Genomic DNA, 56,507 nt, shown 5'->3' with positions numbered 1-56,507 from the left:
TGCCGCGAGGCCTTCGCCGCGGACCCCGAGCTGGGCATCGTCAGCTTCCGCATCGCCGACCCCGACACCGGCGAGACCCAGCGTCGGCACGTACCCCGGCTGCGCGCCTCCGACCCGATGCGCTCCTCACGGGTCACCACCTTCCTCGGTGGCGCCAACGCCGTACGCACCCGGGTCTTCGCCGAGGTCGGCGGCCTGCCGGACGAGTTCTTCTACGCCCATGAGGAGACCGACCTGGCCTGGCGGGCCCTCGACGCCGGCTGGATGATCGACTACCGGTCCGACATGGTGCTGCACCACCCGACCACCGCGCCCTCGCGGCACGCGGTCTACCACCGCATGGTCGCCCGCAACCGGGTCTGGCTGGCCCGCCGCAACCTCCCCGCCCCCCTGGTCCCGGTGTATCTCGGGGTCTGGATGCTGCTCACGCTGCTGCGCCGCCCGTCCCGGCCGGCCCTGAGGGCGTGGTTCGGCGGATTCCGCGAGGGCTGGACCACGGCGTGCGGCCCGCGACGTCCCATGCGCTGGCGCACGGTGTGGCGGCTGACCCGGCTGGGCCGGCCTCCGGTGATCTGAGAAGCTTCTCTTACCTGAAGAGAGCAAGCTTCTTACCAAGAGAGTCCGGATTTCCACTCGTGAGTCACACAACCCATGACGGCGGTGTCGCGAAGAGCGCGATACCGCCGCCCGACGAGGGACTGACGGCCGCGCAGCTCGCCGCCAAGTACGGGCTCGCCGTCAGCGGCGCCCGTCCCTCACTCGCCGAGTACGTCCGCCGGCTGTGGGGGCGACGCCACTTCATCCTCGCCTTCTCCCAGGCGAAGCTCACCGCGCAGTACAGCCAGGCCAAGCTCGGCCAGCTGTGGCAGGTGGCGACCCCGCTGCTCAACGCGGCCGTGTACTACTTCATCTTCGGCGTGATCCTGCATGCGAGCCGCGGCCTGTCTCAGGACGTGTACATCCCGTTCCTGGTCACGGGGGTGTTCGTCTTCACGTTCACGCAGAGCTCCGTCATGTCGGGCGTCCGCGCGATCTCCGGCAACCTGGGCCTGGTGCGCGCCCTGCACTTCCCGCGCGCCTCGCTGCCCATCTCCTTCTCGCTGCAGCAGCTCCAGCAGCTGCTCTTCTCGATGATCGTGATGTTCGTCGTGGCGATCGGCTTCGGCAGCTATCCGAGCCCGGCCTGGCTGCTGATCGTGCCCGTCCTGCTGCTGCAGTTCCTGTTCAACACCGGGCTCGCGCTGATCGTGGCCCGCATGGGCGCCAAGACCCCGGACCTCGCCCAGCTGATGCCGTTCATCCTGCGCACCTGGATGTACACCTCCGGCGTCATGTTCTCCATCAGCAAGATGATGGAGGGCCGCTCCGAGATCGCCGTCCGGCTGCTCCAGGTCAACCCGGCCGCGGTCTACATGGACCTGATGCGCTACGCGCTGATCGACGGCTACGGCGCCGCGAACCTGCCGCCGCATGTGTGGGCCATCGCACTGTTCTGGGCCGTGCTCGTCTTCGCCGGCGGTTTCGTGTACTTCTGGCAGGCGGAGGAGAGGTACGGCCGTGGCTGAGCGGAACGCCGGGCAGGCCACCGAAGCTCCGGAGGAACGCCGCCCGACGGTCATCGCGGACGAGCTGCACATCGTCTACCGCGTCAACGGCGCCAAGACCGGCAAGGGCAGCGCGACCGCCGCCCTCAGCCGGATCATGAAGCGCGGCGGGGAGCGCGGGGTGCGCAGGGTGCACGCCGTGCGCGGGGTGTCCTTCGTCGCCTACCGCGGCGAGGCCATCGGCCTGATCGGCTCCAACGGATCCGGCAAGTCCACGCTGCTGCGCGCCATCGCCGGTCTGCTGCCCGCGGAGAAGGGCGAGGTCTACACCGACGGCCAGCCCTCGCTGCTCGGCGTGAACGCGGCCCTGATGAACGACCTGACCGGCGAGCGGAACGTGATCCTCGGCGGTCTCGCCATGGGTATGTCCCGGGAGCAGATCAAGGAGCGCTACCAGGACATCGTCGACTTCTCGGGCATCAACGAGAAGGGCGACTTCATCACCCTGCCGATGCGGACGTATTCCTCCGGCATGGCGGCCCGGCTGCGGTTCTCCATCGCCGCAGCCAAGGACCACGACGTCCTCATGATCGACGAGGCGCTCGCCACCGGTGACCGCAAGTTCCAGAAGCGCTCCGAGGAACGCATCCGGGAACTGCGCAAGGAGGCCGGCACGGTGTTTCTGGTCAGCCACAACAACAAGTCCATCCGTGACACCTGTGACCGTGTCCTGTGGCTGGAACGCGGCGAGCTGCGCATGGACGGACCGACCGAAGAGGTTTTGAAGGAGTACGAGAAGTTCACGGGCAAGTAGCCCGTTTCGGCCAAGGCTCTACCGGAAGTCGTCCGGCGGGTCCCCGCGTCTGTAACGGAACCGTCAACTCCGGCCTGTGTCAGGAATCTTGGAACCAATCGGTGTGTTGTTGTGATGCGCAGGACACCCCGACGGACCATGCCGGGTTGTACAACGTAAGCTGTACCGGTGCCGGAAAGCGGCAAGTGGGGCGATAATGCGCGACACCCTGCGCCAGGGCGACCCCGCGCATTACCGGGCGGCGTGTCCGAAATAGTGTGTATTGGGTCGGCAGTGTAGAACGGGAGATGTGACGGCAATGGCTACGGAAACTCCCCAGCTCAACGCAGCATGTGCCGTCCCCGCCCCGGGCAGCGCCCGATGACGGCCACCGAGACGGCGCCTCACCTGGAACGCGCCACCCTGGACAAAGCCACTAGCGAGAACTTTCCTGTGGCCCCTTTCTTCCTGCCCCGGGCGTGGCGCGACGACCTCATGGCCGTCTACGGCTTCGCCCGTCTGGTCGACGACATCGGTGACGGCGACCTCGCCCCCGGCGGCGCCGACGCCCGGGCGCTCGGCGTGTCTCCCGCCGAGGCCGAGGACCGTCTGCTCCTCCTCGACGCCTTCGAGGCCGACCTGCGCCATGTCTTCGACGGCACCCCCAGCCATCCGCTGCTGCGCCGGCTGCAGCCCACCGTCCGCCGCCGCTCCCTCACCCCCGAACCCTTCCTCGGCCTGATCGCCGCCAACCGCCAGGACCAGCTCGTCACCCGGTACGAGACCTACGACGACCTCCTCGCCTACTGCGAACTCTCCGCCAACCCCGTCGGCCGCCTCGTCCTCGATGTCAGCGGCACCTCGACCCCCGAGCGGATCCGCCTCTCCGACGCGATCTGCACCGCCCTGCAGATCGTGGAACACCTCCAGGACGTCGCCGAGGATCTCGGCCGGGACCGGATCTACCTCCCGGCCGAGGATATGAAGCGCTTTCACGTCCAGGAAACGGATCTTGGCGCAAAAACCGCAGGCGCATCGGTGCGCGCCCTGGTTGCATACGAAGCACAACGCGCCCGCGATCTGCTGAATGAAGGCGCCCCCCTGGTGGGTAGCGTCCACGGCAGATTGAAGCTGCTGCTCGCGGGGTTCGTGGCGGGGGGAAGGGCGGCGATCCGGGCGATCGCCGCCGCCGAATACGACGTACTTCCCGGCCCGCCCCGACCCGGCAAGGTCCAGTTGCTGCGTGAGGCGGGCGTGATCCTGCGAGGAGAGGGGTGATCCGGACCGTGGATTCTCCGTCACACGTGTCCGCACCGGTACTCGCCGCCTACAGCTACTGCGAGACCGTCACCGGGCAGCAGGCCCGCAACTTCGCCTACGGCATCCGGCTGCTGCCCACGCCCAAGCGCCGCGCCATGTCGGCGCTGTACGCCTTTTCCCGGCGCGTGGACGACATCGGCGACGGCGACCTGGCCGGCGGGGTGAAGCTGAAGCGGCTCGAGGACACCAGGGCGCTGCTCGCGCGGGTCCGGGACGGCGAGGTCGAGGAGGACGACACCGATCCGGTCGCGGTCGCCCTCGCCCATGCCGCACATGCTTTCCCGATCCCGCTCGGCGGCCTCGACGAGCTGATCGACGGCGTTCAGATGGACGTGCGCGGCGAGACCTACGAGACCTGGGACGACCTGAAGGTCTACTGCCGGTGTGTCGCCGGTGCCATCGGCCGGATCTCGCTCGGCGTGTTCGGCACCGAACCGGGAGCGCGCGGCGCCGAGCGCGCCTCCGAGTACGCCGACACCCTTGGGCTCGCGCTGCAGCTGACCAACATCCTCAGAGACGTCCGCGAGGACGCCGAGGGCGGCCGTACCTATCTGCCCGCCGACGACCTGGCCAAGTTCGGCTGCTCGGCCGGGTTCGACGGGCCGACTCCACCCGAGGGCTCCGACTTCGCGGGCCTCGTGCACTTCGAAGTGCGGCGCGCCCGCGCCCTTTTCGCCGAGGGCTACCGGCTGCTGCCCATGCTCGACCGGCGCAGCGGCGCGTGCGTCGCCGCCATGGCCGGTATCTACCGCCGGCTGCTGGACCGAATCGAGCGCGACCCTGAGGCCGTGCTGCGCGGCCGGGTCTCGCTGCCCGGAAGGGAGAAGGCCTACGTCGCCGTACGCGGCCTGTCCGGGCTGGACACCCGGCATGTGACCCGCCATGTCTCACCCCGGTCCGTCAGGAGGCGCGCCTGATGGACCTTCCCGAACCGAGAGACAAGCGGCAGGCAACCCTGCGCTGCGGCGTGGCGTCCCTGACTGCGACGGCCGACCGTGCACCGTTCAACCTGCACGCTCGGCACCCACGGGAGGACGCACGATGAGCGACGGCTCGCGCCCCGCACCGGCGCACGGCACCGCGCGAGACGAGGGCGCGGCAGGCCGCGGCGCCGTCGTGGTCGGCGGCGGGCTCGCCGGGATCACCGCGGCGCTCGCGCTCGCCGACGCAGGCGTGCGTGTCACCCTGCTCGAAGGCAGGCCCAGGCTGGGCGGCCTCGCCTTCTCCTTTCAGCGCGGCGAGCTGACCGTCGACAACGGCCAGCATGTGTACCTGCGCTGCTGCACCGCCTACCGCTGGTTCCTCGACCGGATCGAGGGCGCGGCGCTGGCACCGCTGCAGGACCGCCTGGACGTGCCCGTCGTCGACGTCGCCAAGCCCGAGGGCAGACGGCTCGGCCGGCTGCGGCGCGACCCGCTGCCCGTCCCGCTCCACCTGGGGCGCAGCCTGGCCGCCTATCCGCACCTCTCGCTCGCCGAGCGCGCCGCGGTCGGGCGGGCCGCGCTCGCGCTGAAGGGGCTCGACCTCGCCGATCCGGCCCTGGACACCCAGGACTTCGGCAGCTGGCTGGCAGCGCACGGCCAGTCGGCGCGCGCCGTCGAGGCCCTGTGGGACCTGGTCGGGGTCGCCACCCTCAACGCGGTCGCGGGCGACGCCTCGCTGGGGCTCGCCGCGATGGTGTTCAAGACCGGTCTGCTGTCCGACCCGGGCGCGGCCGACATCGGCTGGGCCCGCGTCCCGCTGGGCGAACTGCATGACCGGCTGGCCCGCAAGGCGCTCGACTCCGCGGGCGTCCGTACCGAGGTCCGTACACGCGTCACCTCCGTCTCTACCAACGAAAACGGCACCTGGAGCGTTCAGGTTCCCGGCGAGCGCCTCGAAACCGACGCCGTCGTCCTCGCCGTACCCCAGCGCGAGGCCCACGGCCTGCTGCCGTCCGGCGCCCTCGACGCCCCTGAGCGACTGCTGGGGATCGGCACCGCCCCGATCCTCAACGTCCATGTCGTCTACGACCGCAAGGTGCTCGCACGCCCCTTCTTCGCGGCCCTCGGCACCCCGGTGCAGTGGGTCTTCGACCGCACCGACGCCTCCGGTCTCGGCGCAGGCCAGTACCTCGCGCTGTCCCAGTCGGCCGCACAGGACGAGATCGACCTGCCGGTCGCCGACCTGCGCGAGCGCTATCTGCCCGAGCTGGAGCGGCTGATCCCGGGCACCCGGGGCGCCGAGGTGCGGGACTTCTTCGTGACCCGGGAGCGCACGGCCACGTTCGCCCCCGTCCCCGGCGTCGGGCGGCTGCGGCCCGGCGCCCGCACCAATGCCCCCGGCCTGTACCTGGCCGGAGCGTGGACCGCCACCGGGTGGCCCGCGACCATGGAGAGTGCGGTCCGCAGTGGAGTGAGTGCGGCCGACGCCGCCCTCAGCACCCTGGGCCGGCCCCGCCCCCGCCATCTCTTCGAGTTCGAGGAGGCGGCCTGATGCCCCTTGAGGCTGCGGCAGGCCCCCGCACCCCCGGTACCGCAACAAGAGGAGAGACTGTGCCCACTGTGCCCCCGGCCTCGACGCCCGTCCCACGGGCCGCGGTGGACGTGACCGCGCTGCTGGAGCGTGGCCGGACCCTGGCCACTCCGGTCCTGCGTGCGGCCGTAGACCGGCTGGCGTCTCCCATGGACACCGTCGCCGCCTACCACTTCGGCTGGATCGACGCCGCCGGCAACCCGGCCGACGGCGACGGCGGCAAGGCGGTGCGCCCCGCGCTCGCCGTGCTCTCCGCCCAGGTCACCGGTGCCGCGCCCGAGGTGGGCATCCCCGGCGCCGTCGCCGTCGAACTCGTCCACAACTTCTCGCTGCTGCACGACGACCTGATGGACGGCGACGAGCAGCGCCGGCACCGCGACACGGTCTGGAAGGTGCACGGCCCCGCCCAGGCGATCCTGGTCGGCGACGCCCTGTTCGCCCTCGCCAACGAGGTGCTGCTGGAGCTCGGCACGGTCGAGGCCGGCCGCGCCACCCGCCGCCTGACGACCGCCACCCGGGCCCTGATCGACGGTCAGGCACAGGACATCTCCTACGAGCACCGCGACCGCGTCAGCGTCGAGGAGTGCCTGGAGATGGAGGGCAACAAGACCGGCGCGCTGCTCGCGGCCTCCAGCTCCATCGGCGCGGTTCTCGGCGGCGCGGACGACGCCACCGCCGACGCGCTGGAGAAGTACGGCTACCACCTCGGCCTCGCCTTCCAGGCCGTCGACGACCTGCTCGGCATCTGGGGCGACCCGGAGGCCACCGGCAAGCAGACCTGGAGCGACCTGCGCCAGCGCAAGAAGTCCCTGCCGGTCGTCGCCGCACTCGCGGCCGGCGGCCCCGCGTCCGAGCAGCTCGGCGAGATCCTCGCCGCGGACGCCAAGAGCAGCGACTTCGAGAACTTCTCCGAGGAGGAGTTCGCGGCCCGCGCGGCCCTCATCGAGCAGGCCGGCGGCCGCGACTGGACGGCCGGAGAAGCACGCCGTCAGCACATCATCGCCATCGAAGCCCTGGACGCCATCGACATGCCCGACCGCGTACGGGACTCCTTCACGGCGCTCGCCGACTTCGTCGTCGTACGAAAGAGATGATCACTATCGGTCGAACACTCGCGTAGTCGCCGGCCGGTGCCGCAGCACCCGCGGACACCGGCCGACGGCGGACCCACAGCAGCACGACTCGCACGACTGCACGAAGGGGAAGCCATGACAGCGACGACCGACGGAAGCACCGGGGCGACTGTGCCGACCCGCGCTGCCGCGGCCAGCGACACCACCGACACCGCCCCCGAGACGGCCGGGGTACCAGAAGCCGCCGCTCGCGCCGCGCGGCGCGCCACCGACTTCCTGCTCGCGCGGCAGGACGCCCAGGGCTGGTGGAAGGGCGACCTGGAGACCAACGTCACGATGGACGCCGAGGACCTGCTGCTCCGTCAGTTCCTGGGAATCCGCGACGAGAAGACCACGCGGGCCGCCGCGATGTTCATCCGCGGCGAGCAGCGCGAGGACGGCACCTGGGCGACCTTCTACGGCGGGCCCGGCGAACTGTCCGCCACCATCGAGGCCTACGTCGCCCTGCGCCTGGCCGGCGACACGCCCGGCGCCCCGCACATGGCGAAAGCTTCCGCCTGGATCCGCGAGCGCGGCGGTATCGCCGCCTCCCGGGTGTTCACCCGGATCTGGCTCGCCCTGTTCGGCTGGTGGAAATGGGAGGACCTGCCCGAACTCCCGCCGGAGCTCATCTACTTCCCGGCCTGGATGCCGCTCAACATCTACGACTTCGGCTGCTGGGCCCGGCAGACCATCGTGCCGCTGACCATCGTCTCGGCCAAGCGCCCGGTGCGCCCCGCGCCCTTCCCGCTGGACGAGCTGCACAGCGACCCGGCCGACCCCAACCCGGCCAAGCCGCTTGCTCCGGTGGCCAGTTGGGACGGTGCCTTCCAGCGTCTGGACAAGGCGCTGCACCAGTTCCGCAAGGTCGTCCCACGCCGGCTCCGCAGGGCGGCGATGAACTCCGCCGCCCGCTGGATCATCGAGCGGCAGGAGAACGACGGCTGCTGGGGCGGCATCCAGCCCCCGGCCGTGTACTCGGTCATCGCCCTGCACCTGCTCGGCTACGACCTCGAACATCCCGTGATGCGCGAGGGCCTCGCCTCGCTGGACCGTTTCGCCGTCTGGCGCAAGGACGGTGCCCGGATGATCGAGGCCTGCCAGTCCCCGGTGTGGGACACCTGTCTCGCCACCATCGCGCTCATCGACGCCGGGCTGCCCGCCGACCATCCGCAACTGGTCAGGGCGGCCGACTGGATGCTGGGCGAGGAGATCGTGCGGCCCGGCGACTGGGCCGTCAAGCGTCCCGGGTTGCCGCCGGGCGGCTGGGCGTTCGAGTTCCACAACGACAACTACCCCGACATCGACGACACCGCCGAGGTCGCCCTCGCACTGCGCCGGGTCCGGCACCACGACCCCGAGCGCGTGGACCGGGCCATCGGGCGCGCCGTGCGCTGGAACCTGGGGATGCAGTCGAAGAACGGCGCGTGGGGCGCCTTCGACGTCGACAACACCAGCCCGTTCCCGAACCGGCTGCCGTTCTGCGACTTCGGTGAGGTCATCGACCCGCCGTCGGCGGACGTCACCGCGCACGTCGTGGAGATGCTCGCCGCCGAGGGACTCGCACACGACCCGCGCACCCGGCGCGGCATCGAGTGGCTGCTCGCCGAACAGGAGCCGAACGGCTCGTGGTTCGGCCGCTGGGGCGTCAACTACGTCTACGGCACCGGGTCGGTCGTCCCCGCACTGACCGCCGCCGGTCTGCCCGGCTCGCACCCGGCGATCCGGCGGGCCGTGGCCTGGCTGGAGAGCGTGCAGAACGACGACGGCGGCTGGGGCGAGGACCTGCGCTCCTACAGGTACGTCAAGGAGTGGAGCGGCCGGGGCACCTCGACCGCCTCGCAGACCGCGTGGGCGCTGATGGCGCTGCTCGCGGCCGGGGAGCAGGACTCCAAGGCCGTCGAGCGCGGCATCCGCTGGCTGGCCGACACCCAGCGGGAGGACGGCACCTGGGACGAGCCGTACTTCACCGGAACCGGCTTCCCCTGGGACTTCTCCATCAACTACCACCTGTACCGGCAGGTCTTCCCGCTCACCGCGCTCGGCCGGTATCTGCACGGCGACCCCTTCGAGCGCGATCTGCTCGCGAGGAAACCGCAGGCCGAGGCCAAGGTGAGCTGAATTGACCAACCAGCCCGCAGCTGCCCCGCTGCTGATCGCCTGCGCGCTCGGCATCGAGCATCTGGCCCTGCGCACGGGGGACAGGGGCGGGGCGGACGGGCCGGTTTCCTTCCTCCGTACGGGCATGGGGCCCCGTGCGGCGGAACGGTCCGTCACCCGGCAGCTCTCCGGCCCGGCGCTGGCCGACGCGGCCGTACTGGCCACCGGCTTCTGTGCCGGGCTCGCGCCCGGCATGCATCCCGGCGACCTGGTGGTCGCCGAGGAGACCCGGGACCCGCGCGGCACCGTCGCCTGCGTGGGCACCGAGCTGCTGGTCAAGGAACTCGTGCGCCTGCTGCCCGGACGCACGGTCCACACCGGGCCGCTCACCGGATCCGACCACGTGGTGCGCGGCCCCGAGCGGTCCCAGCTGCTCGCGACCGGCGCGCTCGCGGTCGACATGGAGTCGGCGGCCACGCTCCTCGCCGCCGTCCGCGGCGGCGAGCGCCCGGTTGCGGCCGTACGGGTGGTGGTGGACGCCCCAGAACACGAACTCGTCCGGATCGGCACGGTGCGCGGTGGAATATCTGCTTTCCGCGTTCTTCGTTCCGTTCTTCCCGCATTTTATGAATGGCACCGTTCTTTGTTGCTCCCCCGGAGGTGAGCCAGATGGCCATGCCGTTGCGTCAGACCATCAAGGTCGCTACGTATCTGTTTGAACAGAAGCTCAGGAAGCGCGACAAGTTCGCTCTGCTGGTCGAGCTGGAGCCGCTGTTCGCGTGCAACCTCAAGTGCGAGGGCTGCGGCAAGATCCAGCACCCGGCGGGCGTGCTCAAGCAGCGCATGCCCGTGGCGCAGGCCGTGGGCGCGGTCCTGGAGTCGGGTGCGCCGATGGTCTCGATCGCCGGCGGCGAACCTCTGATGCATCCGCAGATCGACGAGATCGTGCGGCAGCTGGTGGCGAAGAAGAAGTTCGTCTTCCTGTGCACCAACGCGCTGCTGATGCGCAAGAAGATGGACAAGTTCAAGCCCTCGCCCTACTTCGCCTGGGCCGTGCACATCGACGGGCTGCGGGAGCGGCACGACGCCTCGGTGGCGAAGGAGGGGACCTTCGACGAGGCGGTGGAGGCGATCAAGGAGGCCAAGCGGCGCGGCTTCCGGGTGACCACCAACTCCACCTTCTTCAACACGGACACCCCGCAGACCGTCGTCGAGGTGCTCAATTTCCTCAACGACGACCTGCAGGTCGACGAGATGATGCTCTCGCCCGCCTACGCCTACGAGAAGGCCCCCGACCAGGACCACTTCCTCGGCGTCCAGCAGACCCGGGAACTGTTCAAGAAGGCATTCTCGGGCGGCAACCGCGCGAAGTGGCGGCTCAACCAGAGCCCGCTCTTCCTGGACTTCCTGGAGGGCAAGGTCGACTTCCCGTGCACCGCGTGGGCGATCCCGAGCTACTCGCTGTTCGGCTGGCAGAAACCCTGCTACCTGATGAGCGACGGCTACGTGCCCACGTACCGGCAGCTGCTGGAGGAGACCGACTGGGACAAGTACGGCCGCGGCAAGGACCCGCGCTGCGACAACTGCATGGCGCACTGCGGCTACGAACCCACCGCCGTCCTCGCCACCATGGGCTCCCTGAAGGAGTCGCTGCGGGCCATGCGCGAGACCGTCTCCGGAAACCGGGAGTGACACGATGACCGCCGTTCCCTTGGGCGTTCCCGAGGTACCGGCCCGCCCGGTCGCACCGCGGCGGCTGTCGCGGCAGATCCAGGTCGGGCCGGTGGCGGTCGGGGGCGGAGCCCCGGTGTCGGTGCAGTCGATGACGACGACCCGTACGTCCGACATCGGCGCCACCCTGCAGCAGATCGCGGAACTCACCGCGTCCGGCTGCCAGATCGTCCGCGTCGCCTGCCCCACGCAGGAGGACGCGGACGCCCTCGCCACCATCGCCCGAAAGTCGCAGATCCCGGTGATCGCGGACATCCACTTCCAGCCCAAGTACGTCTTCGCCGCCATCGAGGCCGGGTGCGCCGCCGTCCGGGTCAATCCGGGCAACATCAAGCAGTTCGACGACCAGGTGAAGGAGATCGCGCGCGCCGCAAAGGACCACGGCACACCGATCCGGATCGGCGTCAACGCCGGTTCCCTCGACCGGCGACTGCTGCAGAAGTACGGCAGGGCCACCCCGGAGGCGCTGGTCGAGAGCGCGCTGTGGGAGGCCTCGCTCTTCGAGGAGCACGACTTCACGGACATCAAGATCTCCGTCAAGCACAACGACCCGGTCGTGATGATCGAGGCGTACCGGCAGCTCGCCGAGAGCTGTGACCACCCGCTGCACCTGGGGGTCACCGAGGCGGGCCCCGCGTTCCAGGGCACGATCAAGTCGGCCGTGGCCTTCGGGGCGTTGCTGTCCCGGGGCATCGGCGACACGATCCGCGTCTCGCTGAGCGCGCCGCCGGCCGAGGAGGTCAAGGTCGGCATCCAGATCCTGGAGTCCCTCGGCCTCAGGCAGCGGCGGCTGGAGATCGTCTCCTGCCCCTCCTGCGGCCGGGCCCAGGTCGACGTCTACAAACTCGCCGAGGAGGTCACGGCGGGCCTGGACGGCATGGAAGTGCCGCTCAGGGTCGCGGTGATGGGGTGTGTGGTGAACGGTCCGGGCGAGGCCCGCGAGGCCGACCTGGGAGTTGCCTCGGGCAACGGAAAGGGGCAGATTTTCGTCAAGGGCGAGGTCATCAAGACCGTACCCGAGTCGAAGATCGTGGAGACGCTCATCGAGGAGGCGATGAAGATCGCCGAGCGAACGAGCCCCGCAGACAAGTGAGTTGAGGTAGAGCACGGACCGAGAGGGGGCCCACGTGACCATTCTGGAGAACATCCGGGGACCACGCGACCTGAAGGCGCTGTCCGAGGCGGAACTCGGCGAACTGTCCGAGGAGATACGCGAGTTCCTGGTGCACGCGGTGTCGCGGACCGGCGGTCATCTCGGGCCCAATCTGGGGGTGGTGGAACTGTCCATCGCGCTCCACCGGGTCTTCGAGTCACCGGTCGACCGCATCCTGTGGGATACCGGCCACCAGTCCTATGTCCACAAGTTGCTGACCGGGCGTCAGGACTTCTCCAAGCTGCGCGGCAAGGGGGGACTGTCCGGCTACCCCTCGCGCGAGGAGTCCGAGCACGACATCATCGAGAACAGTCATGCCTCCACCGCGCTCGGCTGGGCCGACGGCCTCGCCAAGGCCCACCGGGTGCAGGGGGAGAAGGGCCATGTGGTCGCCGTCATCGGCGACGGCGCGCTGACCGGCGGCATGGCCTGGGAGGCGCTGAACAACATCGCGGCCGCCAAGGACCGCCCGCTGATCATCGTCGTCAACGACAACGAACGCTCCTACGCGCCGACCATCGGCGGCCTCGCCAACCACCTGGCCACCCTGCGCACCACCGACGGCTACGAGAAGGTCCTCGCCTGGGGCAAGGACGTACTGCTGCGCACACCCGTCGTCGGCAACACCCTCTACGAGTCCCTGCACGGGGCGAAGAAGGGCTTCAAGGACGCCTTCGCCCCGCAGGGCATGTTCGAGGACCTGGGCCTGAAGTACGTCGGCCCGATCGACGGGCACGACATCAAGGCCGTCGAGTCGGCGCTGCGCCGCGCGAAACGCTTCCACGGCCCGGTCCTGGTCCACTGCCTCACCGAGAAGGGCCGCGGCTATGAGCCCGCCCTCCTGCACGAGGAGGACCACTTCCACACCGTCGGCGTGATGGACCCGCTGACCTGCGAACCGCTCGCGCCGTCCGGCGGCCCGTCCTGGACCTCGGTGTTCGGCGACGAGATCGTCCGCATCGGCGAGGAACGCGACGACATCGTCGCCATCACGGCGGCCATGCTGCACCCGGTCGGCCTCGGCAAGTTCGCCGAACGCTTCCCCGGCCGCGTGTGGGACGTGGGCATCGCCGAGCAGCACGCGGCCGTCTCCGCGGCCGGCCTCGCCACCGGCGGGCTGCACCCGGTCGTCGCCCTCTACGCCACCTTCCTCAATCGCGCCTTCGACCAGCTGCTGATGGACGTCGCGCTGCACCGCTGCGGGGTCACCTTCGTCCTCGACCGGGCCGGTGTCACCGGCGCCGACGGTGCCTCCCACAACGGTATGTGGGACCTGTCCGTCCTCCAGGTCGTCCCCGGCCTCAGGATCGCCGCGCCGCGCGACGCCGGCCAGCTGCGCGCCCAGCTGCGCGAGGCCGTCGCCGTGGACGACGCGCCCACGCTGGTCCGCTTCCCGAAGGAGTCCGTCGGCCCGGACATCCCGGCGATCGGACACGTCGGCGGCATGGACGTGCTGCACCGCGGCGAACGCCCCGAGGTGCTGCTGGTGGCCGTCGGCGTGATGGCACCGGTCTGCCTACAGGCCGCCGACCTGCTGGCGTCCCGCGGCATCGGCTGCACGGTGGTGGACCCCCGGTGGGTCAAGCCCGTCGACCCCGCGCTGCCGGGCCTCGCCGCCGAACACCGGCTGGTGGCCGTCGTGGAGGACAACAGCCGCTCCGCGGGCGTCGGTTCGGCCGTGGCGCTGGCCCTCGGCGACGCCGACGTGGACGTGCCGGTACGGCGGTTCGGCATCCCGGAGCAGTTCCTCGCCCACGCCAAGCGCGGCGAGGTGCTGGCCGACATCGGTCTCACGCCCGTCGAGATCGCCGGGCGGATCAGCGCGAGCCTGGCCGTCAGGGACGCGGACGGCACAGCCAAGGAGAATGAATGAGCACGGAGTTCGACCTCGGCGCCCTGCTCGCCGAGCGCGGTACCGAACGCTACGAGCTGCACGCGAAGTATCTCAACCCGCAGCTCCCGCGCATGCTGCACACCATCGGCTTCGACAGGGTCTACGAGCGGGCCGAGGGCGCCCACTTCTACGACGCGGACGGCAACGACTACCTGGACATGCTCGCCGGGTTCGGGGTGATGGGCCTGGGCCGCCATCACCCGGTCGTCCGCAAGGCGCTGCACGACGTGCTCGACCTGAACCTCGCCGACCTGACCCGGTTCGACTGCCAGCCGCTGCCCGGCCTGCTCGCCGAAAGGCTGCTCGCCCACAGCCCGCACCTGGACCGGGTGTTCTTCGGCAACAGCGGCACGGAGGCCGTCGAGACGGCCCTGAAGTTCGCCCGGTACGCCACCGGCAAGCCCCGTGTCCTCTACTGCGATCACGCCTTCCACGGCCTGACCACCGGTTCCCTGTCGGTCAACGGCGAGGGCGGCTTCCGCGACGGCTTCGCCCCGCTGCTGCCCGACACCGCCGTACCCCTCGGCGATCTCGACGCCCTGGCACGGGAGTTGAAGAAGGGTGACGTGGCCGCCCTGATCGTGGAGCCCATCCAGGGCAAGGGGGTGCACGAGGCCCCGCCCGGCTATCTGCGCGCCGCCCAGGAGCTGCTGCACCGGCACAAGGCGCTGCTCATCGCCGACGAGGTGCAGACCGGTCTCGGCCGCACCGGCGACTTCTACGCCTACCAGCACGAGGACGGCGTCGAACCCGACCTGGTGTGCGTGGCCAAGGCGCTGTCCGGCGGGTACGTCCCGGTCGGCGCCACCCTCGGCAAGGACTGGATCTTCAAGAAGGTCTACTCGTCCATGGACCGCGTTCTGGTCCACTCGGCCAGCTTCGGCTCCAACGCCCCGGCGATGGCGTGCGGCCTCGCCGTGCTGTCGGCCATGGAGAACGAGCAGATCGTCGCGGGTGTGCGCAGCACCGGTGAACTGCTGAAGTCCCGGCTGACCGGGCTGGTCGACAAGTACGAACTCCTCGCCGACATCCGCGGCCGGGGCCTGATGATCGGCATCGAGTTCGGCAAGCCGTCCTCGCTGAAACTGCGCAGCCGCTGGACCATGCTGCAGGCGGCGCGCAAGGGCTTGTTCGCGCAGATGGTCGTCGTGCCGCTGCTGCAGCGGCACCGGATCCTCACCCAGGTCTCCGGCGACCATCTGGAGGTGATCAAGCTGATCCCGCCGTTGATCATCGACGAGGCGGATGTCGACCGGTTCGTGGACGCCTTCACCGCCGTGATGGACGACGCGCACAGCGGCGGCGGCCTGATGTGGGACTTCGGCAAGACCCTGATCAAGCAGGCGGTGGCGGGCCGCTGAGCGTCAGGCGGAGAGCAGGACGACGAGGATGAAGGGAGCGGTCAGGCCGGCCGCGCCGAGGACGGTTCCCGTGGCCGCGGTCCATGGGCTGCCGACGCCGCGGCCGGCGTGGTACATGCCCATGAGGCCGAAGGTGACGGCCAGCCCGCCGGCGATGAGGCACAGCGGGAGCAGGGCGAGCGTAAGAGCGGGCCATGCGCCGACAGCGGCGACGATCCCCAGCACGAGGGATACGGGGCCGAGGGCGACGGCGGGTGTGTCGGCTCGGTCGGGCGTGATGCGGGCGGACATGCGAACCCCACTTTTGAACGTGTTCAAATCCTGGGTCGAGCCTATCAAGGCAGGGAGCTTGCTGCTTTGCCTCTAAGGCAAGAAAATTGCCGAATGGGCAAACATCGGGCTGAATGAAGGCATGAACGCCTCAGACGCCGGCCCACCGGCGGGTCCGGGTGACGAGCTGACGGCCGTCGCACCGCAGTTGCGGGCACTGCGCCGGCGCGCCGGCCTCACTCTGGAGGCCGCGGCCCGCGCCGCCGGGCTCTCGCCGGCCCATCTGTCCCGGCTGGAGACAGGCCGGCGGCAGCCGTCGCTGCCGATGCTGCTGGCTCTCGCCCGCATCTACGGTACGACCGTCTCCGAGCTGCTGGGCGAGACGGTCGCCGACCGGGACGCGATCGTGCGGGCCGGCGACATGGAGCCGACCCGGGCGGGCGGCTGGACGTACTTCCAGGCCGGGGCGCCCGGCCGGGCCATGCACGCCCTCCGCGTGCGGGTGCCGTACGGCTCGCAGGGCGACATCGTGCGCGTCCATCCCGGCGAGGAGTGGCTCTATGTCCTGCGGGGCCGGCTGCGGCTGCGCCTCGGTGACACCGCGCATCTGCTCGGGCCCGGCGACAGCGCTCACTTCGACTCGCTCACCCCGCACCGCCTCGCCGCCGAGGACCACGACGGCGTCGAGCTGCTGTTCGTCCACACCCTGCTGCAGAGCCCCACGGCCACGCTGTGCCTGGGGCCGCTGACCCGAGAGCTGCCATGAGCGACTTCGAGACGAAGTTCCCCCGTTCCCTGTGGATCCGCCTGATCATCTACATCGCCCTCGGCCATGTCCTGGCCGGGTTCCTGTACTTGCTGTTCGCGGTGGGCGCGAAGGGCTGAGGCGGCCGGGCCGGTGGAATCACGGGCGGATGCGGGCCGGTGAACTCACGGGCGTAGGCCCGACACGCCGGCGCTGTCGTGTCCGCTCAGTCCAGCAGGCGTTCGCGCAGGTGGTCGCGGGCAGCCGGGGTGAGGGCGAGGCCCTGCTCCAGGTACGTGTCCACGCCGCCCCAGGTCTGCTCGATGGTCTCGAACGCCGCGTGGAGGTACTCGGCGCGGGCGTCGAAGAGCGGGCTGAGCAACTCCATGACCTCGGGGGTGTAGGCACCCTCCGTGCTGCCGCTGCGGCGGACCTTGTAGCGCCGGTGCTTGGCGTTGGACTCCAGATAGTCGGCGACGATCGCGTCGCGCTCCACGCCCAGCGCGAGGAGTGTCACGGCTATGGAGATGCCCGCGCGGTCCTTGCCGGCCGCGCAGTGCATCAGGGCGGGCACGCTGTCCTCGGTGAGCGCGCGCAGGACCTGGGAGTGCTCGGTGGTGCGCTCCTTGACGATCGACCGGTACGAGGCGATCATCCGGGTCGCACCCTTGCCGTCGGCGAGGATGCCGCGCAGCTGGTCGAGGTCGCCGTCGCGGACCATCTTCCAGAACTCGGCGCCGTCCGCCGGGTCGCTCAGCGGCAGGTTCACATTCCGCACGCCGGGCAGCTCGACGTCCGGGCCCTCCAGCTTCTGGTCGGCCGCGTTGCGGAAGTCGAAGATCGTGTGCAGGCCCAGCGAGGTGAGGAATGCCGCATCGTCCTCGGTCGCGTGCGCCAGGTGTCCGCTGCGGAACAGCACCCCGTGCCGCACCCGCCGTCCGTCCATGGTCGGCAGTCCGCCAACGTCGCGGAAATTGCGCACTCCGGCCAGCTCCGGTTCGGTCGACGGGACCTGCTGCGTCACGGGGGCTCCTCCCGGTCGGGCCCCGCCGTCGCGGCTCGTCGGCGGGCGCTCTGTCGACCATACGACACCGGTTTCCTCGGGCAAGGAGTTGTCCACAGGCATTGCACCTGCGGCGGCGCGGCCTAATGATGTTGGCACTTGAGCGGATCTGTTGACACCTGTGAGGTCTTACGTGGTGGACATCGCCGAAGACGGTCGTACCTGGCTCCTCTCGGGGCCCACCAGCAGTTATGCCCTGCATCTCACCGACGCGGACGAACTGCTCCACCTGCACTGGGGGCCACGTGTCGCCCTCGCGGACGCGCAGGCCCTGGCCAAGGAGCCGCTGCCCGGCTACTGGCCCTTCGAGTCCCCGCTCGACGGCCGCGAGGAGTACCCCGTCGAGGGCGGCCCACGCTTCGTCCGCCCCGCCCTGTCCGTGCGCAGCGACGAGCGCCGCGGCACGGAGTGGAGATTCCAGGCCTACGACACGGAGGCGGACGAGTTGCGGCTGCGCTTCGACGACGACGGCCTGGCCGTCACCCTGCACTACCGGATGCGCGGTGACGTCGTCGAGCGCTGGGTCACGGTGGCGAACGACACGCACGCGCGCGTGGAGCTGCTGCGAGCCGACGCGGCCACCTGGACCCTGCCCGACCGCGACGGCTGGCGGCTGTCCCAGCTGCACGGCCGCTGGGCCGCCGAGTCCCGCCTCACCACCGCCCCGCTCACCTACGGCGAGAAGGTCATCGGCAGCCGCCGCGGGCACACCGGCCACCAGCACCTGCCCTGGGTGGCGCTGGACACCGACGCCACCGAGGAGCGCGGCGAGGTCTACGGCTGTGCGCTCGGCTGGTCCGGCTCCTGGCGTATCGCGGTCGCCCAACTCCCGGACGCGCGCGTGCAGATCACCGGCGGCGCCGGCTACGACGACTCGGGCCTGCTGCTCCTTCAGCCCGGGGAGTCGTACACCACCCCCGTCTTCGCGGGCCTGTGGAGCGGCGGCGGTTTCGGCGGCGCTAGCCGCACCTGGCACGCCTACCAGCGCGCGTACGTCATCCCGGACGCGGAGCGGGACCGGCCGGTGCTCTTCAACTCCTGGGAGGCGACGAACTTCGGCATCTCCGAGGAGCAGCAGCTCGCGCTCGCCCGACGGGCCGCCGGCATCGGCGTGGAGCTTTTCGTGGTGGACGACGGCTGGTTCGGCGCCCGCACCAGCGACCGCGCCGGGCTCGGTGACTGGACCCCCAACCCCGACCGCTTCCCACAGGGCCTGAAGCCCCTCGCCGACCAAGTGCACGGCCTCGGTATGCAGTTCGGCATCTGGGTCGAGCCCGAGATGGTCAACCCGGACAGCGACCTGTACCGCGCGCATCCCGACTGGGTGCAGTACCAGCCGGGGCGCAAGCGGACGGAACTGCGCAACCAACTCGTCCTCAACCTCGCCCGCGAGGACGTCCAGGAGTACCTCTGGGAGCAGCTGGACACCCTGCTCTCCAGCGCGCCGATCGACTATGTGAAGTGGGACTTCAACCGCTGCTTCACCGACGTCGGCTGGCCCGGTGAGCCGTATCCGCAGCGCCTGTGGGTGGACCACGTCCGCGCCCTGTACGCCCTGCTGGACCGGCTCCGCGCGGCCCACCCCTCGGTCGCCTTCGAGTCCTGCTCGGGCGGCGGCGGCCGCATCGACCTCGGGGTGCTGAGCCGTACCGACCAGGTGTGGACCTCCGACAACACCGACCCGCTCGACCGGCTCGCCATCCAGCATGGCTTCAGCCAGATCCATCCCGCGCGCGTGATGGCCGCCTGGGTCACCGACAGCCCGAACACCCAGCTCAACGGCCGGGTCAGCACGCTGCGGTTCCGCTTCGTCAGCGCCATGGCGGGCGTACTCGGCGTCGGCGGCGACCTCACCGAATGGACCGAGGAGGAACTGGCCGAGGCCCGCCAATGGGTCCAGCTCTACAAACAGATCCGCCCGGTCGTCCAGCACGGCGAACTGCACCGACTGCGGCCCCCGGCCGGCGGCCTGAGCGCCGTGCAGTACGTCCGGGGGGAGGACGCGGTGGTCCTGGCCTGGCTCCAGGCGCAGAGCTACGGCGAGCCCGTACCGGCGCTACGGCTGCGCGGACTCGATCCGACGGCGTCGTACGAATGCCGTGAAACGGGTGAAGTCCACCGGGGTGCTGTCCTGCTGCACCACGGGCTCCGCACCGGACTCAAGGGCGACCTGGATGCGACGGTCCTCCGGCTGCGCCGCATGGGCTGACGGCCTTCAACTCTCCTGGGGTCAGCCCTATTCCTGATTCGCAAACTATTTAAGAGTGTCTCTTCTCACCGTTCGTCAACCCCTCCTTACGGTCGCGTAGGTCACATCCGAAGGTGAATCATGGTGCGACGTGGCAGACGATTCGAAGAATGACAACAGATCAGTGATCGGGTCGTACGTGGCGGTGGGGGACAGCTTCACCGAGGGCGTCGGCGATCCCGGGCCCGACGGGGCGTATGTGGGCTGGGCCGACCGGTTCGCCGTACTGCTCGCCGACCGGCGGCCCGAGGGTGACTTCAAGTACACGAATCTCGCGGTACGTGGGAAGCTGCTCGACCAGATCGTGCAGGACCAGCTTCCGCAGGCCGTCGAACTGGCCCCGGACCTGGTGTCCTTCTGCGCGGGCGGCAACGACATCATCCGCCCCGGCACCGACCCGGACGAGGTGGCCGAGCGCTTCGAGCGGGCCGTGGCCCAGCTGACCGAGGCCGCGGGCGCGGTCATGGTGACGACCGGCTTCGACACGCGCGGCGTTCCCGTGCTCAAGCATCTGCGCGGCAAGATCGCCACGTACAACGGGCACGTCCGGGCCATCGCGGACCGGTACGGCTGCCCCGTGCTCGACCTGTGGTCCCTCAAGTCCGTGCAGGACCGCCGGGCCTGGGACAACGACCGGCTCCACCTCTCACCCGAGGGCCACACGCGCGTGGCGCTGCGCGCCGGCCAGGCCCTCGGCCTCCAGATCCCGGCCGACCCCGAGCAGCCGTGGCCGCCGCTGCCGCCCCGGGGCACCCTGGACATCCGCCGCGACGACGTCCACTGGGCCCGTGAGTACCTCGTCCCGTGGATCGGCCGCCGCCTGCGCGGCGAGTCCTCCGGCGACCATGTCACGGCCAAGGGCACCCTGTCCCCCGACGACATCAAGCACCGCATCGCCTCGGTTGCCTGACCCACCCCCGTGCCCCACACCGCGCAGCATGCGGTGGGGGCACGGGCGTTCGGGGCCGGGCGCGGCGGGGCGGCAACCGGAACTCCCGCCTAGCGTTCGGTCAACGCCTTCCGGTCCAGGCCCAGTTCCCGCGCGAGCGCGTCATCGACCCAGTCCTGCGCGCGCGTCCGCGGTACCGCGCCCGGGTACGACGTCAGCTGTACGGCCAGCCCGTCCAGCAGCGCCGTCAGCCGCAGCGCGGTACCTGCGGGGTCGGCGCAGGCGAACTCGCCCGCCGCCACGCCCTCGGCGATGACATCGGTGATCGCCGCCTTCCACTGCCGGTCCAGGTCCAGGGTGACCTCTCGCAGGGCGGGCTCGCGCAGGGCCACGGCCCAGCCCTCGATCCACAGCCGCCAGCCCTTGGCCTGCCCGGTCGGCGCGTACCAGCGCACCGCGGCCCGCAGCCGGCGCAGCGCGGACGTCCGCCGGCCCAGCAGCTTGCGCAGGCGCGCGAGATCGTCCTCGGCCGCATAGGTGAACGCGGCCGCGACCAGCTTCTCCTTCGTCGAGAAGTGGTACAGCACCAGCGCGTTGCTCACCCCGAGCGCCGCGGCCACGTCGGCGATCCTGACCGCCGCCACGCCCCGTGCCTCGATCTGCCCGATGGCAGCCCGCAGCAGCTCCTCCCGCCGCTCGGCCACGCTCAACCGCACTCTCGCCACGCGGTCACCCTACACAGCCGCCCGGACACGCGCCGACGACCTCTTGCCACCCTTGCGCGGCCGGGGCCACAGCACCGCGCTACTGACTGGTCGTGCAGTCAGTCAGCGATCCGCTGTCACCGTCGGGGCCACCGTGCCACCGCCATCCCCCGTCGCCGTAGGAGCCGGCCCGTGGAATCCCTTCACCGGTACCACCCGAAGCGGGCCGCGATCGCCGGGAGCCGCTCGGTCACCAGGGCATGGGCGGCCGCGCGCGGGGTCGTACCGTCGGCGTCCGCGCGGTCGAGCATCAAGGCGACCAGGGCACGCATGGTGCGCCGGATGTGGGCGAACGCCTCCTCGGCGTCGGCGCCGATGTCGCCGAACAGGGTCCACCACCACCAGGCGTTCGTCGCGGAGTTGACCACCACGTCGGGCAGCACGGTCACTCCGCGCCCGGCCAGCAGTTCCTCCGCCTTCGGCAGTACGGGCATGTTGGCGGCCTCGACGATCCAGCGGGCCCGTATCCGGTGCTGGTCGGCGGTGCCGATCGCGTACGACACGGCCGCCGGCACAAGCACCTCCGCGTCGGCCGACAGCCAGGCGTCGCCGGGCAGTTCGCGGTCGCCGGGGCGCAGGGCATGGCGGTCGACAGTGCCGTAGCCGTCCCGCGCGGCCAGCAGGGCCTCGACGTCGAGCCCCGCCGGATTGGCGATGGTGCCCTTGATGTCGGCGACCGCCACGACCGTCAGCCCCGCGCGTGCCAGGAACCGCGCGGTGGCCCCGCCCATCGTGCCGAGCCCCTGCACGGCGACCCGGGTGCCCGGGTACGGCACGCCGGCCCGGTCCAGCGCGGCGAGCACCGACTCGGCGACCCCGCAGCCGCCGGCCAGCTCGTCCAGGCCGATGCCGTCCACCTCGACCGCGAAGGCGTCCGCGAGCCGTTTGCGGGCCGTCGCCTCGTCGTCCAGCAGCGGGTACACCGCCTGGATCGAGGAGACCAAGCCGGCCTCGGCCGCCGCACGGTCGATCAGGTCCTGGGTGAGACCGAGGTCCTCGCCGGTGCTCCAGAAGCTCTCGATGTACGGCCGCATGGCGCGCAGATAACGCACCAGCAGCTCGTACGCCCCCGGGGCCCGGGGATCGCAGTCGATGCCGCCCTTGGCGCCGCCGAGTGGGACGTAGCGAGCCTCGGGGTCGTAGTGCAGGGCCTCCTTCATCGTCATGCCGCGGGCGAGCCCCGTCACCTCCTCCAGGGTGCAGCCGGGGCGCATCCGCAGCCCCCCGCTGGCCACGCCGCGCACCAGCCGGTCCACGACCAGGAAGCCCTGGCGGCCGGTGACATGGTCGGTCCAGACGAGCGACATCAGGGGAGCGCGGGCGGTCATGGTGCCTCCAGGGCGGGCGCGGACGGTGGTGGGCGAGGGGAGCCCGACGGATCTGCTCCTGTGACGCTTTACTGAACAGTGAGTCAGTATCCGAAGCGGGTCCGCGCCTTGTCAACGCGCTGAACGGAGGTTCAGTAAAGTGGGCCGGTCCCCGGGCTGTCGGAGGGGCCGACCATAATGGGGAGCCTCACTCACTCCACCGGGAGGTACCGTGACCGGAATGCGTTCCTCGGGCTCCGGGATCCGCGCGCTGCGGCCGGCGGCGTTCGGCGCGGACCCGGGCGGTGAGCGCCTGGCACGCATCCGCCGCTCCCCCCACTTCAAGGACGGTGTGTTCCAGAACCCGGGCGGTGCGGCACGCACCCGGCCGTCCGGTTCCACGCTGGACATCGCCAAGGTGTTCCTCGACAAGGACACCCGGCCACTGCGCTCTCCGAAGGGCACCGTCCCGGTGCACCCCACGACCTTCGCCGACCTGGCCAAGCCGCCCGCCACAGGACTGCGGCTGACCTGGATGGGCCACTCCAGCGTCCTCGCGGAGATCGACGGCCACAGGGTGCTGTTCGACCCGGTCTGGGGTGAGCGCTGCTCCCCGTTCCCCTTCGCCGGACCGAAGCGGCTGCACCCCGTGCCGCTGCCACTGGCCGCGCTCGGCGAGGTGGACGTGGTCGTCATCTCGCACGACCACTACGACCATCTGGACCTGCCCACGATCAAGGCGCTGGCCGGCACGGACACCGTGTTCGCCGTGCCGCTGGGTGTCGGCGCCCACCTCGAACACTGGGGCGTGTCCCCGGACCGGCTGCGCGAGCTGGACTGGCACGAGTCCACCAGGATCGGCGGGCTCACCCTCACCGCCACCCCGGCCCGCCACTTCTGCGGCCGAGGCCTGCGCAACACCCAGCACACCCTCTGGGCGTCCTGGGCCGTCGCCGGCGAGGAGCACCGGATCTACCACAGCGGTGACACCGGCTACTTCGAGGGCTTCAAGGACATCGGCGCCGCCCACGGCCCGTTCGATGCCACGATGATCCAGATCGGCGCGTACAGCGAGTTCTGGACCGACATCCACATGACCCCCGAGGAGGGCCTGCGCGCCCACCTCGACTTGCAGGGCGGCGCCCCGCACGGAGCGCTGCTGCCGATCCACTGGGGCACCTTCAACCTCGCCCCGCATCCCTGGGCCGAGCCGGGGGAGTGGACGAAGGAGGCGGCCGAGGAGGCCGGCCAAGCGGTGGCCCTGCCCCGTCCCGGAGAACCCTTCGAGCCCGCCGGCAAGCTCCCGGCGGAGGCATGGTGGCGCGGCGTGTCGGGAGAACTCCGGCGCACCTGGCGCTCGGTGGGGGTGTTCGTCGCGGAGCCGCCCAAGCGGGGCTGAGCGACGAGGCGGAGCCGTCAGGGGCCGGAAGGATGTGCTCCGGGCCCTGACGGGCTTCCGGGTTTCCGCCTGGGGAGATCCCGCGGGCGAAGATGGAGGTCAGCCGCGCTCCGGTCGCCTGGGGTGTGCATGGCTTGGACGTCCGCCCCGGTGCCGTCACGGGCGCGCTGGTCCAGGGCGCGCTGCCGGAGGCCCAGCCATACACCCTCAAGGTCAGGCCAAGGTCATCACACTCCGTGACACTTGGCTGGCCCGCGTCGTCGGTCGAGGTGTGTGGAGCGGGGAAGGACGGACCTGCAGCTGTCGGAAATCCGGTGAGAAGCGAGCGCTGGGACGGGCGCCGGTCCGTCGCCCGTCGGCGTCGTCTTGTGACCGGTTTTGACCAGGCCGTATCGAACTCTTTCGGCTCGACCGTGCCGTTCCTGGCCGGGTTATCGGTCTGTCGTACGACGGTTCATACCAGAGCGGGACGCTCCTCAGGGGAGTTTGTCAACTGCCCGCCGCACATGATGCGCAAGCAACTACTGTGAGTGTCCGTCGTGCCGCGCGGCCGGTTTCTCCGGTTTCGTCGGCCGACGCCGCGATGACGCATGCCACCTCGCGCACCGCTTGAGAAACAGGCCCGACGGACCAGTACGAGGACGCAGATGTCTCACCTCCGAGCACCGGCCACCCGTGCCGACCGCCGCGAGGGCGGCAGGCACGGGCGACCGGTCGCCCGACCCGCTCCCGCACTGCCCGAACTGCGCATACGGCCCCAGCTCATGCGGCTCGCCGTGCTGCCGCCCCTCGCGGTCGCGCTCAGCGCCACCGCCGCCGTCCTCTTCAGCGTCCGCTCCACCGGCGCCCGCACCGGCCCCATGCTCTGGGCCGTGCTCGCCGGAGCGGTCACCGTGACCGTGGCCGGCATCCTCATCGCCGCCGTGGCCGCCGACCGTGCCGCCCACGCGGTCTCCGACCGCGTCGACGCGCTGCGCAGTATCGCCGCGCGCGGCGAGGCCGACCTGCATGCCCTGGTCGACGCGCTGCGCCAAGGGGAGGCCCCACCGCAGCACACATCGCGCCGCCGGCCGCCCGCGGACGCCGACGACTTCGAGCTGCTCGCCGCCGATCTGGCCCGCGCGCACGACGGCGCCGTCACCGCCGTCGTGCGCGCCGCCCAGCTCTCCAGCCAGGCGGGCAGCGAGCAGAAACTGGAGGTCTTCGTCAACCTCGCGCGTCGGCTTCAGTCGCTCGTGCACCGGGAGATCTCGATCCTCGACGAGCTGGAAAACGAGATCGAGGACCCCGACCTGCTCAAGGGCCTGTTCCACGTGGACCACCTGGCCACCCGCATCCGGCGGCACGCCGAGAACCTCGCCGTGCTCGGCGGCGCCGTCTCGCGGCGGCAGTGGAGCAACCCGGTGAGCATGACCGAGGTGCTGCGCTCCGCCATCGCCGAGGTCGAGCAGTACTCCCGGGTCAAGCTGGTGCCGCCGATCGACGGCGAACTGCGCGGCCACGCCGTCGCCGACGTCATCCATCTGCTCGCCGAACTCATCGAGAACGCCTCGGTGTTCTCCGCCCCGCACACCCAGGTACTGCTCCGCGCCAACCTCGTCACGTCCGGGCTCGCCGTGGAGGTCGAGGACCGAGGGCTCGGCATGCCGGTGGGCGAGCAGAACCGGATGAACGCCCTGCTCGCCGACCCTGACCAGGTCAACGTCGCCAGCCTGCTGGCCGACGGTCGCATCGGCCTCTACGTCGTCTCCCAGCTCGCCCGCCGGCACGGCATCCATGTGCGGCTGCAGTCCAACATCTACGGCGGTGTGCAGGCCGTACTCGTCGTTCCGCAGGCGTTGTTGGGAGCGGCGCCCGGGGTGCCCGGCGCGGCCACGGGGGCCGGGGCGGGCGTACCGCAGCAGCAGGATCCGGCGGACACCGGCGCGTCACCGCAGGCGCGGCACCAGGGCCAGGCCTCTGCCCATGGCCAGGGGTCCGGACTGGGGTACGAGGCGGGGCAGATGGCGCAGATGCGGGGGCCTGCGCCGACTTCCTTCTCCGCCTCCGCCTCCGCCTCCGCCTCCGCCCCCGCGTCCGCGCCGGGAGTGCGGTCCGGTGACGTGAAAGCCGCGCAGGGCGGTACCCGGCCGGGGGCCGGTGCCCCGTCAGCCTCGGAGACCGACGCCGTGTCCGGGGCCGTCGCCGCTTCCGGGAGAGACGCCGGCGCCGATGCCGGGCAGGCTTCGGCGACCGGTCGCCGACGGCACGCCCAGCGTGGGAGCGGGCGGCATGGTGCCGAGGGCGGGAGCGGGCGGCCCGGTGTTGAGAGCGGTGGCCGGCAGCGTGACGCGGAGAGCGGTGACAACGGGCGCGGCGCGGATGCCCTGGCGCCCCTTCCCGTGCGGGGCGCACGGCAGGAACGGCCCACCCCCGCCGAGGCCTTGCCCGGCATCAGTGCCGAGGACAGGGCGGCGGTCGAGGCGCACGCGGGCGTCCTGCCCACGCCACGTGCCGGCACCGTGCGCGGCACCACGGGCAAGCCTCAACTGCCGCGGCGCCGCGCCCAGCAGCACATCGTCCCCCAGCTGCGCGGCGGCCCCGCACCCCGTCAGGACGACGACACGGTCCCGGGCCATGACCCCGGGCTGGTGGCGGCCTTCCAGCGTGGGTTCGGACTCGCCGAGGCGCAGCAGCACCTGGAGAGCCAGGAGCCCGGCGCCCTGGACTCCGGGCCCCTGGGCTCCGGCTACCCGCACTCCAGCTCCCCGGAGTCCAGCCATCTGCACTCCAGCCACCTGGGCTCCAGTCTCCTTGATCCCAGCCCCATGGACTCCGCGCACATGGGCTCGGGCCACACGGATTCAACCCACACAGGCTCAACCCACACAGGCTCAACCCACACGAACGCGGCCCACCTGGCGTCCGCACACATGGATGCCACGCACCTGGATGCCGCCCACATGACGGTTCATCACCTTCGCCCTGTCGCATCGGAGTTCACCGACCCACTCCAACTGCAGCCGGACCACATGGGCGCTGGCCACACAGGCTCAGCCCATACGACAACCGCAGACCACCTGGGCTCGGACCACACGGACCCGCCCTCCATATCGAAGGGGCGCGCCCACGCGCCCGCATCCGACGGTGCCCGTGGCACCGGCCGGCCCGACGGGAGCGCCCCGGCCGGCTGACCGCCCGCACCGTGTCCACCCCCACCACCGACCACTCACCCCCAACCCCCCGCGCTCCCGCAGATACCCCAAGGAGTCGATCCACCATGGCGAGCGATGCGCCGACGGCCCACGCATCCGACCTCGACTGGCTGCTGAGCGGCCTCGTGCAGCGCGTACCACACACCAGCAGCGCGGTGCTGCTGTCCTGCGACGGGCTGGTCAAGTCCGTACACGGCCTCGACGTCGACAGTGCCGACCACATGGCGGCCCTGGCCTCCGGCCTGTACTCCCTCGGCCGCAGCGCGGGCGTGCGGTTCGGTGACGGCGGGGACGTCCGCCAGGTCGTCGTCGAGCTCGACTCGACCCTGCTGTTCGTCACCACCGCAGGCTCCGGCACCTGTCTCGCCGTGCTGGCGGGGCGTGAGGCCGACGCAGCAGTCCTGGGCTACGAGATGGCGATGCTCGTCAAGAGCGTCCGCCCCTATCTGGTGACCGCGCCCCGGCAGCACGCCGTCGAACCCACGGCGACGAGGCCTTGAGCGTGACCGCAGCCGGCGACGGGCCCTGGCTGGACGACGCGGCCGGACGGCTGGTGCGCCCGTTCACAGTCAGCAACGGACGCACCAAGCCCAGCATCGCCCTGGACCTGATGTCGCAGGTGATGGCCACCGGCGTCACCCCGCTCGGCTACCTCGGCCCCGAGCACGCGCAGGCGCTCGACCTGTGCCGGGCGCCCGTCTCGGTCGCCGAGGCCGCCGCGCATCTGAAACTGCCCGCGGTGGTCACCAAGGTGCTGCTCTCGGACCTCGTCGACTGCGGGGCGCTGACCACCAAGCCCCCCGTCTTCCACCACACACCCACTGACCGGTCTCTGCTGGAGGCAGTGCTCGATGGACTACGACGACAGCTCTGACCCGTTCCCCACCGCGCTGAAGATCCTGGTGGCGGGCGGATTCGGGGTCGGCAAGACGACCTTCGTGGGCGCGGTCAGCGAGATCGCGCCGCTCAGTACGGAGGAGCTGCTCACGACGGTCAGCGTCGGCACGGACAGTCTCGACGGCGTCGAGAACAAGATGGAGACGACGGTCGCCATGGACTTCGGCCGGATCACCCTCGATCCGGACCATGTGCTGTATCTGTTCGGCACACCGGGGCAGGAGCGGTTCTGGTTCATGTGGGACGAGCTGTCCGAGGGCGCGCTAGGCGCGGTGATCCTCGCCGACACCCGTCGGCTGCAGGACTGTTTCGCCGCCGTGGACTTCTTCGAGGAGCGCGGACTCGGCTTCATCATCGCCGTCAACGAGTTCGACGGCTCCTACCGCTACGACCCCGACGAGGTACGCGCCGCCATCGACCTCGACCCCGAGGTCCCCGTCGTCCGCTGCGACGCCCGGATCTCCAGCTCCGGCGTGCAGACCCTGCTCACCCTCGTACGCCACCTCCTCGCCCACGCCCCGGCGCCCGCGCCAAGCCATGGCGCCCACATGTGATCCCGCCCTACCTCCCACGGAGCCGCCCTATGAGGTACGCCCACATCGCTGGAGCCCGGCCATGACGTACGAGCCGCCCCGACCGGTCCGGGGTCTGCTGCTCACCCCCGAGGACAAGGAGGCACCCGCCCGGGTCCACCGGTTGCGGCTGCTCGGCCTGGTGGACCGTCCCGACCCCGCGCTGGACGTCTTCGCCGACCATCTCGCCCGGTTCACCGGCGCGCCCTACGCGATGGTCAACTTCATCGGTGAGGACCATCAGTTCTTCGCGGGCCTGCGTGTCCCCGCCGCCGCGCCGGTCGTGCGGGAGGACGGCTGCCGACCGGAGTTCGGCCGTGTCCTGCCGCGCGACCATGGGTTCTGCCCCCATGTGGTGGTCCGCCGTAAGGCATTGGTGCTTGAGGACGTGCGCGACTATCCGCGGTTCGCCGGGAACCCGGTCGTGGACGAGTACGGCATCCACTCCTATCTCGGCGCCCCGCTCATCGACAGCTCCGGCATGGCGCTCGGCACTGTGTGCGCGGTCGACACCGCGCCCCGGGCCTGGGGCAGGTCCGGTCTGGAGACCATCAAGGCGCTGGCCGCCGATCTCGTCGTACGCCTCGAACGAAGCGCCGAGGACGGCCTTCCCTTGTGACGGACGACGGCATGGCGCCCCGCGGGAGACCAGGGGCGTGAAGGAAACCTGAGGCGGCGGTTAAGAAAAGCTCGATGGACCCGCGGCCCGCGCATACGGCAGATTGCAGGGTGATTCCACCCCTCTGACCCGGTGCGGGCTTCTTACGTCTGCCCGCGGGCCGGGACCTCACCCACAGGAGCCTTAAGCGTGAAGGCGCTGCTCAAGGAGAAGGCGGAGCCGGGGCTCTGGCTGACGGACGTCCCGGAGCCCGAGATCGGCCCCGGTGACGTACTGATCAAGGTCATGCGGACCGGTATCTGCGGCACCGACCTGCACATCCGGGCCTGGGACGGCTGGGCGCAGCAGGCGATCCGCACCCCGCTCGTGCTCGGGCACGAGTTCGTCGGGCAGGTCGTCGAGGCCGGCCGGGACGTGACCGACATCCGCATCGGCGACCGGGTCAGCGGCGAGGGCCATCTGGTGTGCGGCAAGTGCCGCAACTGCCTGGCCGGCCGCCGCCATCTGTGCCGGGCCACCGTAGGCCTCGGCGTCGGCCGTGACGGGGCGTTCGCCGAGTACGTCGCCCTGCCCGCGACCAACGTCTGGGTGCACCGCGTCCCCGTCGACCTCGACGTCGCCGCGATCTTCGACCCGTTCGGCAACGCCGTGCACACCGCGCTGTCCTTCCCACTGGTCGGCGAGGACGTCCTGATCACCGGCGCCGGCCCGATCGGCCTGATGGCCGCCGCCGTGGCCCGGCATGCCGGCGCCCGCAACGTCGTCGTCACCGACGTCAGCGAGGAGCGCCTGGAGCTGGCCCGCAAGATCGGTGTGAGTCTCGCCCTGAACGTCGCGCAGTCCACGATCGCCGACGGCCAGCGCGAGCTGGGCCTGCGCGAGGGCTTTGACATCGGCCTGGAGATGTCCGGCCGGCCCGAGGCCATGCGGGACATGATCGCCAACATGACGCACGGCGGCCGCATCGCCATGCTCGGCCTGCCCGCCGAGGAGTTCCCGGTCGACTGGGCCCGGATCGTCACCTCGATGATCACCATCAAGGGCATCTACGGCCGCGAGATGTTCGAGACCTGGTACGCGATGTCGGTCCTGCTGGAGGGCGGCCTGGACCTCGCCCCCGTGATCACCGGCCGGTACGGCTACCGCGACTTCGAAGCCGCGTTCGCCGACGCAGCGAGCGGCAAGGGCGGCAAGGTCATCCTCGACTGGACTGCTTGATAGCTCGGTTCGCCTCCGGGGCGCTTTCAGCCGGTGTCGAGAGCCGACCGTGATCAGCCCTCCGGGCCTCCGCGCCCCCCGCTCGAACACGCTCGCGCGGGGGACCCCATGACCTCCCGACACCGGCGCGCCCCTTCGGCTCACTCGCCCTCCCGCACTCAATGGAGTACCTCATGTTCAACTCTGTCCGCGACGACCTGCGCGTCACCCTCGACGAGATCCGCGCCGCCGGACTGCACAAGCCCGAGCGGGTCATCGGCACCCCGCAGTCCGCGACCGTCGACGTCACCGCCGGCGGCCGTCCCGGCGCGGTCCTCAACTTCTGCGCCAACAACTACCTGGGCCTGGCCGACCACCCCGAGGTGATCGCCGCAGCCCACGAGGCCCTGGACCGCTGGGGCTACGGCATGGCCTCCGTCCGCTTCATCTGCGGCACCCAGGAGGTGCACAAGGAGCTGGAGGCCCGGCTGTCGTCCTTCCTCGGCCAGGAGGACACGATCCTGTACTCCTCCTGCTTCGACGCCAACGGCGGCGTCTTCGAGACCCTCCTCGGGGAGGAGGACGCGGTGATTTCCGACGCCCTCAACCACGCCTCCATCATCGACGGCATCCGCCTGTCCAAGGCGCGCCGCTACCGCTACGCCAACCGCGACCTCGCCGACCTGGAGGCGAAGCTCAAGGAGGCGTCCGGCGCCCGGCGCCGCCTGGTCGTCACGGACGGCGTCTTCTCCATGGACGGCTATGTGGCGCCCCTGCGCGAGATCTGCGACCTCGCCGACCGCTACGACGCGATGGTCATGGTCGACGACTCGCACGCCGTCGGCTTCGTCGGCCCGACCGGCCGCGGCACCCCCGAGCTGCACGGCGTCATGGACCGCGTCGACATCGTCACGGGCACCCTCGGCAAGGCCCTCGGCGGCGCCTCCGGCGGTTATGTCGCCGCCCGGGCCGAGATCGTCGCCCTGCTGCGTCAGCGCTCCCGGCCGTACCTGTTCTCCAACACCCTCGCCCCGGTGATCGCCGCCGCCTCGCTGAAGGTCCTCGACCTGCTGGAGTCGGCCGACGACCTGCGCGTCCGGCTGAACGAGAACACCGCGCTCTTCCGCCGCCGGATGGCCGACGAGGGCTTCGACATCCTCCCCGGCGACCATGCCATCGCCCCCGTGATGATCGGCGACGCGGCCGAGGCGGGCCGCATGGCCGAGCTGCTGCTGGAGCGAGGCGTGTACGTGATCGGCTTCTCCTACCCGGTCGTCCCGCAGGGCCAGGCCCGCATCCGCGTCCAGCTGTCCGCCGCGCACTCCACCGAGGACGTCAACCGGGCGGTCGACGCGTTCGTCGCGGCCCGCGCCGAGCTGGTGGCCTGACCAGCGCGGACGTCTTGCGATAATTGACCGCATGATCGAGGCACGGCGGCTCCACATCCTCCGTGCGGTGGCCGACCACCGCACGGTCACCGCGGCGGCCGCCGCGCTCTATCTCACCCCCTCCGCGGTCTCCCAGCAGCTGGCGGCCCTGGAGCAGGAGACCGGCCACCGGCTGGTCGAGCGCAGCGCCAAGGGCGTACGGCTCACCCCGGCGGGCGAGATCCTGCTCAGCCACACCAACGCGGTCCTCGCCCAGCTGGAGCGGGCCGAGGCGGAGCTGGCGGCCTACGGCTCGGGCGAGGCGGGCACGGTCACCGTGGCGGCCTTCGCCACCGGCATCGCCCAGGTCGTGGCCCCGGCCGTGGCCCGGCTCGCGGACACCGCGCCCGGCATCCGCATCCGCGTCCAGGACGCCGAGGGCGACGCGAGCCTGCCCATGGTGCTGGACCGGCAGGTCGATGTGGCGGTCGCCGTGGAGTACCGTGGTGCCCCGCCCGCCGACGACCCCCGGCTCGCCCATGTCCCGCTGTACGCAGAGCCGTTCGACGCCGTCGTACCCGTCGGCCACCGCCTCGCCGACACCGCCGAGGTCCCCCTCGCCGAGCTGGCCAAGGACCCCTGGATCGGCCCGTACCCCGGCAACCCCTGCCACGACGTGGTCGTCCTCGCCTGCGAGAGCGCAGGCTTCCAGCCCCGCCTGGAGCACTCCTCCGACGACTTCCGCGCCGTCGTGGCCCTCGCCTCGGCGGGCGCGGGTGTGGCCCTCGTACCCCGCTCGGCCCTGAACGGTATGGACCTGACCCATGTGGTCGTCCGCCCTGTCGACGGTGTGGCCCCGACTCGCCGCGTCTTTGCCGCCGTACGACGCGGAGCCGAGGGGCATCCGCTGATCCGCCCGGTGCTGGAGGCATTGGGGAGGGCGGCGCAGCAGGCGTGAGGCTTCCGTAACCCGCCTGTCTCATATCCGGGATAACGTCCCCGATATGAGAAGCCCAGAGGATTCCCTCGACGCCCTGATCGGCGCCCGGCTGACCCAACTGCGCACCCAACACGGCTTGTCTCTGGGAGAGCTGGCCGAGCGCAGCGGGGTGAGCCGGTCGACCCTCTCGCGCGCCGAACGCGCGGAGATCAGCCCCACCGCCGCCTTGCTGAACCGGCTCTGCCATGTCTACGGCCGCACCATGTCCCAGCTGCTCAGCGAGGTCGAAGCCGCACCCGCGCCGCTGGTCCGGGCCGCCGACCAGCAGATCTGGGAGGACCGCGGGTCCGGCTTCGTCCGGCGGTCCGTCTCCCCGCCGCACACCGGACTCCGTGGCGAACTGGTCGAGGGCCGGCTCGCGCCGGGCGCCGACATCGCCTACGACCGCCCGCCCGTGACCGGCCTGGAACAGCATCTGTGGGTGCTCGACGGCGCCCTGGAGGTGACCGACGGGGAACAGGTCCACCACCTGGACCCGGGCGACTGTCTGCGGATGCGGGTCTTCGGCCCGACCCGGTTCCGCTGCGCCGGACCCGTGGAGGCGCGGTATGTGCTGGCGGTGGTGCGACCGTGAGGGTGGAACGCTGGACCGCCGCGCACGTACGGCAGCGGGTCGGGGAGTTGGCGGAGTTGCTGGCCGACACCGTGGCCGGTGGCGCCTCGGTCGGCTTCCTCGCACCGCTCGCCCACGAGGAGGCGGCCGCCTGGTGGCAGGAGCGGGCGGAGGCCACGGCGGCGGGGCGGCTCGACGTATGGGCGGCCCTCGACGACGCCGACCGGCCGGCCGGCACCGTGAGCCTGGCCTACCCTGACAAGCCGAACAGCCGCCACCGGGCGGAACTGGTCAAGCTGATGGTCCACCGCTCTGCGCGCGGGCAGGGACTCGGCCGCCGCCTCCTCACCACCGCCGAGGACGCGGCCGCTGCCGCCGGCATCACCCTGCTCCACCTCGACACCGAGACCGGCAGTCCTGCCGAGCAGCTCTACCGCTCGGCCGGCTGGACCGAGGCAGGCACCATCCCCGACTACGCGGCTTCTCCCGCGGGCGGGCTGCGGCCGACGACGCTGTATTTCAAGCGGCTGTCAGGGTGACTGTCAGTGGCAGGGGCTACGGTGCGTTGCATGCCGGATGCTGAAGACGTACGCCGTATCGCCCTGTCCCTGCCGGACACCACGGAGAAGATCGCCTGGAGCATGCCCACGTTCCGGGTGGCCGGGAAGATGTTCGCGACGCTGCCCGAGGACGAGACGTCCATCGCCGTGCGCTGCCCGAAGGAGGAGCGCGACGAACTGGTGACGGCCGAGCCGGGGAAGTTCTGGATCGCCGGTCACGAGGCCCAGTTCGCGTGGGTGAGAGCGAGACTCGCCGCGCTGGAGGACGAGGACGAGCTGCGCGACATCCTCGCCGACTCCTGGCGTCAGGCCGCCCCGCCCCGACTCCTCGACGCCCACCCCGAGTTGGGGCTGCCGCCCGGGGAGTGAAACCCCCCATGCGCGCGAGCAGGGCGTGGCATGATCCCGCCGGGCGTGGCCAGTACGGTGCCCCGGCCGGCCGCCGGCATCCAGGGCGCGAACGGCGCGATACGCATCGCCGAGTCCGCCGCCCAGCTCGCCGGACCGGCCGTCGCCGGCCTCCTGGTCGGCCTCGCCTCTCCCGGTGGGGTGTTCGCCGCGCACGCCGCCACCTACGCGACGAGCGCCCTGTGCCTGCTGCTCCGGCTGCCGCCGCTCCCCGCGGGCGCCCGGGCCGTCACCGGTCGCGGGATCCGTGCCTTCCGGGCCGAACTGGTCCAGGGCTGGCGGGAGTTCCGATCCCGTACCTGGCTGTGGGGCGTGATCGCCGTCTGGTGCCTGTGCATGATCGCTGTCCGGGGGCCGGGAGTCCCGCTCGTCGCCGCCGAAGTCGTCCAGCGGCATGGCCCGCGCGCCTGCGGCCTGGTCAACTCCGCCCTCCGCCCTCGGCGCGGGCACGGTCGTAGGCGGTGTGCTCGCTCTCCGGCTGCGTCCGCGCCGTATGCTCCGCGCGGGCGCACTCGCCCTGTTCGCCTTCTTCGGCTTCCCCGCGCCCGCCGGCGCGGGGCTGGGCGTGCCTGCGATGGCGGCCGGAGCGGCAGTGGCCGGCGCCGGGATGGCCTTCTGGGGCGTGATGTGGGCGACCAGTGTGCAGACCCAGGTCCCGGCCGACGTCCTCAACCGCGTCCACGCCTACGACGTCGCGGGCTCCCTCGCCATGATGCCGGTGGGCCAGGCACTCGCGGGCCCGGCGTCCGACACACTCGGCGCCGGCCACGTCCTGCTGATCTCCGCCGCGACCAGCCTGGTGGTCGCCACGACCCTGCTCACGGTCCCGGCGATACGCAACCTGCCCAGAGCCGACCCGAACGCCCCCGTGCGCGCACTGACACCCCGCCTCGCTCACGCCCCGACGGCCACCCGCCCCACCGCCCCCACGAACCGCCCGATCCGGTCCCGCAGGCTCCGTGCGTCCAGCCCGTGTGCGGCCACATGCTCCTCGATCGTGCCGTAGCGGCGCAGTTCCCGGCGCCCCACGCCCAGGCCCAGCACCCGGTGCGGTACGTCGCACAGGGCGTCGCTCACCGCGGCCGTCGAGGTGCCCGCGAGGTACGGCTCGACCAGTACCACATCGGTGCCCGCCGCTTCCGTGGCCCGGCGCAGGCCCGCCGTGTCGAAGGGCCGTACGGTCGTCGCGTACAGCACGGTCACGTCCAGGCCCTCCGTGGCGGCGAGGACCGCGTCCAGCACCGGGCCCACGGCGACGACGACACCACGGCGACCCTCGCGGACCGCCACGAAGTGCTCGCCGTCGATCACCCGCCCCTGCCGGTTGGCCTGCGCGGACAGCCGTACGTACACCTTGTCGTCGCCCGCGGCGACCGCGTGACGCAGCAGGGTCTCGGCCTCGTCCGGATGCCCCGGCACCTGCACGGTCCAGCCGTCCAGCGTGTCGAGGAGCGCCACATCGCCCGGAGCCATATGCGTGAAGCCGCCGGCCGGCCAGTCGAAGGAGGCGGCCGCGCTGACCAGCACCGCTCCGGCGTCCTGGTGCCCGAGATCCAGCTTGACCTGCTCGAACGGCCGCTCCACGAGAAAGCTGGCGAAGGTGTGCACGACGGGCCGCAGCCCGGTGAGTGCCAGCCCGCTCGCCGCCCCGATCAGCAGCTGCTCCCGGATGCCGACATTGACGACCCGGTCGGGATGCCGGGCCATGGCCTCGCGGAAGGCGTCCTTGCCGATCTCGGCGAGGACCACGGCGACGCGCGGATCCTCGTCCAGCAGCCGGGAGACGACGGGAGCGAAACGGTCACGCATGGTTTCCATGAAAGGGAGCCCTTTCCAGAGTGTGAGGGGAGAGTCAGGCGTTCTTCGGCTCGACCCGGGCCACGACCACGTGCGGCCGCCCGGGATGCGGTGCGGTGAACGCGGCGTACAGGGCCTCGTGATCGCGCCCGTCGACGGTCACCGCCGACCACCCCGCCGCCTCGAACCGGGCGGCGATCCCGCCGGGCCGCGCATGGCTGGCGGAGGAGTTGTCGACCACGATCGTGTGCAGCCGCTCCAGACCGGCGGGCCCGGCGAAGGCGATCGCCTCGTGGTTGCTGCCCTCGTCCAGCTCGGCGTCCCCGATCAGCACCCAGACCGCCGGGTCGTGCAGCCCCTGCGCGCGCAGCCCGAGCGCGCTGCCCACCGCGATCGGCAGCCCGTGCCCCAGCGACCCGCTGCCGATCTCGGCCCCCGGCACCAGCACCCGGTCCGGGTGATGCCCGAGCGGGGAGTCGTACGCCCCGAACCCGGGCAGCCAGCCGGCCGGCACGAACCCCTTCGCGGCCAGCACCGCGTAGTACGCCATCGGCCCGTGCCCCTTGCTCAGCAGGAACCGGTCCCGGGCCGGATCCGCCCGCCCCTCCGGAGCGACCCGCAGCACCCGGTCGTAGAGCACCCACAACACGTCCAGGGTGGAGGTGGCCGCCGGTCCGTGCTTCTCGTCGCCGGTCATGAGACTCATCAGCCCGGGCAGGTCGTCGTAGCCGTATGTCCGGCTGTCGTGCGCTGTGATCGTCATGTCGTCGATCGTGCAACCTCAACCAAGCTCGAGGTCAACCGGGAAAGTGAGGCGCGACCACCGAGCGGAGTGCGGTATTGTTTCCTTGCGCGTTTCGACCGGGGAAACCCCAGGTCAAACGGCACCGGGACGTGGCGCAGCTTGGTAGCGCACTTGACTGGGGGTCAAGGGGTCGCAGGTTCAAATCCTGTCGTCCCGACTTGCGTGGACGCAGGTCAGGGGCCGTGTCAGAAGAGTCTGATACGGCCTCTTCCGTATGTTCGGCCCAGATCTCACTTCTGGCCGAAATGGAACGTCATGTGGGAGAAGTCCCGGCCCTGAATCACCGGACCGTTCTGCGTCCCGTTGACGGTGTTGTTCACGTTTCCGGCCGCGGTGGCCTGCGCGGCGCCCCGCCACCACTGCTCCAGCAGCGTCCCGAACTCGGCGTCGAGGGCCGCGCGCACGCCGAGCGCGGTGGCCAGGGCCTGGGCGTGCGCGGTGTTGTCCGGGTCGTCCCGCAGCGCGGCCAGCTCCAGCTCGCCCGAGCTGATCCCGCCGGTCTCGCCGGACTCCTCGCCCGCCGCACGGCGGAAGGGGCGGCGCACCAGCGCGGCCAGTCCCTGCCAGGCGTTCCGCCCGGCTTCGCCGCCGAGGCTGCCGGCCAACGAGGTGAGCGCCGCCGCGGTGATCGGGTCCATCGAGGTACTCCCTGCTCGGTGTGTGCTGCACACGATACGGCGCCAAGTGCCCCGCCCGTGTGCCTGAGGGAATGTGTCGACTTCAGTCACCGTCGCCGCTGGCCCGGCAGCCGCCTGGCGCTCCGTCAGGAGGGCTGCACAACCGTAGGGTTGGCGCATGGGCGAGGAGACGCGCAACACGATGGACGGGCAGGCCGACGCGGTGGTCCAGGCCGGACGCATCGGCGAGCTGCACCAGTACTGGCACGGTACGGCGCCCGGGGCGCACCCAGCCCCCTTCCAACTGCCGCCCGAGCTGGTGACGTTCGAGAACCGCGTGAAGGAACAGGAGCGCATCACCGGGGCCGTCGAGGGACATACCGGCCAAGCCGGGCCGCTGGTCGTGGCGTTGACCGGAGTCGGCGGGGTCGGCAAGACCGCGCTGGGCTTCCACATGGCGCGCCGGCTCACCGACCGCTACCCGGACGGCGTGCTCTACGTCGACCTGGACGATCTGCGCCGCGACGGCTCGGTGGAGGTGGCGGACGCGCTGGGTGAGCTGCTGAGCGGTCTGGACGTCTCCGCCGAGTGGTGGCAGCGGTCGTTCGCGGGCCGCTCGAAGCAGTACTGGAACCGCACCCGGGACAAACGGCTCATCGTGGTCGTCGACAACGCCCGGTACGGCAGCGAGGTCGTACCGCTGCTGCCGTCCTCGCCGCACAGCCTCGTGATCGTCACGAGCCATGGCGTGCTGTACGACCTCGACGTCACCTCGGCCGTCGAGGTGGCCGTCGATCCGCTGTCGGCGGACGACGCGGTGCGGCTGCTCGGGAAGATCGTCGACGATCCGCGGTTCCGGGCCGAGCCGGAGACCGTGGCCGAACTCGCCCAGGGCTGCGGCGGACTTCCCGCCGCGCTCCAGGTGGCCGGCCACTGGGTCCGCCGCTACCGCAGGCGCGGCTTGTCCCGACTGGTCGCCGATCTGACCACGGAGCTGCACGAGAAGGGCATTCCCATGGTGGAGGCGGTGTGGGACGCGGCGTACGGCGGGCTCGGCGTACAGGCCGCGCGCTTGTACTGTCTGCTGCCCCAGCATCCGGCTCCCGTCGTCACGGCACCGGCCGCTGCCGTACTGCTCGGCGACGGGCCGCAGCGGGCGGCGGACGCGCTGGAGGAACTGGAGTCGGCGGGACTGCTGGAGGAACGCCCCGAGGGATACCGGATGCATGCCCTCCTGCGCGGCCACGCAGAGCGCCGGGCGCGGGAGGCCGACCCGGAGGGGGCACAGCGCGCCGCGGCACGGCGCCGGCTGATCGGCTGGTACCGACGGCAGGCGGCCCGTGCGGACCTGCTGGCCGCCGGGCCCCGGATGACCTTCGCCGGCCTGCCCGGCGGTACCGGTCCGGCAGCCGACGACATCGCGTTCGCGGGCGAGGCGGACGCGCTCGGCTGGCTCCGGTCCGAGCGGCTCGCGCTCTACGGCGCTGTCCGCCTGGCCCATGAGGACGGCCTCGACTCGGACGCCTGGGCGCTGTGCGAACCGCTGTGGACGCACTTCCTCGACCACCCCCACTACGCGGACATCACCGACGCCTTCCGCACCGGTGTCGCGGCGGCCGACCGCAGGGAACACCTGCCGGCGATGATCCGTATGCGCTGCCAACTGGCCAGGCCGCTCTGGGAACAGGAGAGGTACGACGAGGCCGACGAACTGCTACGGCAGGCGCTGCACGCCGCCGTATCCCTGGGGGACTCCGACGGCGAACGCAAGCTGAAGGCGTCGACGGTGGAGTTCCGGGGGCTGCTGAAGTCGGCGCGGGGCGACCTGGCGGGCGCGGCGGCCGACTTCGAGACGTCACGCGCCGCCCACGCGGAGATCCCCAATCCTTACGGCGTGCTGCTCCAGACCTACCTGCTCGGCCGTACCGTGCTGAGCATGGGCGACGCCGAGCGCGCCGTCCGGCTGCTGACCGAGGCGCACCGGGCGGCCCGGGAGCAGCAGCGGGAACGCCTGACCGCGCGCACGGGCTTCGCCCTGGGCCGCGCCCTGCGCCGTACCGGCCGTACGGCACAGGCGGAGGAACACGTCCGCGCGGCCCTGCGCAGTGCCCGCGAGCGCGGCTCCGGCACCGACGAGGCACGGATCCTGAAGGAACTGGCGCTGCTCGTCGAGGAACGGGGCGATGCCGCCGAGGCCGAGCGGTACCGCACGGCGGCGCGGCAGCTGGCGTCGGAGGCCGGTGCGCTGCCGGACGGCCCTCACAGCTCGTAGTCGAGGTCGGCCGGTGCCGCGTCCTCCAGCCGCACCCGGATCGCCATCGGGCCGACGTCGCACAGCAGGGACACCGGCGCCACCGGCTGTTCGCCGGCGCCCAGCCAGGCATGGACGGCCGAGACGACGGCGGCTGGATCGGCACGCAGGACTTTCCCACCGGAACGGACCGGTTCGACGCGGACCGTGAACGTCCCGGCGGTGCGGTGCCGGACGAGGCAGCGCTCCGCGCCGAGGATCGCGGCGGCGGTACGGCAGCCAGGAGCGTCGTCCAGGACCCGGGCGGTCCAGCCCCCGGCGGTCCATGTGCTGCTGGGCGGCATGACGGCGCCGCCGCCCGAGGCCCGGCGCCACAGCACGGCGGCACTCTGCGTCTGACGCGGCCCGGCCTCGGGATGCTCGGCCGCCAGGTGGTGTACGGCCTCGGTGGTGCCCGGGGCGAGTCGCTCGACGCGGATCCGGTGCCCCGACACCTCGGCCCGCACGGCGAAGGCGGCGGGCCGGCGAGGAGTGCTCGTGGGGCGGCGGAGCGGGGACGCGGCGACCGGGACGGCGCGGGGCGCGAGGCCGAGGAGCCGGTACAGCGCGTCGCGCAACCTGCCCAGTGACTCGCCCTGCCGGGCGAACGCGGCGTCGGCGAGCGCGGCCGTGTCCACGGACGCGGCGGCTGTCAGGGCGTGCTCCAGCCCGGCGGGCGCGGACAGCGCGGGTACCCGGTCCAGTAGCCGGGCCATCGCGCTGTCCGGGATCAGCTCAGTCCCTCCGTCGTAGGCGCCGATGACGGGGCGGCCCAGGGCGGCGGCGTACAGGGCGGTGGATCCGTGGTCGGTGACGACGGCGTCCGCCGCGACCAGCACGGCGGCCCACTCCTCGTACGGGCCGGCCAGGACCAGACCGGCGGACAGGGCGGGCGCCAGCTGCCGGGACAGATCGCAGGAGCCGACCCGGCTGAACTCGTTCGGGTGGAGGACCAGGGCGAACTGATAAGTGTCGTAAGGGAGTTGACTTATCAGCTCGGCGGGCAGCCCGGGTCGGCGGGCGAGGAGGGACTCCGGCCCCCAGGTGGCGGTCAGGACGATCAGCCGGCGCCCGCCGGTGCCGAGGGCCCGCCGGTACTGCTCCCGATGGCCGGCGGAAGCGAGGAGCCGGTCCAGGGTGGGGTCCCCCACCACGGCCGCTCGGGCGGCGGCCGCGGGGCAGTGCCGGGAGAGGCCGGCGAGTTGGGCGTCGTGGGCCAGGGCGTGCAGATCGGCCCAGGGCTCGCCGTCCGCGAGCAGATAGTGGGGATCGAGCCCGGAGGGCAGACGTGGCGAACCCTCGCCGGGGATCGTCTTGTTGAAGCCCGCGCCGTGCGGCAGCAGAACCCGGCGGCCGGAGAGGACCCGCAACGGCCCCTTGGGACTCGCGCCGAGAATCAGGTCGTGCTTGGCGTCACAGGCCTCGTCCCAGGCGACCGTGCGGGCCCCGGAACGCTCCAGGGCCGCCAGGGCGTCCACGTCGAAGTCCGAGCCGGGCACCAGGGTGAAGCGGACGCCGATCCGCTCGTCCCCCTCGAAGACGGGCAGCACATCGAGAATCCGGTGCAGCGCACCGGCCGACCGCACGGCCACGAGCACCGCGCGCTGCTCGCTGCTCGCTGCTCGCTGCTCGCTGCTCGCTGCTCGCTGCTCGCTGCTCGCTGCTCGCTGCTCGCAAAACGGTCATTGTATCAAGAGTGCCGTCTCTGCTGTCGGTTCCGCCCTTCCGGAAGGATCCTACCGGGGCCGAAACGACCGGAGTCAGCCGGCGGACTCGGTGTCCCGTCGCGACAGCGCCAGGAACGCCACGAACCCGACGATCGCCACCGTCCAGGACAGTGTCACCGGACCCAGGCCCCAGCCCAGGCCGTCGCGCTTGCTCACGGCCATCCAGTCGGCGAGGGACGCGCCGAGCGGGCGGGTGATGACATAGGCCGTCCAGAACGCGGTCACCGCGCCCAGCAGACGCATGCGGTGGGCGAGGGCGGGGACGCAGATCGCGACGGCGAACAGGACGGCCGAGCCCAGGTAGCCGAGGCCGATGGACGCGGTGAGGTCGCCCGCGGCGGTGCCCAGGGCGAACGTGGCGAGGACGGCCGCCCAGTAGAAGAACTCGCGGCGCCGGGTGCGGATGGAGTGGATGGACAGGGTGCGCTCGCTCGCGTACCAGAGGGCGAAGACGGCCGCGAGGGTGATGAGGAACAGGGGGGTGGACAGGGTGTACGGGACGTCGAGGCCCACGTGCAGCACGTCTGCTGCCATGGTGCCGAACACGCTGACCATGACGATCGCCGTCCAGTAGATCCAGGCCACGTACCGGCGGACGGCGAACTGGAGCACCAGCGACGCGGCGAAGGCGAGACCGCCGAGGCCGACCGCGGGGACGTTGCCCAGCACATGGGCCAGGAAGTCGGAGGCGGTCTCGCCCATACCGGTGGTGAGGACTTTGATGATCCAGAAGTAGACGGTCACCTCCGGCACCTTGTTCGCGCTCTCGCGTATGCGCGCGCGGGCGCTCGCGCGGGGCCGGTCGTCCAGGACGTGCTCTGTGCTCATGATCCGCACCCTCGCACGCGCAACTGCTGTTTCCCCAGACCTCTTTGCCGTTGTTTTGGGGCTTCTGGTGCAGCTGTTGCCACGGCGCGCCGCGAGCCTGAACGCAACCTGAACACCTCGGTGAAAACCCTGGTCGGCGGCCTGACCGGGCTGATAGACAGGCCGGTCAGGCCACCACCGGCGTCAGTACCCCAGACCCACGTGTGCCAGCGCCTGCTTCAGCAGTACACCGTGGCCGCCCGGCATCTCGCTCTGGACGGCCGGGGAGGCGGCCTCCTGGGGGCTGAACCAGACGAGGTCGAGCGCGTCCTGGCGGGGGCGGCAGTCGCCGGTGACCGGGACGACGTAGGCGAGGGAGACCGCGTGCTGGCGCGGGTCGTGGTACGGCGTGATGCCCGCCGTCGGGAAGTACTCCGCGACGGTGAAGGGCTGCAGCGAGGTGGGGATGCGGGGGAGCGCCACCGGGCCCAGGTCCTTCTCCAGGTGGCGCAGCAGGGCGTCGCGGACCCGTTCGTGGTGCAGGACGCGGCCGGAGACCAGGGTCCGGCTGACCGTCCCGTCCGGGCCGATCCGCAGCAGCAGTCCGATGCTGGTGACTTCCCCGCTGTCGTCCACGCGCACGGGGACAGCCTCGACGTACAGGATCGGCATCCGGGCCCTGGCTGATTCCAGCTCGTCCGTGGACAGCCAGCCGGGCGTCGTCTCGGTCATGTCAGACATTGCTTGATCATACTTTCCGGGTGGGGCGCCCGCCGGGATCGCGGGCCGGGGCGGATACGAGGGGTCCGTACAGGCGTCGGGCGTTGTCGCGGCCGGTCCAGGCCGCGATCCGCAGGGCGTCGCGCAGGCTCAACTCATCGGCGTCGACGCGGTCTTGGAGCAGATCGGCGAGCCCCTGCCGGAAGCACAGGGCACCGAGGTGATGGAATTCGGCCACTCCGTAGGCGTCGGAGCTGTACAGCATCTTGCGGAACGGGGTGACCTCCAGCGCCTCCTCCAGCACGGCCCGGCAGCGGGCCGGGCCTGTGTGGTGCAGGGCGAGGCCCACGTCCAGGTACACCTGCTCGAACACCGCGGCCAGCTGCGCGGCCTGGCGGTGGTACGGCCAGCAGTGCAGCAGGAGGACCGGGACCGTGCCGGAGGTCAGCCGCAGCCAGTCGGTCAGCAGGGCCGGGTCGGCGAGGTGCAGCCGCAGGTCGGCGTCCCCGAAACCGGTGTGCAGCTGCAGGGGCAAGCCGAGGCCCACGGCGGTCCACAGCAGGTGCCGTATCAGGACCGGGTCGGCCAGGCGGCCGCCGGCAGCGAGCCACTGCCGGGCGGCCTCGGTCACCTCCGCGTCCGCCGGGCGTGTCGGGTCCAGGGCGAAGCCGGTGCGATAGGCGGCCACCGACTTCACCGCCACCACACCCGGCCGGCGTACGGCCTCCTCGGCGGCCGTCCGGAACGCCGCCGCGTACGCGTCCGGCTCGACGCCCCGCGCGGCCACCGCCTCGGCCACCTGCTCCAGGCGTACGACCTCACAGGCCACCGCCCCGGAAGCCGCCGCCAGTTCGGCGGGGGAGGTGAGCGGATGCGCGGTGTAGCCGGTGTCGACGAAGAACGCCGCGGCTCCGGCGGCGGTCAGGAAGCGGCGGTTGACGTCCTGCCAGCCCAGCGCCGAGCGGCGCGCCACGTAGTCGGCCGGGGGCGCGTGCCGGGGGAGGTCCAGCAGGGGCGCGCAGTGGCGGCGTACGGCCACGCCGACCGGGCTGTCGAAGGGCGACACGCCGGGCCAGGCCTCGCCCTCGGTGAGCAGCGAGGCGAACTCATCGGGCGCGAGGTCGGCCGTCACCGCGCCGTGGCAGTGGTGGTCCACCAACTCCAGCTCGGCGAGAGCCTCGTGGACCGGTCCCGGCGTGGCCATGGTCAGTACACCCAGCGGTAGGCCGCCGCCACCTGCGCGTCGTCCAGCCCCTCGACGGCCGCCGCCTCGCCGAGCCGTACGGCGGTCACCGCGTCCGCGAGAACCGGGCCCAGCGCGGCCCGCAGCACCTCGTCCGCCCGGAACTCCTCGACGGACTGCGGCAGCGACCGCGGCAGCCGCCGTACGCCGCGGGTCGCCGCCTCGTCCTCGCCGTACCGGGCCGGGTCGCCGGTGATCTCCTCCGGGAGGGCGCGGGAGGAGGCGAGGCCGTCGAGGCCGGCGGCGATGACACAGCCGAGGGCGAGATAGGGGTTGGCGGCCAGGTCGACCGGTTTCACCTCCAGGTTGGCGTCCTGCGCTTGGCGGCCCGCTGTGCCCGTGACCAGCCGCAGTCCGGCCTCGCGGGTCTCCCGGCCCCAGCCGGTGAACACCCCCGCCCACTGCGAGGGTTTGAGCCGCAGATAGCTGGCGGGGCTCGGCGCGGTCACCGCCGTCAGCGCGGGCAGCCGGGCCAGGATCCCGGCCGCGAAGGACTCCGCCTCGGGCGTCATGCCGTACCGGCGCTCACCGCCCGCGTGCAGATTCGTATCGCCACGCCAGCAGGACAGGTGCAGATGGCCGCCGTTGCCCACGCCTTCGGCGAACACCGCGGGCGCGAACGACACCCGCAGGCCGTGCCGCTGCGCGACCGCGCGGATCGTCTGCCGGACCAGCACACTGCGGTCGGCCGCCGCCACCGGGTCCACCGCGCCCGCCGAGACCTCGAACTGCCCGGCCGCGTACTCGGGATGCAGCTGGTCGACGGGCACATCCTGCGCGGCGAACGCGGCCAGCAGATCGGCGGCGTAGTCGCTCAGCTCGACCTGCCGGGTCGCGCCGTACGCCGGTCCGGACACCGCCGGTACGAACTCCCCGGCCGGCGCCGAGCCGAGCCCGACCGCCCACTCGACCTCGATCGCTGCCTTGAAAGCGAGGCCGTGGCGCTGCGCCGCCTCGGTGACGGTCCGGCGCAGAAAGGTTCTGGCACAGCCGGGGTGCCGGGCGCCCTCCTGGGTGATCCGGTCCACCGGCGCCCACGCCCAGCCGGGCTGCCCGGCCAGCGTCACCAGCTGAGCCAGATCCGGATAGAGCCGCAGGTCACCGTCGGGGGAGCCGAGGACGTCGGTGGTGACGATCGAGTCGCCGGCCAGGAAGGTGTCGAACACCGGGGACATGCCGACGCCCCATGACACGGCTGCCTCCAGCCGGGCCGTCGGGATCGTCTTCACCCGGCAGACACCCGCGGTGTCCACATAGGCGAGCACGATCCCGCGCACGCCCCGCGCGGCCAGGTCGGCCGTGAGCCCGGCGACCCGGCGCAGATCCTCCGGACGCCCGCCGGGCACGGGGTCGGCAAGGGTGGCCATACGTCCTCCTCGGCTTCACTCCTCCTCGGCGGGTCCGCGCGGTGCCGGCACGTCAGGGTTTCACGGCCACCGCGCCGTACTGCGGCACCACGGCGGCCGCCGATCCGGCGCGCCACTGCGAGCAGGGCACCAGACCCGGCTCGATCAGCTCCAGACCGTCGAGGAAGCCGGCGATCTCCGTGCGGCTGCGGGCGGTGATCGGCGGGGTGGCGTTGGCGTTCCAGAACTCCATCGCGGCCACATTGCCCTCGCCGCCCACGTCGGCGTCGTAGGTCGGGTGGGTGAGGACGAGATGGCTGCCCGAGGGCAGCGCCGCCATCAGCCGCCGCACGATGTCCCCGGCCTCGGCGGTGTCCAGGACGAAGTTCAGGATGCCCAGCATCATCAGCGCCACCGGCCGGGTCAGGTCCAGCGTCTCGGCGGCGCTCTCCAGGATCGTGTCCGGGTCGTGCACATCGGCGTCGACGTAGTCCGTGACACCCTCCGGGGAGCTGGTGAGCAGCGAGCGGGCGTGCACCAGCACGATCGGGTCGTTGTCGACGTAGACGATCCGGGACTCGGGGGCGATCCGCTGCGCGATCTCGTGGGTGTTCTCCACGGTCGGCAGGCCGGTGCCGATGTCCAGGAACTGCCGTATCCCGCGCTCGGCGGCCAGGAACCGCACCGCCCGGGCCAGGAACTCCCGGTCCGCTCGGGCCACCGCCCGGATCACCGGGAACATCCCCGCGACGTGTTCGCCGACCCGCTGGTCGACCTCGTAGTTGTCCTTGCCGCCGATCCAGTAGTTCCACACCCGGGCGTTGTGCGCCACGGAGGTGTTCAGTTTCGCCGGTCCGGCCGCCGGGGAGTCGCCCTCGGTCACGTCGCCGCCCTTCTCCGGTTGCGGTCCTCCGCCGTCATTGTGCCGCCCGTTGATCGCGCTGTCCCGGGAAACGCGCACCGTGGGCGGTTCGGGGCGGCTCCGGGACACCTCGCCGCACGCCTCGGCGCATAAGGAACACTGGACCGGTACGCCGTCCCCGGCCGGAAGCAGGACATGCCCGCCACGCCCACGCCCCTCCTGGACCTCCCCGGCCTGCCCGCCGGCCCCGCCGACATCCGGCTGATCGTCACCGACATGGACGGCACCCTGCTGGACGACAGCAAGCGGATCCCCGACGGGCTGTGGCCGATGCTCGCCGAACTGCGCCGGCGCGGGGTGCTGTTCAGCCCGGCGAGCGGCCGCCAGTACGCCACGCTGGCCCGGCAGTTCGCGGACGTCGCCGATGGCATGGTGTTCATCGCGGAGAACGGCACGTACGTGGTCCGCGACGGCGTGGAGCTGAGCTCCGACATACTCGAACCGTCCGTGGCCGGCGGGATAGCCCGTACGGTACGACGGCTGGTCGCGGGCGGCGTGGACGCCGGCGCCGTGGTGTGCGGCAAGCGGTCGGCGTACGTCGAGCGGACCGACGAGGCGTTCCTGGCGGAGGTGCGCAAGTACTACGTCGAGCACCGGGTCGTCGAGGACGTCACCGCCGTCGACGACGACGTGATCAAGGTCGCGCTGTTCGACTTCGGGCCCGCCGAGCACTCCACCGCCCCAGCCCTCGCACCCTTCGCCGCCACCCACCAGGTCGTCGTCTCCGGCGAGCACTGGGTGGACGTCATGAACCGCACCGCCAACAAGGGCACCGCCCTGCGCGGCCTGCAGCGGGCACTCGGCATCACTCCGGCGCAGACGATGGTCTTCGGCGACTACCTCAACGACCTGGAGATGCTCGACGCCGCCGAATGGTCCTTCGCCATGGCGAACGCCCATCCCGAGGTCGTCCGCCGCGCCCGTCATCTCGCCCCGTCCAACAACGAGAACGGCGTACTGCGGACCATCTCCCGCGTCCTCGGCCTGTGACTCACCGGTCGGGGCGGGAGCTGGTTCCCCGACGTCCTCTCCACCGGAAGCGGGGGACGCGATGTGTGCCCGGTGACCATCGTGCCGGCCGTCGCCCTCGCGCCCGTGCTGTGGCCGGCCGCCCGGCGGCCGTCGTGGCTCGGCCCGGAGCTCCGCACCGCCGTACCCACGCTGCTCGCCCGCCGGTCCGTCCGCTCCCTTCGGGCCCGGCGAGGTCCTCGCCCTGCTGTGCCTGGGGTTCGTCGCCGTACGGCACCGCCCGGCCGCGCTGGGCGGCTCGCGGATGGCCCGGCCCGTGCCGGACGACACGTTCGGCCTCATCGCGGTCGGGCTGTTCCTGATCGGTGTCGTCGCGGGGCTCGCGGGCTGTCTGCGCTCGCTGGACCACCGGCGCGCGGTCGCCGTCGGTGAGACCCGTCGCGCCGAGCGCCCGGCCATCGCCGCCGACCTGGACGACGTCGTCGCCCACCATGTCACCGGGATCCTGGTGCAGACGCAGGCGGCCCGCCTGACGGCGGCCGACCGGCCCGGGGACCTGGCCCCCGTCCTCGCCGCTATCGAGCGGGCGGCGACCGAGGCGCCGGCGTCGATGCGCCGCGCGGCGGGTGTACTGCGCGCTGGGTGTACTGCGCGACACCGGACCCGGAGCCGATGCCGTCGCCGATCACCGGCCGGTCGGCGATCTCGCGGCCGTCGCCGAACCGGCCGACCGCCATGATCCGGCGGCCCAGCTCCTCGTCGACCGGGTAGTTGTCCTTGCCGCCGAGGAACCAGTCGTACACCCGGGCCGGATGCGGCCTGGTGGTGTCGATGGGCGGTGCGGTCGGCTCGGTCCCCGTCACGTGCTGCTCCTCCGCCCGGCCGGTCCCGGCGCCGTCACGCCGGGTAGTGCGGGCAGCAGTCCGACACGATCATGCCGCGTGGCGCAGGGCGCGTGCTTCGGGCCTCAACACGGCCGCCGGGAACGCCGGTTGGCGGTGCCGGTCAGCGGAGCAGCGTACGGTCCAGGAAGCGGACCACCTCCGCGAAGGCCTCCTTCTTGTCCGTCTCGTGGAACACTTCGTGCCGCGCCCCGGCGAAGATCCGCTCGGTCAGCCGGCCGCCGGCCAGCCGCTCCACGCCGACCCGGCTGCCGGGCAGCGGCACCAGCCGGTCGTCGTCCCCGTGCAGCCACAGCAACGGCAGCGATCCGACGTCACCGCCCTGGGCGACGGTCTCCAGGGTCCGTGCGAACGCCTCCACCGTCGGCCGCTTCATCGGCCCGTGCCACACCAGCGGATCGGCGGCGTAGGCGGCGCCGACGGCCGGGTCCCGGGAGAGCGCGGCCGGGCTGACCGGCGTGTCCGGGATCTCCGGAAGGGCCAGCAGCCGCCCCGGCAGCTCCCAGGCTCCGATCACCGGCCCGGACAGGATCAGCGCGCTCAGCTCTTCGCCGTACCGCTGGGCGTAGCGGGCCGAGATCAGTCCGCCCATGGAGTGACCGAGCAGGACCAGAGGCGGGCCGGGGTGTGCGGACCGGGCCAGCTCCGCCACGCCGTGCACGTCGGTGACCACGTCCTCGAAGTCCTCGATCAGCGCCCGCTCCCCGGCCGACCTGCCGTGCCCGACATGGTCCGGCCCGTACACGGCCGCCCCGTGCCCGGTGAGGACGGCGGCCAGCTCGTCGTACCGGCCCGCGTGCTCGCCGTACCCGTGCACCATCAGGGCGAGGTACCTCGGTGCCGGGTGCGGCCACTCGCGTACGGCGATCGGGCCGTGGGTGCCGTCGAGGGTGTGCTCGCGGACGTGGGGCATGTCTCCTCCGGCTGACTCGGCGTGGCTCCGGGGGGATCTTCCCAGTGGGCCGGTCCGGGGTCTATAGTCCAAAACTAGCAGTGCTAATTAAGTGTCCCGTGTGGTCCGCTGATCGACAACGTCGTGGATCAAGCGTCGCGGATCAGTCGTAGGTCAGGAGTCGAAGCCGTGCGTCCCGTCCACTTCGCGGCCGCCCGCCGCACCCCCATCGGCAAGCTGCGCGGAGCCCTGTCCTCCGTCCGTCCCGACGATCTGGCCGCCGGCGTCATCCGCCAGCTGGTGGCCGAGGTGCCCGGCCTCGACCCGGCCCGGATCGACGACGTCTACTGGGGCGCGGCCAACCAGGCCGGCGAGGACAACCGCAACGTCGCCCGTATGGCCGCCCTGCTCGCCGGCCTGCCCGACTCCGTGCCCGGCGCCACCGTCAACCGGCTGTGCGCCTCCGGCCTCGAAGCGGTCACCACCGCCGCCCGCACCGTCGCCGCCGGTGAAGCCGACATCGTGATCGCGGGCGGCTCCGAGTCCATGAGCCGCGCCCCCTTCGTGCTGCCCCGCCCCGACGAGGCCCTGCCGCAGCGCATCGAGACCTACGACACCCGTCTCGGCTGGCGCCTGGTCAACCCGGCGATGACGGAGCTGCACGGCCTGCTGTCCATGGGCGAGACCGCCGAGGAGGTCGCCGGGCGGTACGGCATCTCCCGGGAGCGCCAGGACGAGTTCGCCCTGCGCAGCCACCGACTGGCCGCCGCCGCGCGCAAGAACGGGCACTTCGACGACGAACTCCTCCCCGTGGAGCGCCCGGACGGCATCACGGTCGAGCAGGACGAGTGTGTCCGCGAGGACACCTCACTGGAGAAGCTGTCACGGTTGAAGCCGGTCTTCCGGCGGGGCGGTACGGTCACTGCGGGCAACGCCTCGCCGATGAACGACGGCGCGGCCGGACTGCTGCTGGTCAGCGAGGAAGCCCTGAACGAGCTGGGCCTTGAGTCCCTGGGCCGCTATGTCGCGGGCGCCTCCGCCGGGGTCCACCCCGACGTCATGGGCATCGGACCGGTCCCCGCCACCCGCAAGGCGCTGGCCCGGGCCGGCTGGGACATCGCCGACCTGCAGGAGGCCGAGTTCAACGAGGCGTTCGCCGCGCAGGCACTCGCCTGCGTCGACGCACTCGGCATCGACCCGGACCTGGTGAACCCCACCGGCGGCGCCATCGCCCTCGGCCATCCCCTCGGCTGCTCGGGCGCCCGCATCCTGACGACCCTGCTGCACCGGATGCGGCGCACGGGCGCCGAGCGGGGTCTGGCGACCATGTGCGTGGGGGTGGGACAGGGGAGCGCGGTGCTGGTGGAGAGGCACTGACACAACGCCGATGGGGCTTCCCGCGAGGGAGAACGGGGGCTTCCCGTGAGGGAATTCGACACACGAGCCGCAGCAAGGAGTACTGGTCCATGGCAACCCTGTCCGTAGCCGCCATCCTCGCCGAGAACGCCCGGCGCCGTCCCGGCAAGACCGCGCTGGTCGAGGGCGAGCTGCGGCTGACCTTCGGCGAGGTCTGGCGGCGGGCCCTGGCCCGGGCGGGCGCGCTCAGCGGCCTCGGCGTACGGCCGGGCGACCGGGTCGCCCTCATGGCGCCCAACACCGCCGAGTTCCCCGTCGCGTACTTCGCCGTCGCCGCGGCCGGCGGAGTCGTCGTCCCCGTGCATCTGCTGCTGTCAGCCGGTGAGGTCGAGCATGTGCTGAAGGACAGCGGGGCGACGCTGCTGCTCGTGCACCCCGCCCAGGCCGAGACCGGGCGGGCAGCCGCCGAGGCCCTCGGGATCCAAGTGGTCACCTTGGGCGAGGAGTTCACCGAGCTCGCCGCGGGCGCCGAGCCGCTGCCGTCGTACGTCACCCGTGGCGCCGACGACCCGGCGGTGATCTTCTACACGAGCGGCACCACCGGCGTGCCGAAGGGCGCGGTCCTCAGCCACTTCAACATCGTGATGAACGCGACAGTCAACGCCTTCGACGCCAACGACATCCGCGCCGACGACATCGCTCTCGGCGCGCTGCCGCTCTTCCACGCCTTCGGCCAGACGGTGTCGCTCAACTCCACCTGGCGGGCGGGCGCCACGCTCGTGCTGCTGCCCCGCTTCGACGCGGCCCGCGCCATCGAGCTGATGGTGAAGGAGGGAGTGAACACCTTCCACGGCGTGCCGACCATGTACGTCGCCCTCGCGGCCGCGGCGCCGCAGGCAGCCACGCTGCCCGACCTGCGCGTGTGCGTCTCGGGAGGGGCTTCGCTTCCGGTGGCCGTACTGGAACGGTTCGAGGAGGCGTTCGGGGCGAAGGTCTACGAGGGCTACGGGCTGTCGGAGACCTCGCCGACCGCCACCGTCAACCAGCCGCTGTTCGGCACGAAGCCCGGCACCATCGGCCACCCGCTGTGGGGTGTCGACGTGGAGATCGCCCGCGCCGAGGCGGAGAGCCGTATCGAGCTGCTGCCGCCCGGCGAGCTGGGCGAGGTCGTCATCCGCGGCCACAACGTCTTCTCCGGCTACCTCGGCCGGCCCGAGGCCACCGCCGAGGCCCTCGTCGACGGCTGGTTCCGCACCGGCGACCTCGGCACCAAGGACGACGACGGTTTCCTCAGGATCGTCGACCGCAAGAAGGACGTCATCATCCGCGGCGGCTACAACGTGTACCCGAGGGAGATCGAGGAGGTCCTGCTGCGCCACCCCTCGATCGCCCAGGTCGCGGTCATCGGCCTGCCCGACGAGCTGCACGGCGAGGAGGTCTGCGCCGTCGTCGTACCGGCATCCGGTACAGCCCCCGACGCCGCCGCGATCACCGAGTGGTCCAAGGGACACCTGGGCCGGCACAAGTACCCGCGGCGCGTGGAGTTCGCGGACGCGCTGCCGCTGGGCCCCAGCATGAAGGTGCTGAAGCGGGAACTCCGGGCGAAGTACGTGGAGAAGCGGGCGGATCCGGCATAGCCGTCGGCAGGGGTCACCTGGCGAGACGGTCCTTACGCCGGAGGGTTGTCAGGACATAGCATCGGTCCCCGCATGAACACGATGACGCTCTGGCACATATCCGGCTGGGAGTTCGCCGCGCTCGCCTTCGCGGCCCTGCTCGTCGGCTTCTCCAAGACCGCGGTGAGCGGGGCCAACACGGTGAGTCTCGCGATCTTCGCGGCCGTCCTTCCGGCCCGCGCCTCCACCGGCGTGCTGCTGCCCGTCCTGATCGCCGGCGACGTGCTCGCCGTCCTCACCTACCGGCGGCACGCCCACTGGCCCACCCTGTGGCGGCTGTTCCCGGCCGTCGCGGCGGGTGTCGTGGTGGGCACGCTCTTCCTGATGTGGGCCGACGACGGGATCGTACGGACCTCGATCGGCGCGATCCTGCTGCTGATGGCCGGAGTCACGGTGTGGCGGCGGCGCAGAGCCGACACCGAGGACGCGCCGGACTCGGTCACCACCCGGGCTGGCCGCGCCAAGGCCCGCTCGTACGGCGTGCTCGGCGGTTTCACCACGATGGTCGCCAACGCGGGCGGCCCGGTGATGTCGATGTACCTGCTCTCCGCCGGCTTCCGGAAGCTGGGCTTCCTCGGCACCTCCGCTTTCTTCTTCCTGATCGTGAACCTGTCCAAGGTGCCGTTCAGCGCGGGCCTCGGCCTGATCGACGGACGCTCGCTGCTCCTGGACGCGGCCCTCGCGGTGTTTGTCGCGCCTGGAGCGTTGTTCGGCAAATGGGCTGTGCACAGGATCAACCAGCGGCTCTTCGAACAACTCGTGATCGCGGCGACGATCGTGGGCGGAGCGCAGTTGCTGCTGCGCTAGTCCGCGGGTGACGACAGCCCCAGCAGCGCCGGGAGGTCCGCGAACGAGTCCAGCACGTGATCGGGGGTGCCGCTCGCCCCGTCCAGCGTCTCCTGCTGGAACTTTCCCGTCCGCACCAGCACCCCGGTCAGCCCGGCCCGTTGCGCCGCCAGCACGTCCGACTCCACGTCGTCGCCCACCATCAGCGCCTGCTCCGGGCCCACCCCCAGCCGGGCCAGCGCCGCTGCGAAGAAGGCTCGGGACGGCTTGCCCGTGACCTCGGCCTCGACCCGCGCCGCCCGCTCCAGCCCGAGCAGAAACGCACCCGTGTCCAGGCGCAGCCCGGCGTCGGTGCGCCAGTACAGATTGCGGTGCATGGCGATCAACCGCGCGCCCCGCTGGAGCCAGCCGAACGCCCGGTCGAGCGCCGCGTAGTCGAACTCCGGCCCGGCGCCGCCGAACACGACCACCTCCGGATCGTCCTCGACCAGGGTGACCTCGCCGAGATCCGCCGCGATGTCTCCGCTGTTGAGCAGCGCGCAACGGGCGCCCGGGAAGTGCTCGGCCAGATGGGCGGCGGTGGCGGAGGGCGCGGTGAGGACGTCCTCGGCGTCCACGCCGAAACCCGCGGCGCCCAGCGTCTCGGCGATCGACGCCCGGGTCCGGGACGTCGTGTTGGTCACCAGTACCACGCCGAGCCCGGCCGCGCGGATCCGGCGCAGTGCCGCCACGGCACCCGGCAGGGGCTGCCAGGAGACGGTGAGGACACCGTCGATGTCGATCAGGACGGCACGCACGGATTCCGAGACCTCCATGACATCGACCGTAGCGACCCGGACACCGGACCGTCCCGTACGACCTCGTAGGCTCACCCCTATGCCCGCGCACGTCCTGATCCTCGGCGGCACCACCGAGGCCCGCCGCCTCGCCACCGGCCTGGCCGCCCGGCCCGGGATCCGGGTCACCACGTCCTTGGCCGGGCGGGTCGCGCGGCCGGGAGCGGTGGCGGGCGAGGTGCGGATCGGCGGCTTCGGCGGCGCGGAGGGGCTGGCCGACTGGTTGCGCACCCACCAGGTGGACGCGCTGGTCGACGCCACCCACCCCTTCGCCGAGGCGATCACGGCGCATGCCGCTCACGCGGCGGCGGCCACCGGAGTGCCGGCGGTGGTACTGCGCCGCCCCGGCTGGCGGCCGGGTCCCGGCGACCGCTGGCACGACGTCCCGTCCCTGGCCGAGGCCGCCGAGACGCTGCCCGCTGTCGGCCACCGGGTGTTCCTCAGCACCGGGCGCTTGGGCCTGGCCACCTTCGCCCATCTGACCGACCTGCACTTCGTGGTCCGCTCGGTGGAGCCCCCCGAGCCGCCGCTGCCGCCGCACACCGAACTGGTCCTGGCGCGCGGCCCGTTCACCGTCGCCGCCGAGACGGAACTGCTGCGCACACACCGCATCGAGGTGCTGGTGACCAAGGACAGCGGCGGTGAGGCCACGGCCGCAAAACTGACCGCCGCGCGGGAACTCGGGCTGCCCGTCGTCGTCGTACGCCGCCCTCCACTGCCGCCCGGTGTGACGGCGGTGCCTGACGTGGCGGGGGTGCTGGAGCGACTCGGCCTCAGCCCGGCGTGAGGACGGACGGGGGGAAGCGGACGTGGCTCTGAGTACGACCCTGAGTACGAACGGCGCGCCCCGCACCCGGCTCACCCGGTTTCCTACGCGGCGCTCGGCCCCGGCTCCGCTGAAGTGGCCCGCTGGCCCAGGCCGTTGCTGAGGTCCTCCACCAGGAGGCGCTTGGCGACCGAGTCGACGGCCGCGCCGAGGTCGGGCCCCGCCGGCCGGCCGATGTCCCGCTGCACCCGGCTCATCAGCCAGGTGTCCCACGCCGTGCCGATCAGCTCGGCCGTGCCCTGCACCGCCGGACGAGCCGGTGATGAACACGATCGCCGAGGCCTGGAAGACCACCTCGCGGCCGAAACCGGTCGCCGAACCTGCCGACCAGCGCGGTCGCGACGGTCTCCGCGAGCGGATACGAGGTGACCACCCAGGACATGTGCGCCGCGCCGGCGGTGCGGCGGCGGGCCGCCCGAGTGCCACCCCCTACTGATCCCCGGGATTTCTGCGCAGCAGATACGTGTCCATGATCCAGCCCTTGCGCTCGCGGGCCTCGGCCCGCACCCGCTCGATGCGCGGACCGGCCTCGGCGATCGGGCCGGAGACCAGGATCTCGTCCGGGGTGCCGAGGTACGCGCCCCAGTAGATGTCGATGTCGTCCCCCGCGTACTGCCGGAACGTCTGGTGCGCGTCCAGCATCACGACCACGTCGTCCACGCCCTCGGGGAAGCCCTCGGCCAGCCGCCGCCCGGTGGTGATCTGCACCGGCCGGGCCACCCGGTTCAGGCCCGTGCGATGCCGGGCGACCAGCGTGGAGACGCTGCTGACGCCAGGTATGACGTCGTACTCGAACGCCACCGTGCCGCGCGCCAGCACCTCCTCCAGAATCCCGAGCGTGCTGTCGTACAACGCGGGATCGCCCCACACCAGGAAGGCGCCGGTGCCGTCCTCGCCCAGCTCCTCGGCGATCAGCCGCTCGTAGATCCCGGCGCGGGCGCTGCGCCAGTCCTCCACGGCCGGGGAGTACGCCGGCCCGCCCGCCTTGCGGTCCCGCTCCGGATCACGGGCCTCCACCACTCGGTACGACCCCTCGGGCAGATGCGCGTCCACCATGTCCCGGCGGAGCTGCGTGAGATCGCTTTTCACCTCGCCCTTGTCGAGCAGGAAGAACACGTCCGTGCTCCGCAGCGCCCGGACGGCCTGCAGGGTCAGCTGCTCGGGGTCGCCCGCGCCGATACCGATGACATGAATCTTTCGCACACCCCGAGTCTGCCGCATGCCACTGGCACCGCGTCCATCGCCTCTACAGACGGCAGGTTGTGGTCGGTTCAGGCCCCGCGTCCGCCGAGCCGAGGCGCCTCGGTGCGTGCGTCCACCGGGCCGGAGCCGTCCGCCACCCGGTCCGCCAGCTCCCGCGCCCAGCGGGAGAGCCCCGGCAGGTCCATCCCGTGCGGGCGGTCCGCGTCCCGTGCC

General features: G+C 71.8%; 55 protein-coding genes, 1 tRNA gene and 2 pseudogenes (1 of these 58 cut by a window edge). 40 read left to right on the top strand and 18 right to left on the bottom strand.

All coding sequences use genetic code 11. The features are described from left to right. The 14 genes from M878_RS56250 to M878_RS56190 form a co-directional block, all read left to right on the top strand. A protein-coding gene (locus M878_RS56250; RefSeq protein ID WP_023545304.1) for a glycosyltransferase family 2 protein crosses the window boundary here: on the top strand, nt 1–576 show its 3' portion. It extends 297 nt beyond the left edge of the window; only the last 576 of its 873 coding nucleotides appear in the window; the start codon falls outside the window, past its left edge; it ends in the stop codon at nt 574–576. A gap of 59 nt (nt 577–635) precedes the next feature. Then, nucleotides 636–1,565: an ABC transporter permease gene (locus M878_RS56245; protein ID WP_023545303.1), complete on the top strand. Its 930-nt coding sequence runs from the start codon at nt 636–638 to the stop codon at nt 1,563–1,565. Next, the gene (locus tag M878_RS56240; RefSeq protein WP_023545302.1) at nt 1,558–2,358 is read left to right on the top strand and encodes an ABC transporter ATP-binding protein; all 801 of its coding nucleotides are present in this window, start codon (nt 1,558–1,560) and stop codon (nt 2,356–2,358) included. Before M878_RS56245 ends, M878_RS56240 begins: the two co-directional genes overlap by 8 nt. Before the next feature lie 360 nt (nt 2,359–2,718). Then, complete coding sequence (gene hpnC / locus M878_RS56235; protein WP_023545301.1) at nt 2,719–3,615, top strand: squalene synthase HpnC; 897 nt, start codon at nt 2,719–2,721, stop codon at nt 3,613–3,615. Continuing rightward, nucleotides 3,612–4,574 (top strand): presqualene diphosphate synthase HpnD, encoded by a 963-nt coding sequence (gene hpnD / locus M878_RS56230; RefSeq protein WP_031224275.1) that lies wholly within the window; start codon nt 3,612–3,614, stop codon nt 4,572–4,574. Before hpnC ends, hpnD begins: the two co-directional genes overlap by 4 nt. Further along, a complete protein-coding gene (locus M878_RS000000101750) occupies nt 4,574–4,702 on the top strand; it encodes a DUF6380 family protein (protein ID WP_425347890.1) in 129 nt (42 codons plus the stop codon). Before hpnD ends, M878_RS000000101750 begins: the two co-directional genes overlap by 1 nt. Continuing rightward, nucleotides 4,699–6,132 (top strand): hydroxysqualene dehydroxylase HpnE, encoded by a 1,434-nt coding sequence (gene hpnE / locus M878_RS56225; protein ID WP_023545299.1) that lies wholly within the window; start codon nt 4,699–4,701, stop codon nt 6,130–6,132. The genes M878_RS000000101750 and hpnE overlap by 4 nt, the downstream gene beginning before the upstream one ends. Further along, complete coding sequence (locus M878_RS56220) at nt 6,132–7,265, top strand: polyprenyl synthetase family protein (protein WP_078630204.1); 1,134 nt, start codon at nt 6,132–6,134, stop codon at nt 7,263–7,265. The genes hpnE and M878_RS56220 overlap by 1 nt, the downstream gene beginning before the upstream one ends. Before the next feature lie 114 nt (nt 7,266–7,379). Continuing rightward, on the top strand, nt 7,380–9,404 hold the full coding sequence (gene shc / locus M878_RS56215; RefSeq protein WP_023545297.1) for a squalene--hopene cyclase: 2,025 nt from the start codon (nt 7,380–7,382) through the stop codon (nt 9,402–9,404). A gap of 1 nt (nt 9,405) precedes the next feature. After that, a complete protein-coding gene (locus M878_RS56210; RefSeq protein WP_023545296.1) occupies nt 9,406–10,047 on the top strand; it encodes a phosphorylase family protein in 642 nt (213 codons plus the stop codon). A 5-nt stretch (nt 10,048–10,052) separates the two neighbouring features. Beyond that, nucleotides 10,053–11,075, top strand: a complete 1,023-nt coding sequence (gene hpnH / locus M878_RS56205; protein ID WP_023545295.1) for an adenosyl-hopene transferase HpnH — start codon at nt 10,053–10,055, stop codon at nt 11,073–11,075. A gap of 4 nt (nt 11,076–11,079) precedes the next feature. Beyond that, on the top strand, nt 11,080–12,207 hold the full coding sequence (ispG, locus tag M878_RS56200; RefSeq protein ID WP_023545294.1) for a flavodoxin-dependent (E)-4-hydroxy-3-methylbut-2-enyl-diphosphate synthase: 1,128 nt from the start codon (nt 11,080–11,082) through the stop codon (nt 12,205–12,207). Between the two features lie 34 nt (nt 12,208–12,241). After that, nucleotides 12,242–14,140 (top strand): 1-deoxy-D-xylulose-5-phosphate synthase, encoded by a 1,899-nt coding sequence (gene dxs / locus M878_RS56195; RefSeq protein WP_023545293.1) that lies wholly within the window; start codon nt 12,242–12,244, stop codon nt 14,138–14,140. Continuing rightward, nucleotides 14,137–15,522 (top strand): aspartate aminotransferase family protein, encoded by a 1,386-nt coding sequence (locus M878_RS56190; protein ID WP_023545292.1) that lies wholly within the window; start codon nt 14,137–14,139, stop codon nt 15,520–15,522. Before dxs ends, M878_RS56190 begins: the two co-directional genes overlap by 4 nt. Nucleotides 15,523–15,525: 3 nt before the next feature. Here M878_RS56190 and M878_RS56185 read toward each other — a convergent pair whose 3' ends face one another. After that, the gene (locus M878_RS56185) at nt 15,526–15,813 is read right to left on the bottom strand and encodes a hypothetical protein (RefSeq protein ID WP_023545291.1); all 288 of its coding nucleotides are present in this window, start codon (nt 15,811–15,813) and stop codon (nt 15,526–15,528) included. A 121-nt stretch (nt 15,814–15,934) separates the two neighbouring features. Between M878_RS56185 and M878_RS56180 the strand changes: the two genes are divergently transcribed. Continuing rightward, nucleotides 15,935–16,558 (top strand): helix-turn-helix domain-containing protein, encoded by a 624-nt coding sequence (locus tag M878_RS56180; RefSeq protein ID WP_023545290.1) that lies wholly within the window; start codon nt 15,935–15,937, stop codon nt 16,556–16,558. Then, a complete protein-coding gene (locus M878_RS56175) occupies nt 16,555–16,677 on the top strand; it encodes a DUF6126 family protein (RefSeq protein ID WP_023545289.1) in 123 nt (40 codons plus the stop codon). Before M878_RS56180 ends, M878_RS56175 begins: the two co-directional genes overlap by 4 nt. Nucleotides 16,678–16,763: 86 nt before the next feature. On the opposite strand, the gene M878_RS56170 is transcribed toward M878_RS56175, so the two are convergent. Continuing rightward, nucleotides 16,764–17,561: a tyrosine-protein phosphatase gene (locus M878_RS56170; RefSeq protein ID WP_023545288.1), complete on the bottom strand. Its 798-nt coding sequence runs from the start codon at nt 17,559–17,561 to the stop codon at nt 16,764–16,766. 172 nt (nt 17,562–17,733) lie between these two features. Between M878_RS56170 and M878_RS56165 the strand changes: the two genes are divergently transcribed. Next, nucleotides 17,734–19,809, top strand: coding sequence for an alpha-galactosidase (locus M878_RS56165; RefSeq protein WP_023545287.1), 2,076 nt, complete (start codon nt 17,734–17,736; stop codon nt 19,807–19,809). A 163-nt stretch (nt 19,810–19,972) separates the two neighbouring features. Further along, nucleotides 19,973–20,758 carry an SGNH/GDSL hydrolase family protein gene (locus M878_RS56160; RefSeq protein ID WP_023545286.1) on the top strand — a complete coding sequence of 262 codons (786 nt, stop codon included), beginning with the start codon at nt 19,973–19,975 and terminating at the stop codon, nt 20,756–20,758. Nucleotides 20,759–20,847: 89 nt separating this feature from the next. On the opposite strand, the gene M878_RS56155 is transcribed toward M878_RS56160, so the two are convergent. Together M878_RS56155 and M878_RS56150 are read right to left on the bottom strand one after the other, a co-directional pair. Then, the gene (locus M878_RS56155) at nt 20,848–21,462 is read right to left on the bottom strand and encodes a TetR/AcrR family transcriptional regulator (RefSeq protein ID WP_106962673.1); all 615 of its coding nucleotides are present in this window, start codon (nt 21,460–21,462) and stop codon (nt 20,848–20,850) included. A gap of 182 nt (nt 21,463–21,644) precedes the next feature. Then, the gene (locus M878_RS56150; protein WP_023545284.1) at nt 21,645–22,829 is read right to left on the bottom strand and encodes a glutamate dehydrogenase; all 1,185 of its coding nucleotides are present in this window, start codon (nt 22,827–22,829) and stop codon (nt 21,645–21,647) included. A 220-nt stretch (nt 22,830–23,049) separates the two neighbouring features. On the opposite strand from M878_RS56150, the gene M878_RS56145 reads away from it, so the two are divergent. The 13 genes and pseudogenes from M878_RS56145 to M878_RS93745 all read left to right on the top strand — a co-directional run. Beyond that, nucleotides 23,050–24,207: an MBL fold metallo-hydrolase gene (locus M878_RS56145; RefSeq protein ID WP_023545283.1), complete on the top strand. Its 1,158-nt coding sequence runs from the start codon at nt 23,050–23,052 to the stop codon at nt 24,205–24,207. 647 nt (nt 24,208–24,854) lie between these two features. Further along, on the top strand, nt 24,855–27,380 hold the full coding sequence (locus M878_RS98225; RefSeq protein WP_023545282.1) for an ATP-binding protein: 2,526 nt from the start codon (nt 24,855–24,857) through the stop codon (nt 27,378–27,380). Nucleotides 27,381–27,466: 86 nt separating this feature from the next. Next, entirely contained in the window at nt 27,467–27,901 is a 435-nt protein-coding gene (locus M878_RS56135; protein ID WP_023545281.1) for a roadblock/LC7 domain-containing protein, read from the top strand. A 2-nt stretch (nt 27,902–27,903) separates the two neighbouring features. Further along, complete coding sequence (locus M878_RS56130) at nt 27,904–28,275, top strand: DUF742 domain-containing protein (protein WP_023545280.1); 372 nt, start codon at nt 27,904–27,906, stop codon at nt 28,273–28,275. Beyond that, a complete protein-coding gene (locus M878_RS56125) occupies nt 28,253–28,852 on the top strand; it encodes a GTP-binding protein (protein ID WP_023545279.1) in 600 nt (199 codons plus the stop codon). Before M878_RS56130 ends, M878_RS56125 begins: the two co-directional genes overlap by 23 nt. Nucleotides 28,853–28,913: 61 nt before the next feature. Then, nucleotides 28,914–29,489, top strand: coding sequence for a GAF domain-containing protein (locus M878_RS56120; RefSeq protein ID WP_023545278.1), 576 nt, complete (start codon nt 28,914–28,916; stop codon nt 29,487–29,489). A gap of 189 nt (nt 29,490–29,678) precedes the next feature. Next, nucleotides 29,679–30,707 (top strand): L-threonine 3-dehydrogenase, encoded by a 1,029-nt coding sequence (gene tdh, locus M878_RS56115; RefSeq protein WP_023545277.1) that lies wholly within the window; start codon nt 29,679–29,681, stop codon nt 30,705–30,707. 173 nt (nt 30,708–30,880) lie between these two features. Next, nucleotides 30,881–32,074 carry a glycine C-acetyltransferase gene (locus tag M878_RS56110; RefSeq protein WP_023545276.1) on the top strand — a complete coding sequence of 398 codons (1,194 nt, stop codon included), beginning with the start codon at nt 30,881–30,883 and terminating at the stop codon, nt 32,072–32,074. Between the two features lie 31 nt (nt 32,075–32,105). Beyond that, entirely contained in the window at nt 32,106–33,011 is a 906-nt protein-coding gene (locus tag M878_RS56105; protein ID WP_023545275.1) for a LysR family transcriptional regulator, read from the top strand. A 46-nt stretch (nt 33,012–33,057) separates the two neighbouring features. Further along, a complete protein-coding gene (locus M878_RS56100) occupies nt 33,058–33,627 on the top strand; it encodes a helix-turn-helix domain-containing protein (RefSeq protein WP_023545274.1) in 570 nt (189 codons plus the stop codon). Between the two features lie 2 nt (nt 33,628–33,629). Continuing rightward, entirely contained in the window at nt 33,630–34,145 is a 516-nt protein-coding gene (locus M878_RS56095) for a GNAT family N-acetyltransferase (protein WP_031224267.1), read from the top strand. 30 nt (nt 34,146–34,175) lie between these two features. Further along, a complete protein-coding gene (locus tag M878_RS56090; protein WP_023545272.1) occupies nt 34,176–34,535 on the top strand; it encodes an MmcQ/YjbR family DNA-binding protein in 360 nt (119 codons plus the stop codon). A 39-nt stretch (nt 34,536–34,574) separates the two neighbouring features. Next, nucleotides 34,575–35,580 (top strand): annotated as a pseudogene (locus tag M878_RS93745) (MFS transporter); the annotation flags it as partial. Here the strand turns inward: M878_RS93745 and M878_RS56085 are convergent. Both M878_RS56085 and M878_RS56080 read right to left on the bottom strand, forming a co-directional pair. Continuing rightward, nucleotides 35,469–36,392 carry a transketolase family protein gene (locus M878_RS56085; protein WP_023545270.1) on the bottom strand — a complete coding sequence of 308 codons (924 nt, stop codon included), beginning with the start codon at nt 36,390–36,392 and terminating at the stop codon, nt 35,469–35,471. The pseudogene M878_RS93745 and the gene M878_RS56085 overlap by 112 nt on opposite strands. A gap of 34 nt (nt 36,393–36,426) precedes the next feature. Further along, complete coding sequence (locus tag M878_RS56080) at nt 36,427–37,134, bottom strand: transketolase (protein WP_023545269.1); 708 nt, start codon at nt 37,132–37,134, stop codon at nt 36,427–36,429. A gap of 125 nt (nt 37,135–37,259) precedes the next feature. Here M878_RS56080 and M878_RS56075 point away from each other — a divergent pair. Next, nucleotides 37,260–37,333, top strand: a tRNA-Pro gene (locus M878_RS56075). A gap of 73 nt (nt 37,334–37,406) precedes the next feature. Here the strand turns inward: M878_RS56075 and M878_RS56070 are convergent. Next, entirely contained in the window at nt 37,407–37,814 is a 408-nt protein-coding gene (locus tag M878_RS56070) for a hypothetical protein (protein WP_023545268.1), read from the bottom strand. Nucleotides 37,815–37,971: 157 nt separating this feature from the next. On the opposite strand from M878_RS56070, the gene M878_RS56065 reads away from it, so the two are divergent. After that, nucleotides 37,972–40,065 carry a tetratricopeptide repeat protein gene (locus M878_RS56065; RefSeq protein ID WP_023545267.1) on the top strand — a complete coding sequence of 698 codons (2,094 nt, stop codon included), beginning with the start codon at nt 37,972–37,974 and terminating at the stop codon, nt 40,063–40,065. On the opposite strand, the gene M878_RS56060 is transcribed toward M878_RS56065, so the two are convergent. The 6 genes from M878_RS56060 to M878_RS56035 all read right to left on the bottom strand — a co-directional run bounded on the left by M878_RS56060 (nt 40,053) and on the right by M878_RS56035 (nt 46,809). Beyond that, a complete protein-coding gene (locus tag M878_RS56060) occupies nt 40,053–41,681 on the bottom strand; it encodes a hypothetical protein (protein WP_023545266.1) in 1,629 nt (542 codons plus the stop codon). The two genes, M878_RS56065 and M878_RS56060, sit on opposite strands and share 13 nt — an antisense overlap. A 162-nt stretch (nt 41,682–41,843) precedes the next feature. Further along, nucleotides 41,844–42,638, bottom strand: coding sequence for a COG4705 family protein (locus M878_RS56055; RefSeq protein WP_031224263.1), 795 nt, complete (start codon nt 42,636–42,638; stop codon nt 41,844–41,846). Nucleotides 42,639–42,821: 183 nt separating this feature from the next. Further along, the gene (locus tag M878_RS56050; protein ID WP_023545264.1) at nt 42,822–43,349 is read right to left on the bottom strand and encodes an NUDIX hydrolase family protein; all 528 of its coding nucleotides are present in this window, start codon (nt 43,347–43,349) and stop codon (nt 42,822–42,824) included. Between the two features lie 16 nt (nt 43,350–43,365). After that, nucleotides 43,366–44,541 carry an amidohydrolase family protein gene (locus M878_RS56045; protein ID WP_023545263.1) on the bottom strand — a complete coding sequence of 392 codons (1,176 nt, stop codon included), beginning with the start codon at nt 44,539–44,541 and terminating at the stop codon, nt 43,366–43,368. Between the two features lie 2 nt (nt 44,542–44,543). Continuing rightward, nucleotides 44,544–45,947: a type I glutamate--ammonia ligase gene (locus M878_RS56040; RefSeq protein ID WP_023545262.1), complete on the bottom strand. Its 1,404-nt coding sequence runs from the start codon at nt 45,945–45,947 to the stop codon at nt 44,544–44,546. Nucleotides 45,948–45,999: 52 nt separating this feature from the next. After that, nucleotides 46,000–46,809: an SAM-dependent methyltransferase gene (locus tag M878_RS56035; protein WP_031224261.1), complete on the bottom strand. Its 810-nt coding sequence runs from the start codon at nt 46,807–46,809 to the stop codon at nt 46,000–46,002. Between the two features lie 174 nt (nt 46,810–46,983). Between M878_RS56035 and M878_RS56030 the strand changes: the two genes are divergently transcribed. After that, nucleotides 46,984–47,838, top strand: coding sequence for a Cof-type HAD-IIB family hydrolase (locus M878_RS56030; RefSeq protein ID WP_023545260.1), 855 nt, complete (start codon nt 46,984–46,986; stop codon nt 47,836–47,838). 283 nt (nt 47,839–48,121) lie between these two features. After that, the gene (locus M878_RS93740) at nt 48,122–48,556 is read left to right on the top strand and encodes a histidine kinase dimerization/phosphoacceptor domain-containing protein (RefSeq protein WP_167345794.1); all 435 of its coding nucleotides are present in this window, start codon (nt 48,122–48,124) and stop codon (nt 48,554–48,556) included. On the opposite strand, the pseudogene M878_RS93735 reads toward M878_RS93740, so the two are convergent. Both M878_RS93735 and M878_RS56020 read right to left on the bottom strand, forming a co-directional pair. Continuing rightward, nucleotides 48,546–48,680, bottom strand: a pseudogene (locus M878_RS93735) (SAM-dependent methyltransferase); the annotation flags it as partial. The gene M878_RS93740 and the pseudogene M878_RS93735 sit on opposite strands and share 11 nt — an antisense overlap. A gap of 142 nt (nt 48,681–48,822) precedes the next feature. Then, on the bottom strand, nt 48,823–49,632 hold the full coding sequence (locus M878_RS56020; RefSeq protein WP_023545258.1) for an alpha/beta hydrolase: 810 nt from the start codon (nt 49,630–49,632) through the stop codon (nt 48,823–48,825). Between the two features lie 168 nt (nt 49,633–49,800). On the opposite strand from M878_RS56020, the gene M878_RS56015 reads away from it, so the two are divergent. From M878_RS56015 to M878_RS56005, 3 genes are all read left to right on the top strand, one after another. After that, complete coding sequence (locus tag M878_RS56015; RefSeq protein WP_023545257.1) at nt 49,801–50,988, top strand: thiolase family protein; 1,188 nt, start codon at nt 49,801–49,803, stop codon at nt 50,986–50,988. A gap of 89 nt (nt 50,989–51,077) precedes the next feature. Further along, on the top strand, nt 51,078–52,604 hold the full coding sequence (locus M878_RS56010; RefSeq protein WP_023545256.1) for a long-chain-fatty-acid--CoA ligase: 1,527 nt from the start codon (nt 51,078–51,080) through the stop codon (nt 52,602–52,604). A 72-nt stretch (nt 52,605–52,676) separates the two neighbouring features. Further along, nucleotides 52,677–53,450 carry a sulfite exporter TauE/SafE family protein gene (locus M878_RS56005; RefSeq protein ID WP_023545255.1) on the top strand — a complete coding sequence of 258 codons (774 nt, stop codon included), beginning with the start codon at nt 52,677–52,679 and terminating at the stop codon, nt 53,448–53,450. On the opposite strand, the gene M878_RS56000 is transcribed toward M878_RS56005, so the two are convergent. Then, the gene (locus M878_RS56000) at nt 53,447–54,244 is read right to left on the bottom strand and encodes an HAD-IIA family hydrolase (RefSeq protein ID WP_023545254.1); all 798 of its coding nucleotides are present in this window, start codon (nt 54,242–54,244) and stop codon (nt 53,447–53,449) included. The genes M878_RS56005 and M878_RS56000 overlap by 4 nt on opposite strands. Nucleotides 54,245–54,305: 61 nt before the next feature. On the opposite strand from M878_RS56000, the gene M878_RS55995 reads away from it, so the two are divergent. Beyond that, nucleotides 54,306–55,052, top strand: coding sequence for a cobalt-precorrin-6A reductase (locus tag M878_RS55995; protein WP_023545253.1), 747 nt, complete (start codon nt 54,306–54,308; stop codon nt 55,050–55,052). Nucleotides 55,053–55,135: 83 nt separating this feature from the next. Here M878_RS55995 and M878_RS55990 read toward each other — a convergent pair whose 3' ends face one another. After that, entirely contained in the window at nt 55,136–55,336 is a 201-nt protein-coding gene (locus tag M878_RS55990; RefSeq protein WP_023545252.1) for a hypothetical protein, read from the bottom strand. A gap of 17 nt (nt 55,337–55,353) precedes the next feature. Between M878_RS55990 and M878_RS98815 the strand changes: the two genes are divergently transcribed. Further along, nucleotides 55,354–55,527, top strand: coding sequence for a hypothetical protein (locus M878_RS98815; protein WP_023545251.1), 174 nt, complete (start codon nt 55,354–55,356; stop codon nt 55,525–55,527). Here M878_RS98815 and cobF read toward each other — a convergent pair. After that, nucleotides 55,521–56,294 (bottom strand): precorrin-6A synthase (deacetylating), encoded by a 774-nt coding sequence (cobF, locus tag M878_RS55985; RefSeq protein WP_023545250.1) that lies wholly within the window; start codon nt 56,292–56,294, stop codon nt 55,521–55,523. The two genes, M878_RS98815 and cobF, sit on opposite strands and share 7 nt — an antisense overlap. Nucleotides 56,295–56,507 lie beyond the last annotated feature (213 nt).

Source organism: Streptomyces roseochromogenus subsp. oscitans DS 12.976, from assembly GCF_000497445.1.
GTDB lineage: Bacteria > Actinomycetota > Actinomycetes > Streptomycetales > Streptomycetaceae > Streptomyces > Streptomyces oscitans.
Note: the sequence above shows the minus strand (reverse complement) of the source record. Positions and strands in the feature narration are given on the sequence as shown.

Bases quoted from the DNA above. Each gene is read 5' to 3' on its own strand.
- M878_RS56045 (WP_023545263.1), bottom strand. From the start codon at position 44,541: ATGGCCACGCCGGGACCGGTCCACGAGGCTCTCGCCGAGCTGGAGTTG.
- hpnE (WP_023545299.1), top strand. From the start codon at position 4,699: ATGAGCGACGGCTCGCGCCCCGCACCGGCGCACGGCACCGCGCGAGAC.
- M878_RS56135 (WP_023545281.1), top strand. From the start codon at position 27,467: ATGGCGAGCGATGCGCCGACGGCCCACGCATCCGACCTCGACTGGCTG.
- M878_RS55995 (WP_023545253.1), top strand. From the start codon at position 54,306: ATGCCCGCGCACGTCCTGATCCTCGGCGGCACCACCGAGGCCCGCCGC.
- M878_RS56020 (WP_023545258.1), bottom strand. From the start codon at position 49,632: ATGCCCCACGTCCGCGAGCACACCCTCGACGGCACCCACGGCCCGATC.
- ispG (WP_023545294.1), top strand. From the start codon at position 11,080: ATGACCGCCGTTCCCTTGGGCGTTCCCGAGGTACCGGCCCGCCCGGTC.
- M878_RS56085 (WP_023545270.1), bottom strand. From the start codon at position 36,392: ATGGAAACCATGCGTGACCGTTTCGCTCCCGTCGTCTCCCGGCTGCTG.
- M878_RS98815 (WP_023545251.1), top strand. From the start codon at position 55,354: ATGAACACGATCGCCGAGGCCTGGAAGACCACCTCGCGGCCGAAACCG.
- M878_RS56080 (WP_023545269.1), bottom strand. From the start codon at position 37,134: ATGACGATCACAGCGCACGACAGCCGGACATACGGCTACGACGACCTG.
- M878_RS98225 (WP_023545282.1), top strand. From the start codon at position 24,855: ATGTCTCACCTCCGAGCACCGGCCACCCGTGCCGACCGCCGCGAGGGC.
- M878_RS56190 (WP_023545292.1), top strand. From the start codon at position 14,137: ATGAGCACGGAGTTCGACCTCGGCGCCCTGCTCGCCGAGCGCGGTACC.
- M878_RS56065 (WP_023545267.1), top strand. From the start codon at position 37,972: ATGGGCGAGGAGACGCGCAACACGATGGACGGGCAGGCCGACGCGGTG.
- M878_RS56105 (WP_023545275.1), top strand. From the start codon at position 32,106: ATGATCGAGGCACGGCGGCTCCACATCCTCCGTGCGGTGGCCGACCAC.
- M878_RS56180 (WP_023545290.1), top strand. From the start codon at position 15,935: ATGAACGCCTCAGACGCCGGCCCACCGGCGGGTCCGGGTGACGAGCTG.
- M878_RS56000 (WP_023545254.1), bottom strand. From the start codon at position 54,244: ATGGAGGTCTCGGAATCCGTGCGTGCCGTCCTGATCGACATCGACGGT.
- M878_RS000000101750 (WP_425347890.1), top strand. From the start codon at position 4,574: ATGGACCTTCCCGAACCGAGAGACAAGCGGCAGGCAACCCTGCGCTGC.
- M878_RS56185 (WP_023545291.1), bottom strand. From the start codon at position 15,813: ATGTCCGCCCGCATCACGCCCGACCGAGCCGACACACCCGCCGTCGCC.
- M878_RS56120 (WP_023545278.1), top strand. From the start codon at position 28,914: ATGACGTACGAGCCGCCCCGACCGGTCCGGGGTCTGCTGCTCACCCCC.
- M878_RS56175 (WP_023545289.1), top strand. From the start codon at position 16,555: ATGAGCGACTTCGAGACGAAGTTCCCCCGTTCCCTGTGGATCCGCCTG.
- hpnC (WP_023545301.1), top strand. From the start codon at position 2,719: ATGACGGCCACCGAGACGGCGCCTCACCTGGAACGCGCCACCCTGGAC.
- M878_RS56070 (WP_023545268.1), bottom strand. From the start codon at position 37,814: ATGGACCCGATCACCGCGGCGGCGCTCACCTCGTTGGCCGGCAGCCTC.
- M878_RS56145 (WP_023545283.1), top strand. From the start codon at position 23,050: ATGCGTTCCTCGGGCTCCGGGATCCGCGCGCTGCGGCCGGCGGCGTTC.
- M878_RS56125 (WP_023545279.1), top strand. From the start codon at position 28,253: ATGGACTACGACGACAGCTCTGACCCGTTCCCCACCGCGCTGAAGATC.
- M878_RS56110 (WP_023545276.1), top strand. From the start codon at position 30,881: ATGTTCAACTCTGTCCGCGACGACCTGCGCGTCACCCTCGACGAGATC.
- M878_RS56040 (WP_023545262.1), bottom strand. From the start codon at position 45,947: ATGGCCACCCTTGCCGACCCCGTGCCCGGCGGGCGTCCGGAGGATCTG.
- M878_RS56100 (WP_023545274.1), top strand. From the start codon at position 33,058: ATGAGAAGCCCAGAGGATTCCCTCGACGCCCTGATCGGCGCCCGGCTG.
- M878_RS93740 (WP_167345794.1), top strand. From the start codon at position 48,122: ATGGCCCGGCCCGTGCCGGACGACACGTTCGGCCTCATCGCGGTCGGG.
- M878_RS56030 (WP_023545260.1), top strand. From the start codon at position 46,984: ATGCCCGCCACGCCCACGCCCCTCCTGGACCTCCCCGGCCTGCCCGCC.
- M878_RS56050 (WP_023545264.1), bottom strand. From the start codon at position 43,349: ATGACCGAGACGACGCCCGGCTGGCTGTCCACGGACGAGCTGGAATCA.
- shc (WP_023545297.1), top strand. From the start codon at position 7,380: ATGACAGCGACGACCGACGGAAGCACCGGGGCGACTGTGCCGACCCGC.
- M878_RS56005 (WP_023545255.1), top strand. From the start codon at position 52,677: ATGAACACGATGACGCTCTGGCACATATCCGGCTGGGAGTTCGCCGCG.
- M878_RS56010 (WP_023545256.1), top strand. From the start codon at position 51,078: ATGGCAACCCTGTCCGTAGCCGCCATCCTCGCCGAGAACGCCCGGCGC.
- M878_RS56090 (WP_023545272.1), top strand. From the start codon at position 34,176: ATGCCGGATGCTGAAGACGTACGCCGTATCGCCCTGTCCCTGCCGGAC.
- M878_RS56150 (WP_023545284.1), bottom strand. From the start codon at position 22,829: ATGACCGCCCGCGCTCCCCTGATGTCGCTCGTCTGGACCGACCATGTC.
- M878_RS56220 (WP_078630204.1), top strand. From the start codon at position 6,132: ATGCCCCTTGAGGCTGCGGCAGGCCCCCGCACCCCCGGTACCGCAACA.
- hpnH (WP_023545295.1), top strand. From the start codon at position 10,053: ATGGCCATGCCGTTGCGTCAGACCATCAAGGTCGCTACGTATCTGTTT.
- M878_RS56055 (WP_031224263.1), bottom strand. From the start codon at position 42,638: ATGAGCACAGAGCACGTCCTGGACGACCGGCCCCGCGCGAGCGCCCGC.